This is a genomic window from Amycolatopsis alkalitolerans (assembly GCF_006152065.1).
Taxonomy (GTDB): domain Bacteria; phylum Actinomycetota; class Actinomycetes; order Mycobacteriales; family Pseudonocardiaceae; genus Amycolatopsis_E; species Amycolatopsis_E alkalitolerans.
Map to the genome: position 1 here is coordinate 57,672 of NZ_VDFW01000014.1, position 55,436 is coordinate 113,107.

56 protein-coding genes and 1 pseudogene (1 of these 57 only partly in view) are annotated in these 55,436 nt (G+C 69.8%); 23 read left to right on the forward strand and 34 right to left on the reverse strand.

Features of this window, described 5'->3' with window-relative positions; all coding sequences use genetic code 11:
- Both cobN and FG385_RS17300 read left to right on the forward strand, forming a co-directional pair.
- Positions 1 to 2,220 carry the 3' portion of a cobaltochelatase subunit CobN gene (cobN, locus tag FG385_RS17295; RefSeq protein ID WP_139097777.1) on the forward strand. The gene continues 1,320 nt to the left of window position 1, outside the view, so the window shows 2,220 of its 3,540 coding nt (coding positions 1,321-3,540); its start codon lies beyond the left edge, outside the window; the stop codon is at positions 2,218 to 2,220.
- Positions 2,221 to 2,238: 18 nt separating this feature from the next.
- Entirely contained in the window at positions 2,239 to 2,937 is a 699-nt protein-coding gene (locus FG385_RS17300) for a class I SAM-dependent methyltransferase (RefSeq protein ID WP_200834502.1), read from the forward strand.
- Here the strand turns inward: FG385_RS17300 and FG385_RS17305 are convergent.
- The 9 genes from FG385_RS17305 to FG385_RS35615 form a co-directional block, all read right to left on the reverse strand.
- Positions 2,934 to 3,308: a VOC family protein gene (locus FG385_RS17305; protein ID WP_200834503.1), complete on the reverse strand. Its 375-nt coding sequence runs from the start codon at positions 3,306 to 3,308 to the stop codon at positions 2,934 to 2,936. The two genes, FG385_RS17300 and FG385_RS17305, sit on opposite strands and share 4 nt — an antisense overlap.
- Positions 3,305 to 4,663 carry a HAMP domain-containing sensor histidine kinase gene (locus FG385_RS17310; RefSeq protein WP_139097779.1) on the reverse strand — a complete coding sequence of 453 codons (1,359 nt, stop codon included), beginning with the start codon at positions 4,661 to 4,663 and terminating at the stop codon, positions 3,305 to 3,307. Before FG385_RS17310 ends, FG385_RS17305 begins: the two co-directional genes overlap by 4 nt.
- On the reverse strand, positions 4,663 to 5,331 hold the full coding sequence (locus tag FG385_RS17315) for a response regulator (RefSeq protein WP_139097780.1): 669 nt from the start codon (positions 5,329 to 5,331) through the stop codon (positions 4,663 to 4,665). Before FG385_RS17315 ends, FG385_RS17310 begins: the two co-directional genes overlap by 1 nt.
- Before the next feature lie 13 nt (positions 5,332 to 5,344).
- The gene (locus tag FG385_RS33965) at positions 5,345 to 5,521 is read right to left on the reverse strand and encodes a hypothetical protein (RefSeq protein ID WP_160148836.1); all 177 of its coding nucleotides are present in this window, start codon (positions 5,519 to 5,521) and stop codon (positions 5,345 to 5,347) included.
- A complete protein-coding gene (locus FG385_RS17320; protein ID WP_139097781.1) occupies positions 5,518 to 5,916 on the reverse strand; it encodes a hypothetical protein in 399 nt (132 codons plus the stop codon). The genes FG385_RS33965 and FG385_RS17320 overlap by 4 nt, the downstream gene beginning before the upstream one ends.
- Before the next feature lie 79 nt (positions 5,917 to 5,995).
- Positions 5,996 to 7,225, reverse strand: a complete 1,230-nt coding sequence (locus tag FG385_RS17325; protein WP_139097782.1) for a cytochrome P450 — start codon at positions 7,223 to 7,225, stop codon at positions 5,996 to 5,998.
- On the reverse strand, positions 7,215 to 7,970 hold the full coding sequence (locus tag FG385_RS17330; protein WP_139097783.1) for an alpha/beta fold hydrolase: 756 nt from the start codon (positions 7,968 to 7,970) through the stop codon (positions 7,215 to 7,217). The genes FG385_RS17325 and FG385_RS17330 overlap by 11 nt, the downstream gene beginning before the upstream one ends.
- A gap of 61 nt (positions 7,971 to 8,031) precedes the next feature.
- Complete coding sequence (locus FG385_RS17335; RefSeq protein WP_235022615.1) at positions 8,032 to 8,271, reverse strand: hypothetical protein; 240 nt, start codon at positions 8,269 to 8,271, stop codon at positions 8,032 to 8,034.
- A 15-nt stretch (positions 8,272 to 8,286) separates the two neighbouring features.
- The gene (locus tag FG385_RS35615; protein ID WP_407645504.1) at positions 8,287 to 8,418 is read right to left on the reverse strand and encodes a hypothetical protein; all 132 of its coding nucleotides are present in this window, start codon (positions 8,416 to 8,418) and stop codon (positions 8,287 to 8,289) included.
- 130 nt (positions 8,419 to 8,548) lie between these two features.
- On the opposite strand from FG385_RS35615, the pseudogene FG385_RS35620 reads away from it, so the two are divergent.
- Positions 8,549 to 8,780, forward strand: a pseudogene (locus FG385_RS35620) (hypothetical protein); the annotation flags it as partial.
- A gap of 69 nt (positions 8,781 to 8,849) precedes the next feature.
- Here the strand turns inward: FG385_RS35620 and FG385_RS17345 are convergent.
- On the reverse strand, positions 8,850 to 9,089 hold the full coding sequence (locus FG385_RS17345) for a hypothetical protein (RefSeq protein ID WP_139097784.1): 240 nt from the start codon (positions 9,087 to 9,089) through the stop codon (positions 8,850 to 8,852).
- 145 nt (positions 9,090 to 9,234) lie between these two features.
- Here FG385_RS17345 and FG385_RS17350 point away from each other — a divergent pair, with 145 nt between their 5' ends.
- The 3 genes from FG385_RS17350 (at position 9,235) to FG385_RS17360 (ending at position 12,893) form a co-directional block, all read left to right on the forward strand.
- Positions 9,235 to 11,586, forward strand: a complete 2,352-nt coding sequence (locus FG385_RS17350) for a Tex family protein (RefSeq protein ID WP_235022616.1) — start codon at positions 9,235 to 9,237, stop codon at positions 11,584 to 11,586.
- Positions 11,587 to 11,691: 105 nt separating this feature from the next.
- A complete protein-coding gene (locus tag FG385_RS17355) occupies positions 11,692 to 12,135 on the forward strand; it encodes a DUF6401 family natural product biosynthesis protein (RefSeq protein ID WP_139097786.1) in 444 nt (147 codons plus the stop codon).
- A gap of 131 nt (positions 12,136 to 12,266) precedes the next feature.
- Complete coding sequence (locus tag FG385_RS17360; RefSeq protein ID WP_139097787.1) at positions 12,267 to 12,893, forward strand: SDR family oxidoreductase; 627 nt, start codon at positions 12,267 to 12,269, stop codon at positions 12,891 to 12,893.
- On the opposite strand, the gene FG385_RS17365 is transcribed toward FG385_RS17360, so the two are convergent.
- Both FG385_RS17365 and FG385_RS17370 read right to left on the reverse strand, forming a co-directional pair.
- Positions 12,890 to 13,807: an acetamidase/formamidase family protein gene (locus FG385_RS17365; protein WP_139097788.1), complete on the reverse strand. Its 918-nt coding sequence runs from the start codon at positions 13,805 to 13,807 to the stop codon at positions 12,890 to 12,892. The genes FG385_RS17360 and FG385_RS17365 overlap by 4 nt on opposite strands.
- Positions 13,808 to 13,839: 32 nt before the next feature.
- The gene (locus tag FG385_RS17370) at positions 13,840 to 14,301 is read right to left on the reverse strand and encodes an Lrp/AsnC family transcriptional regulator (RefSeq protein ID WP_139097789.1); all 462 of its coding nucleotides are present in this window, start codon (positions 14,299 to 14,301) and stop codon (positions 13,840 to 13,842) included.
- A 79-nt stretch (positions 14,302 to 14,380) separates the two neighbouring features.
- Between FG385_RS17370 and FG385_RS17375 the strand changes: the two genes are divergently transcribed.
- Positions 14,381 to 15,367: a Glu/Leu/Phe/Val dehydrogenase dimerization domain-containing protein gene (locus FG385_RS17375; RefSeq protein WP_139097790.1), complete on the forward strand. Its 987-nt coding sequence runs from the start codon at positions 14,381 to 14,383 to the stop codon at positions 15,365 to 15,367.
- Between the two features lie 8 nt (positions 15,368 to 15,375).
- Here the strand turns inward: FG385_RS17375 and FG385_RS17380 are convergent, their stop codons facing one another.
- From FG385_RS17380 to FG385_RS17405, 6 genes are all read right to left on the reverse strand, one after another.
- Positions 15,376 to 16,497 carry an SPFH domain-containing protein gene (locus tag FG385_RS17380; protein ID WP_139097791.1) on the reverse strand — a complete coding sequence of 374 codons (1,122 nt, stop codon included), beginning with the start codon at positions 16,495 to 16,497 and terminating at the stop codon, positions 15,376 to 15,378.
- An 18-nt stretch (positions 16,498 to 16,515) separates the two neighbouring features.
- Positions 16,516 to 16,743 (reverse strand): NfeD family protein, encoded by a 228-nt coding sequence (locus tag FG385_RS17385; protein ID WP_139097792.1) that lies wholly within the window; start codon positions 16,741 to 16,743, stop codon positions 16,516 to 16,518.
- 81 nt (positions 16,744 to 16,824) lie between these two features.
- Entirely contained in the window at positions 16,825 to 18,081 is a 1,257-nt protein-coding gene (locus FG385_RS17390; protein WP_139097793.1) for an aminotransferase family protein, read from the reverse strand.
- 4 nt (positions 18,082 to 18,085) lie between these two features.
- Complete coding sequence (locus FG385_RS17395; RefSeq protein ID WP_139097794.1) at positions 18,086 to 19,438, reverse strand: FAD-binding oxidoreductase; 1,353 nt, start codon at positions 19,436 to 19,438, stop codon at positions 18,086 to 18,088.
- Between the two features lie 141 nt (positions 19,439 to 19,579).
- On the reverse strand, positions 19,580 to 20,449 hold the full coding sequence (locus FG385_RS17400; protein ID WP_139097795.1) for a DivIVA domain-containing protein: 870 nt from the start codon (positions 20,447 to 20,449) through the stop codon (positions 19,580 to 19,582).
- A gap of 51 nt (positions 20,450 to 20,500) precedes the next feature.
- Positions 20,501 to 21,736: an FAD-dependent monooxygenase gene (locus tag FG385_RS17405; protein WP_139097796.1), complete on the reverse strand. Its 1,236-nt coding sequence runs from the start codon at positions 21,734 to 21,736 to the stop codon at positions 20,501 to 20,503.
- A gap of 106 nt (positions 21,737 to 21,842) precedes the next feature.
- Here FG385_RS17405 and FG385_RS17410 point away from each other — a divergent pair, with 106 nt between their 5' ends.
- Both FG385_RS17410 and FG385_RS17415 read left to right on the forward strand, forming a co-directional pair.
- Positions 21,843 to 22,739 (forward strand): GntR family transcriptional regulator, encoded by an 897-nt coding sequence (locus tag FG385_RS17410; RefSeq protein WP_139097797.1) that lies wholly within the window; start codon positions 21,843 to 21,845, stop codon positions 22,737 to 22,739.
- A 7-nt stretch (positions 22,740 to 22,746) separates the two neighbouring features.
- A complete protein-coding gene (locus FG385_RS17415) occupies positions 22,747 to 24,117 on the forward strand; it encodes a serine/threonine-protein kinase (RefSeq protein ID WP_139097871.1) in 1,371 nt (456 codons plus the stop codon).
- A gap of 201 nt (positions 24,118 to 24,318) precedes the next feature.
- Here FG385_RS17415 and FG385_RS17420 read toward each other — a convergent pair whose 3' ends face one another.
- From FG385_RS17420 to FG385_RS17435, 4 genes are all read right to left on the reverse strand, one after another.
- A complete protein-coding gene (locus tag FG385_RS17420) occupies positions 24,319 to 25,455 on the reverse strand; it encodes a THUMP-like domain-containing protein (RefSeq protein ID WP_139097798.1) in 1,137 nt (378 codons plus the stop codon).
- Positions 25,456 to 26,409 carry a class I SAM-dependent methyltransferase gene (locus tag FG385_RS17425; RefSeq protein WP_139097799.1) on the reverse strand — a complete coding sequence of 318 codons (954 nt, stop codon included), beginning with the start codon at positions 26,407 to 26,409 and terminating at the stop codon, positions 25,456 to 25,458.
- Positions 26,410 to 26,413: 4 nt separating this feature from the next.
- A complete protein-coding gene (locus FG385_RS17430) occupies positions 26,414 to 27,193 on the reverse strand; it encodes an enoyl-CoA hydratase/isomerase family protein (protein WP_139097800.1) in 780 nt (259 codons plus the stop codon).
- A gap of 137 nt (positions 27,194 to 27,330) precedes the next feature.
- Entirely contained in the window at positions 27,331 to 28,095 is a 765-nt protein-coding gene (locus FG385_RS17435; protein WP_139097872.1) for an ABC transporter ATP-binding protein, read from the reverse strand.
- 212 nt (positions 28,096 to 28,307) lie between these two features.
- Between FG385_RS17435 and FG385_RS17440 the strand changes: the two genes are divergently transcribed.
- Positions 28,308 to 28,697: a rhodanese-like domain-containing protein gene (locus tag FG385_RS17440; RefSeq protein ID WP_139097801.1), complete on the forward strand. Its 390-nt coding sequence runs from the start codon at positions 28,308 to 28,310 to the stop codon at positions 28,695 to 28,697.
- A gap of 191 nt (positions 28,698 to 28,888) precedes the next feature.
- Here FG385_RS17440 and glgP read toward each other — a convergent pair whose 3' ends face one another.
- A complete protein-coding gene (glgP, locus tag FG385_RS17445) occupies positions 28,889 to 31,435 on the reverse strand; it encodes an alpha-glucan family phosphorylase (RefSeq protein ID WP_139097802.1) in 2,547 nt (848 codons plus the stop codon).
- 57 nt (positions 31,436 to 31,492) lie between these two features.
- On the opposite strand from glgP, the gene FG385_RS17450 reads away from it, so the two are divergent.
- Positions 31,493 to 32,914, forward strand: a complete 1,422-nt coding sequence (locus tag FG385_RS17450) for a neutral zinc metallopeptidase (RefSeq protein WP_235022617.1) — start codon at positions 31,493 to 31,495, stop codon at positions 32,912 to 32,914.
- A gap of 86 nt (positions 32,915 to 33,000) precedes the next feature.
- On the opposite strand, the gene FG385_RS17455 is transcribed toward FG385_RS17450, so the two are convergent.
- Positions 33,001 to 33,918, reverse strand: coding sequence for a tetratricopeptide repeat protein (locus tag FG385_RS17455; protein ID WP_200834504.1), 918 nt, complete (start codon positions 33,916 to 33,918; stop codon positions 33,001 to 33,003).
- Positions 33,919 to 33,988: 70 nt separating this feature from the next.
- Positions 33,989 to 34,285, reverse strand: coding sequence for a thiamine-binding protein (locus tag FG385_RS17460; protein WP_139097804.1), 297 nt, complete (start codon positions 34,283 to 34,285; stop codon positions 33,989 to 33,991).
- A gap of 73 nt (positions 34,286 to 34,358) precedes the next feature.
- Between FG385_RS17460 and FG385_RS17465 the strand changes: the two genes are divergently transcribed.
- A complete protein-coding gene (locus tag FG385_RS17465; RefSeq protein ID WP_139097805.1) occupies positions 34,359 to 34,859 on the forward strand; it encodes a MarR family winged helix-turn-helix transcriptional regulator in 501 nt (166 codons plus the stop codon).
- Between the two features lie 4 nt (positions 34,860 to 34,863).
- On the opposite strand, the gene FG385_RS17470 is transcribed toward FG385_RS17465, so the two are convergent.
- The gene (locus FG385_RS17470) at positions 34,864 to 35,232 is read right to left on the reverse strand and encodes a DUF3817 domain-containing protein (RefSeq protein ID WP_139097806.1); all 369 of its coding nucleotides are present in this window, start codon (positions 35,230 to 35,232) and stop codon (positions 34,864 to 34,866) included.
- Positions 35,233 to 35,568: 336 nt separating this feature from the next.
- On the reverse strand, positions 35,569 to 38,721 hold the full coding sequence (locus tag FG385_RS17475; RefSeq protein WP_139097807.1) for a GH92 family glycosyl hydrolase: 3,153 nt from the start codon (positions 38,719 to 38,721) through the stop codon (positions 35,569 to 35,571).
- 301 nt (positions 38,722 to 39,022) lie between these two features.
- On the opposite strand from FG385_RS17475, the gene FG385_RS17480 reads away from it, so the two are divergent.
- The 5 genes from FG385_RS17480 to FG385_RS17500 are packed head-to-tail and all read left to right on the forward strand — an operon-like array spanning position 39,023 to position 43,821.
- On the forward strand, positions 39,023 to 40,006 hold the full coding sequence (locus tag FG385_RS17480) for a LacI family DNA-binding transcriptional regulator (RefSeq protein WP_139097874.1): 984 nt from the start codon (positions 39,023 to 39,025) through the stop codon (positions 40,004 to 40,006).
- A complete protein-coding gene (locus FG385_RS17485; RefSeq protein ID WP_139097808.1) occupies positions 40,003 to 41,013 on the forward strand; it encodes a class I mannose-6-phosphate isomerase in 1,011 nt (336 codons plus the stop codon). The genes FG385_RS17480 and FG385_RS17485 overlap by 4 nt, the downstream gene beginning before the upstream one ends.
- 1 nt (position 41,014) lies before the next feature.
- Positions 41,015 to 41,782, forward strand: a complete 768-nt coding sequence (locus FG385_RS17490; protein WP_139097809.1) for an ATP-binding cassette domain-containing protein — start codon at positions 41,015 to 41,017, stop codon at positions 41,780 to 41,782.
- Entirely contained in the window at positions 41,779 to 42,819 is a 1,041-nt protein-coding gene (locus FG385_RS17495; protein ID WP_139097810.1) for an ABC transporter permease, read from the forward strand. The genes FG385_RS17490 and FG385_RS17495 overlap by 4 nt, the downstream gene beginning before the upstream one ends.
- 24 nt (positions 42,820 to 42,843) lie before the next feature.
- Positions 42,844 to 43,821 (forward strand): ABC transporter substrate-binding protein, encoded by a 978-nt coding sequence (locus FG385_RS17500; RefSeq protein ID WP_139097811.1) that lies wholly within the window; start codon positions 42,844 to 42,846, stop codon positions 43,819 to 43,821.
- Between the two features lie 23 nt (positions 43,822 to 43,844).
- On the opposite strand, the gene FG385_RS17505 is transcribed toward FG385_RS17500, so the two are convergent.
- Positions 43,845 to 44,552: an isocitrate lyase/PEP mutase family protein gene (locus FG385_RS17505; protein ID WP_139097812.1), complete on the reverse strand. Its 708-nt coding sequence runs from the start codon at positions 44,550 to 44,552 to the stop codon at positions 43,845 to 43,847.
- A 94-nt stretch (positions 44,553 to 44,646) separates the two neighbouring features.
- On the reverse strand, positions 44,647 to 45,102 hold the full coding sequence (locus tag FG385_RS17510; protein ID WP_139097813.1) for a carboxymuconolactone decarboxylase family protein: 456 nt from the start codon (positions 45,100 to 45,102) through the stop codon (positions 44,647 to 44,649).
- A 46-nt stretch (positions 45,103 to 45,148) separates the two neighbouring features.
- Between FG385_RS17510 and pdxR the strand changes: the two genes are divergently transcribed.
- Entirely contained in the window at positions 45,149 to 46,519 is a 1,371-nt protein-coding gene (pdxR, locus tag FG385_RS17515; RefSeq protein WP_139097814.1) for a MocR-like pyridoxine biosynthesis transcription factor PdxR, read from the forward strand.
- A gap of 26 nt (positions 46,520 to 46,545) precedes the next feature.
- Here the strand turns inward: pdxR and FG385_RS17520 are convergent, their stop codons facing one another.
- The 3 genes from FG385_RS17520 to FG385_RS17530 are packed head-to-tail and all read right to left on the reverse strand — an operon-like array spanning position 46,546 to position 49,743.
- On the reverse strand, positions 46,546 to 47,604 hold the full coding sequence (locus FG385_RS17520) for an NAD(+)/NADH kinase (protein WP_139097815.1): 1,059 nt from the start codon (positions 47,602 to 47,604) through the stop codon (positions 46,546 to 46,548).
- A gap of 5 nt (positions 47,605 to 47,609) precedes the next feature.
- On the reverse strand, positions 47,610 to 48,539 hold the full coding sequence (gene meaB, locus FG385_RS17525; RefSeq protein ID WP_139097816.1) for a methylmalonyl Co-A mutase-associated GTPase MeaB: 930 nt from the start codon (positions 48,537 to 48,539) through the stop codon (positions 47,610 to 47,612).
- A 22-nt stretch (positions 48,540 to 48,561) separates the two neighbouring features.
- Positions 48,562 to 49,743, reverse strand: a complete 1,182-nt coding sequence (locus tag FG385_RS17530) for an acetyl-CoA C-acetyltransferase (RefSeq protein WP_139097817.1) — start codon at positions 49,741 to 49,743, stop codon at positions 48,562 to 48,564.
- A 117-nt stretch (positions 49,744 to 49,860) separates the two neighbouring features.
- On the opposite strand from FG385_RS17530, the gene mce reads away from it, so the two are divergent.
- A complete protein-coding gene (gene mce, locus FG385_RS17535) occupies positions 49,861 to 50,298 on the forward strand; it encodes a methylmalonyl-CoA epimerase (protein WP_139097818.1) in 438 nt (145 codons plus the stop codon).
- On the opposite strand, the gene FG385_RS17540 is transcribed toward mce, so the two are convergent.
- Both FG385_RS17540 and FG385_RS17545 read right to left on the reverse strand, forming a co-directional pair.
- Positions 50,291 to 50,863 carry a TetR/AcrR family transcriptional regulator gene (locus tag FG385_RS17540; RefSeq protein WP_139097875.1) on the reverse strand — a complete coding sequence of 191 codons (573 nt, stop codon included), beginning with the start codon at positions 50,861 to 50,863 and terminating at the stop codon, positions 50,291 to 50,293. The genes mce and FG385_RS17540 overlap by 8 nt on opposite strands.
- Positions 50,860 to 51,231 carry an SPW repeat domain-containing protein gene (locus tag FG385_RS17545; protein WP_139097819.1) on the reverse strand — a complete coding sequence of 124 codons (372 nt, stop codon included), beginning with the start codon at positions 51,229 to 51,231 and terminating at the stop codon, positions 50,860 to 50,862. The genes FG385_RS17540 and FG385_RS17545 overlap by 4 nt, the downstream gene beginning before the upstream one ends.
- 140 nt (positions 51,232 to 51,371) lie before the next feature.
- On the opposite strand from FG385_RS17545, the gene ccrA reads away from it, so the two are divergent.
- The 4 genes from ccrA to FG385_RS17565 all read left to right on the forward strand — a co-directional run bounded on the left by ccrA (position 51,372) and on the right by FG385_RS17565 (position 55,379).
- On the forward strand, positions 51,372 to 52,709 hold the full coding sequence (gene ccrA, locus FG385_RS17550) for a crotonyl-CoA carboxylase/reductase (protein WP_139097820.1): 1,338 nt from the start codon (positions 51,372 to 51,374) through the stop codon (positions 52,707 to 52,709).
- 99 nt (positions 52,710 to 52,808) lie between these two features.
- On the forward strand, positions 52,809 to 53,918 hold the full coding sequence (locus tag FG385_RS17555) for a coiled-coil domain-containing protein (protein ID WP_139097821.1): 1,110 nt from the start codon (positions 52,809 to 52,811) through the stop codon (positions 53,916 to 53,918).
- A gap of 44 nt (positions 53,919 to 53,962) precedes the next feature.
- On the forward strand, positions 53,963 to 54,412 hold the full coding sequence (locus FG385_RS17560) for a universal stress protein (RefSeq protein WP_139097822.1): 450 nt from the start codon (positions 53,963 to 53,965) through the stop codon (positions 54,410 to 54,412).
- A 13-nt stretch (positions 54,413 to 54,425) separates the two neighbouring features.
- A complete protein-coding gene (locus FG385_RS17565) occupies positions 54,426 to 55,379 on the forward strand; it encodes an adenylate/guanylate cyclase domain-containing protein (RefSeq protein WP_139097823.1) in 954 nt (317 codons plus the stop codon).
- The last annotated feature ends 57 nt before the right edge of the window (positions 55,380 to 55,436 follow it).

Below are 55,436 nucleotides of genomic sequence, written 5' to 3' on the forward strand. Positions count from 1 at the left end.
TCGCTGTATGTCGACGACGGGGACATCGTGCTCGCCTGCCTGCGGGCCGGGAACGTGGTGCTGATGATCCAACCGCCCCGCGGGTTCGGGGAGAACCCGATCGCGATCTACCACAACCCCGATCTGCCACCCAGCCACCACTACCTGGCCGCCTACCGGTGGCTGGAAGAGGAGTTCGGCGCGCACGCGATCGTGCACCTGGGCAAACACGGCTCCCTGGAATGGCTACCGGGCAAGACCGCGGGCCTGTCCGCCTCCTGCGCCCCCGACGCCGTACTCGGGAACCTCCCGCTGATCTACCCGTTCCTGATCAACGACCCCGGCGAGGGCGCGCAGGCCAAACGCCGCGCGCACGCCACCATCATCGACCACCTCATCCCGCCGATGGCCCGCGCCGAGTCCTACGGCGACCTCGCCCGCCTGGAACAACTGATGGACGAGCACGCGAACATCGCCGCGATGGACCCCGCCAAACTGCCCGCGATCCGCGCCCAGATCTGGACCCTCATCCAGGCCGCGAAACTCGACCACGACCTCGGTATCGCACAGCGCCCGCACGACGCGGAATTCGATGAGTTCCTGCTACACATCGACGGCTGGCTCTGCGAAATCAAAGACGCCCAAATCCGCGACGGCCTGCACATCCTCGGCCACGCCCCCACCGGGCAAGCCCGGGTGAACCTCGTGCTCGCGATGCTACGCGCCCAGCAAATGTGGGGCGGGCACACCGGCGCCATCCCCGGGCTCCGCTCCGCCCTCGGCCTCAAAGACGACGCACCCCTGTCCGAAGTGGACGCCATCGAGCAGACCGCGCGCGACCTGGTGCTGGGCATGGAGGCCGCCGACTGGTCACCCGAGGCGATCACCGCCGACGAGCCCGTCGCCACGGTGCTGCGGTTCGCCGCCACCGAGATCGTGCCCCGGCTCGCAGGCACCAGCGGGGAACTCGACGCCGTCCTGCACGCCCTCGACGGCGGCTACACCCCCGCCGGGCCCAGCGGATCACCCCTGCGCGGCCTGATCAACGTGCTCCCCACCGGCCGCAACTTCTACACCGTCGACCCCCGCGCCATCCCCAGCCGCCTCGCCTGGGAAACCGGCCACACCCTCGCCGACTCCCTGCTACGCCGCTACCGCGACGACACCGGGGACTGGCCCCGCTCGGTCGGCCTCTCCGTCTGGGGCACCTCCGCCATGCGCACCGGCGGCGACGACGCCGCCGAAATCCTCGCCCTGCTCGGCATACAACCCCTCTGGGACGACGCCTCCCGCCGCGTCACCGGCCTGCAACCCATCCCCCTGCCCGAACTGGGCCGCCCCCGCATCGACGTCACCGTGCGGATCTCCGGATTCTTCCGCGACGCCTTCCCCCACGTCATCGACCTGCTCGACGACGCCGTCCGCCTCGCCGCCACCCTCGACGAACCCGTCACGGACAACTACGTCCGCGCCCACTACCTGTCCGACCTGCACGACCACGGCGACCAACGCCGCGCCACCACCAGGATCTTCGGCTCCAAACCCGGTGCCTACGGGGCCGGCCTGCTGCCCCTGATGGACTCCGGCACCTGGCGCGACGACACCGACCTCGCCGAGGTCTACGCCACCTGGGGCGGCTACGCCTACGGCCGCGACCTCGACGGCACACCCGCCCGGGAGGACATGGAAACCACCTACCGCCGCATCACCATCGCCGCGAAAAACACCGACACCCGCGAACACGACATCGCCGACTCCGACGACTACTACCAATACCACGGCGGCATGATCGCCTTCACCCGCGCCCTCACCGGCCACACCCCCGCCTCCTACATCGGCGACTCCACCAACCCCAACACCATCCGAACACGATCACTCCACGAGGAAACCACCCGCGTCTTCCGCGCCCGCGTCATCAACCCCCGCTGGCTCGCCGCCATGCGCAAACACGGCTACAAAGGCGCCTTCGAACTCGCCGCCACCGTCGACTACCTCTTCGGCTTCGACGCCACCACCGGAGTCGTCGACGACTGGATGTACCAGAAACTGTCCGAAACCTACGTGCTCGACCAGGAAAACCAGGAATTCCTCACGAAATCCAACCCCTGGGCGCTACGCGGCATCATCGAACGCCTCACCGAAGCCGCCGACCGCGGCCTCTGGGCCCAACCCGACCCCGAACTACTCGACCAACTACGCCAGATCTACCTATGCACCGAAGGAAACCTCGAGGGCGACTAGGACCGCGGGATGGGTCACATGACTCCGAACGACTATGACAGTTTCGCCGAGGCTTACACGGCCGAGAACGAGACCAGCATCGTCAACGCCCACTACGAGCGGCCCGCGATGCTGGACCTCGCCGGGGACGTGGCCGGCAGGCGGATCCTCGACGCCGGCTGCGGCTCGGGCCCGTTGTTCGCGGCTCTGCGCGACCGAGGTGCAATCGTGACCGGCATCGACGTGAGCGCGCGGATGCTGGAGTTCGCCCGGCGGAGGCTTGGCGCCGGGGCGGACCTGCGGATCGCCGACCTGGCCGAACCGCTGCCCTTGCCCGACGGCGCGTTCGACGACGTCGTCGCGTCCCTGGTTCTGCACTACCTGAAGGACTGGGGGCCGCCGCTCACCGAGCTACGGCGCGTGCTGGCGCCCGGCGGCCGGCTCATCGTCTCCGTCGACCATCCGTTTGTCAGCTATGCCATCCAGCGCGAGACCAGCTATTTCGAGACCTACCAGTGGACCTTCGAATGGACCATGGGCGACCGGACGGTCCCGATGAGTTTCTGGAACCGGCCGCTGCACGCGATGATCGACGCCTTCACGGCCGCCGGCTTCCGCATCGCCGTCACCAGCGAACCGCAGCCCGTGCCGGCCGCGCGTGAGCTGTCGCCCGAGGAGTTCCGCAGGCTCTCGACCGGCCCGTGCTTCCTGTTCTTCGTCCTGCAGCGGGATGGTTAGGTCCTGACCCACAGGCAGAACGGGTGCCCCGCTGGGTCGAGGTAGACACGGGTGTCGTCCTGCGGCTGGAATTCCGCGAGAACCGCGCCCGCCGCCTCGACGATCGCCCCGGTGGCTTCGAGATCGTCCACTTCGAAGTCGAGGTGGAGTTGCATCTGTTGCTCGTCCGGGCGCGAGGGCCAGATCGGCGGACTGTAGCGCGGTTCGAGCTGGAACGACAGGCCGGCGCCGCCGCCCTCGGGCCGCAGCGTGACCCAGGTGGGGTCCTCGCTGGCGACCGGCCAGCCGAGGAACGCGCGATAGAACTCGGCGAGCCCGCGCGGGTCGGGAGTGTCCAGGACGGTGGAGGTCAGGTTGAACCGTGTGCTCACGGTTCGTAGCGTAAGCCGTGCCGCGGCAGCGTGATGGTGAAAGCCGCGCCGCCCTCCGGCGCGGGGCCCGCGGTGATCGTGCCGCCCATCCGGGTCACCAGGCCGTGCGCCAGCGCCAGCCCGATCCCCGAGCCGACCGGGCGCCGACCGCGGTACTTCGCGTTCAGGGCGCCGCGTTCGAAGGCCACCGCGTAGTCTTCCGGCGCCAGGCCGGGCCCGCCGTCTCGCACCTGGAGGACTCCCGCAGCGCTCAGCGACAAGGTGAGGGCTGGCGCGACGCGCAGGGCGTTTTCCGCCAGCCCGTCCAGTACCTGGCGCAACCGCCGCGCGTCGGCCACCGCGAAGACCGGGTGCGGCGGAAGCTCGAGCCGGAACGCCGCCCCGGCCCGCTCACACCGCGCCCGCCACACGTCGGCGCAGCGTCGCACCGTGTCGGTCAGGTCGATCTCCGCGAGGTCGAGGCGGAACTCGTCCGCACCGAGCCGCGCCAGGTCCAGCAGATCGCTCACCAGCCGCTCCAGCCGCTGCGACTCGCGCTGGATCGTCTGCCCCGCCTGCCGCGCCTCGTCCCCCGAAACGACGCCGTCGGCCAGCGACTCGGCGAATCCGTGCACGGCGGTCAGCGGAGTCCGCAGCTCGTGGGAAACCGACAGCAGGAACTCCCGCTGCCGCGACTCACTCTGTTGCAGCGCCGCGGAAAGCTCGTTGACCGCGGTCGCCACCTCGGCCACCTCCGCCGGCCCCTCGACGGGCGCCCGCAGGTCTCGCCGCCCCTGCCGCATCGTCGCCGCGACACTCGCGGTCCGGCGCAGCGGCCGCGCGAGCAGCCGCCCCAGCACGAGCCCGGCCGCGGCCGCGACCAGCAGCCCGGCCCCGAGCGCGAACAGGATGTTGCGCACCAGCGCGCGTTGCGTGGCCGCGCCCATTCGCACCGGTTCCACGAGCGCGAACCCCGATCCCTCGCCGGCTCCGCGCGCTTCGACGAGGTACTCCTGCCCAGCCACGCTCCGGGTCACCGAGATCGACTGGCCCGGCGCGATCCCGGTCAACCCCGCGTCGGTGGCGGCCCGGACCGCGAGCGGGTCACCCGTGGTCAGTCGCGGCCGCATCAGCACGACGGAAATCCCTTGCCCCCGAACCACATCGGCGGCCTTCGCGAGCCCGACGCGCGAACCGAGCCCGGTTTCGCCAATCTGGCTGGCGAGCACATTCGCCTGCGCCGCAAGGGAGTTCCGCAACACGTCCGTCCCGGTGCGCCGGACGAGCCCCGCCGCGACGAGACCGGCGACGAGCACCGCGATCCCGGCGACCGCGAGACACACCACGGTGATCCGGAACGCGAGCGAGCGCCGCATCACGCACCGTCCGCCGCGTAGCCGACTCCGCGCACCGTCCTGATCGGACTCATTTCGCCGAGTTTGGCACGCAGCTGCGCGATGTGCACGTCCACCGTCCGGGTCCCCGCCGAGGCCGCGTAACCCCAGACGGCACTGAGCAACTGCCCGCGCTCGAACACCCGTCCCGGCTGCCGCAGCAGCTGAGCCAGCAGGTCGAACTCGGTCGAGGTCAGCGCGACCTCCCGATCGCCCGCCCAGGCCCGCCGCTGCCCGATGTCCAGCCGCACCTGGCCGGCGGTCAGCACCTCCGCCGGCCCGCCCGCACCCCGGCGGAGCACCGTCCGGACCCGCAGCGCCAGCTCGCGCGGGCTGAACGGTTTCGTCACGTAGTCGTCGGCGCCGAGTTCGAGCCCGAGCAGCCGGTCGACCTCGTCGTCGCGGGCGGTCACGAACAGCACCGGTGTCCAGTCACCGCCCGCGCGCATGGTCCGGCAGACTTCCACACCGTCCTTACCGGACAGTCCAATGTCGAGCACGACGGCGACCGGCCGCAGCCTGCGCACGGCCGCGAGCGCCGCGTCCCCATCGGACTCGGTGTGCACGCCGAACCCGTCGCGCCGCAGGTAGAGCGCGATGAGCTCGGCGATCGCGGTCTCGTCCTCGACGACCAGCACGAGACCAGTCATGGCTCTCCCGGGCTCACGGCGAAGCGTCGCTCGCCATCTCCGAATCGATCGCGTCCAGCGTAGTCCGGATCTGGCTCAGTTCATCCTGTGGCCGCGGCGGAACCGGGGCAGCGTGGTCCTGGCAGCCGGCGCAGCCGAGGCCCACCGCGAGCAGCGCGAACCCGGTCGCGAATGCCTTGCGCCCGATCATTTCGCCACGCAGTGCGTGTTCTTGAAGTCGGTGAGCCGGTCCTGGATGGACTTCAGGTCCCCGACCCGTCCGGCGCGGCGGTCCGCACGCTGATCGAGCCGGTCGGCGATCCTCGGATGCCCCTCGGCCCGCTGCTTGCCGACCTGGGCGCGAAGCCACGCGACCGAACCCTTGGTGTTCGCGTCGCCGTTGATCCGCGCGGTGAGCTTCGTGGTCCGGTCGACGAGCCTCGGCAGCAGGTCGGCGCACAGCTGCTGGGATTCCTCGGGGCTCAGCGTCACCTGGCCGTAGCTGGGCGGCGGGGTGGTCGTCTCGGCGGACGCCGCGGACACACCGGCGGCGAGCGCGGCGAGCACGCCGCCCCCGGCGATCGCGGCCCGGATCGAATTGCGCATGTCTCCTCCTTCGGTCGGCGTCGACTCTGAAGGACGAGGATTCGAAGACGGTGCGCGCTTTGTTCGGGGTTCGTAAAGATCACCAGCGCAGCGGCAGGTGCGTGATCCCGTTGATGAAGTTCGAGGTCAGATGCCGCACCTCACCGTCGAGGCGGACCTCGGGCAACTGGAGGAACTCGCGGAAGAACACGCGCAGCTGCAACCGCCCGAAATGCGCGCCGAGGCACAGGTGCGGGCCCTGCCCGAACGCGAGATGGTCGTTCGGCTCACGGCTCAGATCGAACCGGTACGGATCGGGGAAGGCCCGCTCGTCGAAATGGGCCGACGCGAAGTAGACGACGACCTTGTCCCCCGCGCGGATGCGCTGCCCGCCCAGTTCGGCGTCCTGGGCCGCCGTGCGGCGGAACGTCAGCACCGGCGGATGCCAGCGCAGCATCTCTTCGATCGCGCTGGGCAGCAGCGCCGGATCGCCCCGTAACCGCCGGTACTCATCGGGGTGCTCGACGAGCGCGAGCACCCCGCCCGGCAACGCGCTGCGCACCGTGTCGTTACCGGCGACGACCACCAGGAAGAAGAACATCTGGAGCTCGGCGTCGTCGAGGGCGCGGCCGTCCACCGACGCCTCGACGAGCGCGGTCATCAGGTCTTCGCCCGGGTTCTTCCGTTTCTCCTCCGCGAGCCCGAGCGCGTAGGCGAACATGTCGGCGAGCATCGCGGGCGAGCGCGGGTTGACCGGCCGGCCGTTGGCGTCCCGCACGACCTCCGCGTGCTCGGGATCCTGGTAGCCGATCACACGGTTCGTCCACTTCAGCAGCAGCCCGCGGTCCTCCGGCGGCACGCCGAGCAGGTCCGCGAGGTTGAGCAGCGGGAAGTCGTCGGTCACCTCGACCGGAAGATCGGCGTAGCCGCGCGGCGCGACCTGCCCGATCAGCTGCCGGGCCCGCTCCGCGATCCGGTCGGCGGTGCGTTCCAGCCGCCGCCGGGTGAACACCGCCGAGACGATCCGCCGCAGCCGGTTGTGCTCCGGCGGATCCATGTTGAGGATCATGCGGCGGATGAAGGCGAGATCTTCCGGTTCGGGATCGCGGATCTGCGTGGCGCCGAGCCAGGACGAGTACACCTCGGGCGTCCGCAGTACGTGCCGGACGTCGGCGTAGCGGGTCACCGCCCAGTACCCCGGCCCGGACGGCCAGCCGAGCACCTCGCGTTCTTCCTGCCAGGCAACCGGTTCCGCGTCTCGCAGGTGGCGGAAGTCCTCGTGCGGGAGGCCGCGCGCGAACACCCGCGGGTCGAAGACGTCAGTGCTCATCAAGGAACACTTCTATCGCGTTGGCGAGCGTCACGGGCACCTCGTCGGCCGCGTAGTGACCCGCGTCCGGCAGCACCTCGAGTTCGAGCTTCGGGTACCACTGGGCGAAGGTCGCGAGCATGGTCTGCTCGCCCAGCGCCGGATCGTGCTCGCCGGCGAACACCTTGATCGGCACCTCGGCCCCGGCGATGCGGTCGTGGAAATCGGTGCGTGCCCAGGCGTCCAGGTACGCCGCGAAAGCGCTCTTGTCGGAGTTCTCCTCGGAATGCCGCACCATCTCGTCGAGCCAGCCGCCGTGATGGCGATGCCCGGTGGTGAAGTCGATGATCGCCCGGCGGTTGCCCGGGTTCTCGGCCGCGCCGGCGAACAGCTGCCAGGTCTCCTCGTCGAACGGCACCCCGCTCGCGGGCACGGGCGAAACGCCGACGAGCGAGCGGACGCGTTCCGGCGCGTCGGCGTAGACCCACTGCATGACGCTGCCGCCCATCGAGTGGCCGACCAGGGAGAACCGGCTCGCACCGAGCTCATCGGCGAGAGCGAGGACGTCGGACGCGACTTCGGCGATGGTGTGCTCGCCCGGTTCACCCTTGCGGGCGCCATACCCCCGGTTGTTGGCGAAGACGTAGGTGAACCGCCCGGTGTCCAGGTGAGGGATCAGGTTGTCCCAGGCGTTCGCGGAACCGAACCATCCGTGCAGCACGAGAACGACGTGCTCGCCGGTGCCGGTGCGTTCATAGGTGCTCACTGTGCCTCCTCGTCGAGTGCGCCTCCGAGCTTCGCACAGTGAGACCGGGTTCGCGTACCTATCAACCAGTGACCGTCCGGTAGTGCCGGAACGGCCACTGGTGCACGGGCCGGGCCAGCAGGTCCTCCGGCGGCTCCGGCAGCCTTTCGGCGCCTCGCACGATGACCACGATCCGCTCCTCGCCACCGAGGTAGATATCGGCGTCACGGTCGACTGCCGACTCCACCCAGCGGAGCAGTTCGTCACGGCGGCCGGGGGTCGCGCGGACCTCCCACATCAGGGTGTCTCGTCCATCGGTCACGCCATCAGGTGTACCTCAAGCCATCGCGGGTGCCCACAGCGCATCGATCTCCCGCTCCGCCGCCGCGCGGCTCTCCCCGGCCAGCGGCAGCTCCGCGGTGGTGATGAACCGCGGCTCGAGCCCGGCCAGCGAAAGGCCGTGCGGCAACCACGGTCCGGCGTGGTCCCAGCCCTCACGTGGCGCCCTCTCACAGCCCCAGCAGGACCGTGTCCGCCTGCTCGATCTCCTCGATCAACGGCTCCGCGGCGAGGTCGCGGTGCTTCACCGTGCCCTCCGGGTGCGCGGCCCGCCAGACCGTGGCCGCCCGCGGTGCGGCGCGCTGCTCGACCGGGTCTCGAGGGCGATCCGGCTGCGCTCGGAATCCGTGCTCGCCCCGCTGGGCCTTCGGCCTGCTCAACGACCTCGAAGCCGACCACCTCGTCGAACGCCGTCGCTCGCCGGGGGACCGGCGGCGGCACGTCGTGGATCTCTCCGAGGTGGGCCGCAAGAAGCTCGCAAAGGCCGAGTTCACAGCTGTACTCGCCGCTCCAGCAGGCCACGGGCAGCCCGGTCAGCTGTGCCGAGGCCGTGCGGGACTGCTAAGGACCCGGCAGTTCGTGCTGCTGCCACAACAGCGCGCGATGCATCGCCGCCAGCAGCCGCTCGTCGTCCTCCTCCGAGGGGTCCTCACCGAAGGGCACCCAGCGCTGCCACACCTGTTCCCCGTCCTCGATCCCGGTCAGCAGGATTCCGGGATACGAAAGGGAAACCTCCCGGTCCCCAGCGTTCACCGTGACCTGCCTCAACTGCACCGTGACGTGCACCGCCCGATCGGACATGCGCACCTGCCGAGGGTTCCGCGACCGTCGATACCACACAGTCGCGCGACACGGCTCTTTGGTTACTGGACGGCCCCGTCGCGCTCGGCGACCCTGTCCGGGCACAATGCAAGCCGGACTTTCGACCAGGGAGTGGATCAGGAACGTGACAGGCAGCTTGGCCAGCACCGTGCAGTCGATCGAGCAGCGGATCGCCGGGGAACTCGGCGTGCGCGAGGGGCAGGTCAAGGCGGCCGTCGAGCTCCTCGACGGCGGTTCGACAGTGCCGTTCATCGCGCGCTACCGCAAGGAAGTCACCGGCATGCTCGACGACGCGCAACTGCGCACCCTCGAGGAACGGCTGCGGTACCTGCGTGAACTCGACGAGCGGCGCGAGGCCATCGTCGACTCGATCCGCACCCAGGGCAAGCTCACGCCCGAACTGGAGGAGCAGATCCGGCTCGCCGAGACGAAGGCTCGCCTCGAGGACATCTACCTGCCGTACAAGCCGAAGCGGCGCACCAAGGCGCAGATAGCGCGAGAGGCGGGGCTCGAACCGCTGGCTGACGGCCTGCTGAACGACCCGTCGACCGAACCGCTGGCGGCGGCCGCGGTGTTCGTCGACGCCGAGAAGGGTGTGGCCGACGCGCAGGCCGCGCTCGACGGTGCGCGCGCGATCCTCGTCGAGCGGTTCGGCGAGGACGCCGACCTGCTGGGCGAGCTGCGCGAGAAGATGTGGTCGCAAGGGCGGCTCGCGTCGAAGGTGCGCGCGGGCAAGGAGACCGAGGGCGCGAAGTTCTTCGACTACTTCGACTTTTCCGAGCCGTTCACGAAGATGCCCTCGCACCGCGTGCTGGCGATGTTCCGCGGGGAGAAGGAAGACGTCCTCGATCTGACGCTGGAGCCGGAAGAGCCTTCGGACGAGCCGCGCGTCGGCCCGACCGAGTACGAGCAGCGGATCGCCCAGCGTTTCGGCGTCGCCGGCCAGGGCCGCCCGGCCGACAAATGGCTGCTCGACACCGTTCGCTGGGCCTGGCGTACGAAGATCCTGCTGCACCTGGGCATCGATCTGCGGCTGCGGCTGCGCCAGGCGGCCGAGGACGACGCCGTGCACGTGTTCGCGGCCAACCTGCGTGACCTGCTGCTGGCCGCACCGGCCGGCACCCGCGCGACGCTGGGCCTCGACCCGGGCTTCCGCACCGGGGTCAAGGTGGCGGTCGTCGACGCGACCGGCAAGGTCGTGGCCACCTCGACGATCTACCCGCACCAGCCGGCCAACCGGTGGGACGAGTCGATCGCGCAACTGGCGAAACTCGCCGCCGAGCACAAGGTCGAGCTGATCGCGATCGGCAACGGCACGGCGTCGCGCGAGACCGACAAGCTGGCGCTCGAACTGATCAAGAAGCATCCGGAACTGAAGCTCACCAAGGCGGTCGTGTCCGAGGCCGGCGCGTCGGTGTACTCGGCTTCGGCGTTCGCCTCGCAGGAGCTGCCCGGGATGGACGTTTCCTTGCGTGGCGCGGTTTCCATCGCCCGGCGGCTGCAGGATCCGCTGGCCGAGCTGGTCAAGATCGACCCGAAGTCCATCGGGGTCGGGCAGTACCAGCACGACGTGTCCGAGGTTTCGCTGTCCCGGTCGCTCGACGCGGTGGTCGAGGACTGCGTGAACGCCGTCGGGGTCGACGTGAACACGGCCTCGGCGCCGCTGCTGACCCGCGTTTCGGGAATCACCGCCTCACTGGCGGAGAACATCGTGAGCCACCGCGACTCGAACGGCCCGTTCAGTTCGCGCGAGGTACTCAAGCAGGTGCCCCGGCTGGGGCCGAAGGCGTTCGAGCAGTGCGCGGGCTTCCTGCGCATCCGCGGCGGCGACGATCCGCTGGACTTCTCGGCCGTGCACCCGGAGTCCTATCCGGTCGTGCGGCGGATCCTGTCCATGACGGGCAAGGAACTGCGTGAGCTGATCGGCAACGAGCGGGTGCTGAAGTCCGTGCGGCCCGAGCAGTTCGTGGACGACTCTGTGGGTCTGCCGACGGTCACGGACATCCTCTCCGAACTGGAGAAGCCGGGCCGTGACCCGCGTCCCGCGTTCAAGACCGCGACGTTCGCCGAGGGCGTGGAGAAGATCGCGGACCTCAAGCCGGGGATGCGGCTGGAGGGCGTCGTGACGAACGTGGCGGCGTTCGGCGCGTTCATCGACATCGGCGTGCACCAGGACGGGCTCGCCCACGTGTCGGCGCTGTCGAAGAATTTCGTCAAGGACCCGCGGGACGTGGTGAAGCCGGGCGACATCGTCAAGGTGAAGGTGCTCGACGTGGACATCCCGAGGAAGCGGATTTCGCTGACGCTGCGGCTCGACGACGAGGTCGGCGGTGGCGCCAAGCAGCCAAGGGAGAAGAAGGGCGAGCGGCAGGGCCAGCGCAAGGGCGGCGGGCAGTCAGGTGGGCGGCGGAACACCGGTAACGCCGCGGGCGGCGCCATGGCGGACGCGCTGCGCAAGGCCGGCTACGGGCGTTGACCGCGATCACGCTCCGTCAACGGCCGGTGGGACAGCACCCGCCTATCGGGCGGAACAATCGGCGGCTGGGTGGCGCAACGGCAGGCATCGGCCCATCATCTGTCCATGGGCTGGGCCGATAATCTGGCGGACCGATCCGCCCGGCGCTGGTTCGACGGGCTCGCCGGGCGGCTCGAGCCGGGCTGGTCGGCCTTGGCGACGGATCCCGTGCTGTGGCCCGTGTACGAACGTCATCTCGTGGCCGTGTCCGACGCGGTGCGGTGTGAGGACGAACTGGTGGGCCGGCAGGAGCCGGTGAGCGATCTGGTACTGATCGCGTCCCACGCCCACGACGTCTGGACCGAGGCCGATGAGTCGGGCTGGTCTCCGCCCGGGGACGCTTCCCGCTGGACCACCGAGGAGCGGGCGGGCCTGCGCCTGCTGGCCTGCTTCCGCCTGGCGGCGGCGGAACCGCACGGCCCGAAACTCCCGCGCACCGCCCCCTCCCGCGCCCCCGCCAGCCCACCCCGGACCCACCCCCGCCCCCGAGACCTACGTTCAGGACGCTGAGTCCGACACTCACGCCCCTCGCCATCGCCGCCGCGGCGGACGTTCCACGCAAGCCGTGCCAGCCTGCGCCCATTGACCCGTAACTTGATCAAGGCCATCCTGTCCCCACAACGCAAGTCGGGGAGGCACCGATGAGCAGCTTCGTGGTGGTCGGCGGCACCGGGCGGACGGGGCGCCGGATCGTCGACCGGCTCACCGATGGTGGGCACAGGGCCGTGGTCGCGAGCCGTGAGGGTTCGGCGCATCTGGACCTCGCCGAGCCGGATCCGGCGGTGTTCGCGGGCGCCGAGGGGGTCGTGATCTGCGTCGAACCGCCGAAGGACACGGCCGGGATGGAGGCGGTGATGCACGAGGGTGTCGCGGGGATCGCGGCCATCGCCGCGCGGGAGGACATCCCGGTGGTGCTGGTGTCGCAGATCTACGTGACACGCGCGGCGGAACATCCCGAGATGACCGCGCGGATCGAGGCGCGGGCGCGCGGCGAGCAGGCCTTGCGCGACAGCGGCGCCCAGTACACGATCATCCGCCCGAGCTGGCTGCACGACCTGGCGGCGGACGGCGTCCGGATCGAACAGGGGGACACCGGCGAAGGCCGGATCAGCCGCGACGCGGTCGCCGCGGCGGCGGTGGCTGCCCTCTTCGACCCGTCCGCTTCGGGCAAGACCTTCGAGCTGTACGACGACCCGGAGTCCTCGGTTCCGGACTGGGCAACGGTTTTCGCCGCGCTCAGCCCGGATCCCGAAGCCGCGAACGCCTAGCTGATCGCCCCGTCCGGCAGGACGGCGTGCACGCCCCAGGTCCCGTTGGCGACCTGGGTGACCCGCAGATCCACCACCGGGCTGGCGAGCGCGAGCGCCGTCGCCTTGTCGAGGTCATACAGCGACTGAAGCCAGATCACCATCGCGTCGAGCGCGTCGCCCATCGCCTCGTTGAGGTTTTCGTTGAAACCAAAGGTGATCCGGCCGCCGGGAGTCTCCGCGTGAATACCGGGAACGACCGCCTCGGTCACCACGTCGAGCACCACCTCGGTCGTCATCGGGCATTCGATCGCCGTCCCGCTGACCTCGCCGTCCCCCTGCGCCGCATGCCCGTCGCCGAGTAGCAGATGCGCGCCGGGCACGGTGACCGGCAGGTACAGCGTGGACCCGGCGACCAGTTCCCGGCAGTCGATGTTGCCGCCGCCTGCCGTGCGCGGCGGAACGGTGGAATGCTCACCGGACTCGGCCGGCGGCAGGCCCATCACCCCGAGGAACGGCGCGAGACGCACCACCTGCCCACGGTCGTTGGTACCGGTGTCGCCGTCGAGTTCCCACAGCAGCCACGACGGCGGGCCGTCCGCGACGCCCAGCCGCCGGGTCAGCCAGTTGTCCTTCGCGGCGGCCACCGTCCACCCCCACTCTCCCGGGGTGAGCGACTTCAGGTGCACGGCGAGCACCGTGCCCGGCTCGGCGCCGCGCACGTCGATCGGGCCGGTGAGGCAGTGCCCGCGGCGGACCTCGAACATCTTCGGCCGGTCATCGCCCGGTTTCCGGTGCCGCTCGAGGAATCCGTGGGCGTCAAGCGATCCCACGACCACCGTGTCGCCCGGTTCGGCCACAAGGACGGCCGGGGTCTCGCGGCTGAAGACGTCGACGGTGGTGGCGGGGGTGGGATCGATCCGGTGCCTGGTCACCTGATCATATTGCCAGACGGCCGGTGTTCCAGTCAGTGATCCGGCAACGGTTCCAGCACCGGTTTGCGCAGGTGCTGGTAGATGATCGAGGTGCGGAACCCGACGATCTCGCGGCGGCTGGTGAACCGGTCGAGCAGGAACGCGTGCAGGTGATCGATGTCCTGCGCCGTCACGTGCACGAGGAAGTCGTCACTGCCCGCCATCGTGTACATCGACAGGACCTCGGGCAGCGCGGCCACCGAATGTTCGAATGATTCGACGACGCGTCGGCTCAGCGGCCGGACCTGCACCGCGACCATCGCCTGCACGCCCCGGTTCAGCGAGGGCAGATCGACTTCCGCGTGATACCCCCGGATCACGCCGCGCTCCCGCAGCAGGCGGGTGCGCTCGAGGCAGGTCGACGGCGCGATGCCGAGCTTGCGGGCGACGTCACGGTTGGACTGCCGCGCATCCTCTTGCAGATTCCGGACGATCGCCGAATCAAGTTCGTCCATGGCCGAGCTCACCCCTCAATTGCCGAATGATGTTCGGCGTCAAGCCTGTTTTCTTGGTCACCAGGCTAGCGTTTCACGCATGGAGCATGAGGAAGTGACGATCCGCCGGGGGCGGCGGTCGGGCCTGACGATGATCATCGCGATACATTCACGAGCGCTCGGACCGGCGGTCGGAGGCGTGCGGCTGCGCCGGTATCCCGGCTGGCGCGACGGTCTGGAAGACGCGCTACGCCTGTCCGAGGCGATGACCTGCAAATGCGCGGCCGCCGGATTGCCCTTTGGTGGCGCGAAAAGCGTGCTCGCGCTCGACGGGGAGACACCACTGACCCCAGCCCTGCGGCAGGCGGCGCTCGAGGACCTCGGTGAATTCATCCAATCATTCGATGGTTCGTACCTGGCAGGGCCGGACGTCGGCACCGGTCCGGCGGACATGGTGGTACTGCGGCAGCGGACTCCACATGCGTTCTGCCTGCCGGAGGAGTACGGCGGCACCGGCACGTCGAGCATCCCCACCGCGGTCGGGGTACTCGCCGCGCTACGAGCCGGGGTCCGGCACCTCTTCGGCACCGGCACGGACGGTCTCACCGTGGTCATCAGCGGGATGGGCTCAGTGGGTTCCCTTATCGCACAAGGATTGCCCGGAGCGCGGATCCTCGTGTCTGATGTAGACGAGTCCAAACGGGATGACCGGTTCGAATGGGTCCCGCCAGAGAAAGCGTTCACCACCAAGGCGGACGTCCTCGTCCCGGCGGCCGTCGGCGGAGTACTGGGCCCGGACACGGAGATCAACGCCCGGCTCGTGGTCGGCCCCGCCAACAACCAGCTCACCACTGACGCGGTCGCGGATGAGCTGGCCGCGAAGGGAATCGTGTGGATCCCGGATTTCGTGGCGAGCGCGGGCGGGGTCGTCTACACGCTCGGCCGCGAGATCGAAGCGCTCAGCCACGACGAGGCGATGGCCCGCGTCGAGGCGATCGGCGACACCGTCGCGGCCCTCCTCGCCGCGGACACCACCCCGCTCGCCGCCGCCAAGGAGCTGGCGGCGGCGCGGCTCAAGCCCCGCTGAACACGTGGTCAGGCGCCGATGGCTCGTTCATCCTCCTCGGCCCGGGCAGGCTTGTCGGACAGGCCTTTCTTCACCGAATCGAGGATCGCCAGCCCCTGACCGACCAGCCCGGACGCCAGCTCGCCCAGCCCGTCGGCGCCGTTGAGGATGTTGACGTTCGCGCCGGACAGGCCGTGCGCCGCCTCCTTGACGATCTGCGGCAGCTGGTCGATGAGCATCCGGTCGAGCGCGACGCGGTTGTTCGACGCCGCCGCCTCGGCCTGGATGCGCATCTTCTCCGCCTCGGCCTGCGCGAGGATCCGCACGCGCTCCGCCTCCGCGTCGGCCGGCTTGACCACCTCCGCGACGAGCTGCTGCTGCCGCAACTCCGCCTCGCGCTGCGCCAGTTCCGTCTGCATCGCGATCACCTCGCGCTGCGACTGCGCCTGCGCGAGCGGCCCGGCCTGCGAAGCCTCCGCCTGCGCCCGGTCGACCTCCGCCTTGTACTGCGCCTGCACGATCGCGGTCTGCCGCGCGTACTCGGCCTGGCGCCGCTGCGACTCCTGCTCCGCCTCGGCCGCCGCCTGGTTCGCCTGCGCCTGCGCGATCTGCGCCTGCCGCTGGATCGCCGCGTTGTGCGGGGCCGCCATCGCCGCGATGTAGCCGAGCTTCATGTCATCTATCGACTGGATCTGGAGCGAGTCGACGGTAAGCCCGATCTTCGCCATTTCGGACTTGGACCCGTCGAGCACCTCGGTGGCCAGCTTCTGCCGTTCGGTGACGATCTCCTCGACCGTCATCGAGCCGACGATCGAACGCAGGTGCCCGGCGAAGATTCGGCCGGTCAGTACCGACATCTGGTCCTGATCGGACAGGAAGCGCTGCCCGGCGTTGACGATGCTCTCCTCGTCGTTGCCGACCTTGAACGCGATCACGGCACGCACGTTGAGCGCGATGCCCTGCTTCGTCACGCACGCCTCGGCCACCTCGGCCTCACACATCGCGAGCGTGAGGAAGCGGACTTTCCGGAAGAACGGCATGACGAAACTGCCGTGCCCCGTCACCACCCGGAACGGGGTATCGCTCCGGCCGCCTTTGCCACCCGAGATCAGCATCGCCTCGTCGGGCGCGGGCACGTGATAGCCGAACATGTTTTCGCAGTCTCCTCGTCAATGAGCGCCGGGAAGATCCGACCAGGGCACGACATCGACGGTCCGCGCACCACGCGATCCGACGACGAGCACCGCAGTGCCCGGTGGGAGCGGTTCCTCGGACCAGGCCAGATAGATCTCCGTGCCACCGCGAATCCGCACCCGCACCTCGCCGGGACCGTCTGGGCCCCGGGTCGCATGGACCAGCTCGCCTACCCGGCCCACGACGGAGGAATCGCCGTTCACAGCGCAGAATCTACGCTGAGGCGATCCGATTCCGCAGGAGAATCCGTGATCCGGGCAAACCGGTCGTCCAAATAGGACCTCTCACAGCTTGCGGGCAAGCTCGTCCAGCCCGGCCGCGAACGCGTCGCCGATCTCCTCGAGCTGCTCGGCCTGGATCGTCAGCGGCGGCGAGACAGCGAGCGCCTTGCCGAGCGGCCGCAGCAGCACCCCGCGCTGGCGCACCAGCACCTGCAGGTCGGCCACCGCCGAAGGCAGCCGCCGCAGCAGGTCCGGGGACAGCTCGACCGCGCCGAGCAGACCGATCCCGGCCCGGACCTCGGCGACGAGCTCATGCGATTCGAGCGGGCGCAAGGCCGATTCGAGCACGCCCTCCATCGTGCGGCCGCGCTCGACGAGCCCGTCGCGTTCGAGCAGGTCGATATTGACCAGACCGGCGGCGCAGCAGGCCGGATGACCGGAGTACGTGCTGCCGTGCCGCAGCGGGTTGCCGGCCCGCGACCAGAACGGCTCGGCTACCCGGCCGTGCGCCACGACGCCACCGAGCGGCAGGTACCCGCTCGTCACGCCCTTCGCGAAGGTGATCAGATCGGGCACCGCGTCCCAGCGCTCGACGCCGAACCACGTGCCGAGCCGGCCGAACCCGCAGATCACCGCGTCCGCGATGACGAGCACCCCGTACTCGTGGCAGACCTCGATCACGTCCCGCACGTACCCCTCGGGCGGCAGCAGCACCCCGCCGGCGCCGATCACCGGCTCGAACAGGAAGGCCGCGACCTTCTCCGGCCCCACCCGCAGGATCTCGGCACGCAGCGCGTCGACCGAATCGAACGGCACGCGCGAGGACGACGGCAGGATCTCGCCGAAGCCGCTGCGGTTGGCCTCGATGCCCGCCACACCGGTGCCGATCCCGTTGGTGCCGTGGTAGGAGTTCACCCGGCTGATCACGTGGACGCGAGAGGACTCGCCCTGCGCGTCGTGGTAACGGCGGGCGATCTTGACCGCCGAATCGATGGCCTCGCCGCCGCCGGTGGTGAAGAAGACCTTGGCGTCCGGCATCGGCGCGAGCCCCGCGATCCGGGCGGCGAGCGCGCGGGCGGGTTCGTTCGTGAAATCGCCGAAGATCGAGTAGCCGGCGAGCTTGCGCATCTGATCGGCCGCGGCTTCGGCGATCTCCGCCCGCCCGTGGCCGACGTTCACGTACCACAGGCTGGCCGTGGCGTCGAGGTACCGGTTGCCGTCGGTGTCGTGAACCCAGACGTCTTCACCGCGCTCGACGACGAACTCGCCCTCGCGTACGGCCGCCATGTCCGAAAACGGGTGCCACAGTGCTGTCTCCATGCGTTCAGGATGGCGTCCGGCGGATCACTTTGCCAGGATTGAGGATGCCGCGCGGGTCGAAGGCCTGCTTGACCGCCTGGTGCACCGACAGCCCGACCTCGCCCAACTCGGTCTCGAGCCACGGCTGCTTGAGCGTGCCGACGCCATGCTCGCCGGTGATCGTGCCGCCGAGCCGCAGGCCCAGCGCCATGATCGCGTCGAAAGCCGCCTGCCCGCGCCGCACCGAATCCGGGTCGGCGGCGTCGAAGATGACCACGGGGTGCATGTTGCCGTCACCGGCGTGCCCGCAGCAGGGCACCTGCACGCCGTGCTCGCGCCCGATCGCGGCGACCCCTTCGACCAGTTCCGCGAGCCGCGACCTGGGCACGCACACGTCATCGGTCAGCCGGTCGCCGAGCTTCTCCAGCGCGATCCCGACCAGCCGCCGCGCCTCGATCAACAGTTCGGCCTCGGCGTGGTCGGTCGCGACGAACACGTCCATCGCCCCGTGGTCGCGAGCGATCTTCGCGAACGCGTCGAGATCGTCGGCCGCGGCCGGGCCCCGGTCGGACTGCGCGATGAGAACCGCGCCGACGTCTTCGGGGAAGCCGAGGTCGCGGTAGGCGGACACGGCGTCGACACACGCCTTGTCCATCAACTCCAGCACCGAGGGCCGCCATCCGCTGCTCAGGTACTCGCTGACGACCTCGCACGCCACGGCCGGGGCGGCGAAGAACGCGACCGCGGTCAACGGCTTCTCGGCCGCGGGCCGGAGCGCGACCGTCACCTCGGTGACCACGCCGAGCGTGCCCTCGGATCCGGTGAACAGGTGCACAAGGTCGTAGCCCGCGACGCCCTTCGCGGTGCGGCGGCCGGTGCGCAGGATCCGCCCGTCCGCGAGCACGACCTCCAGCTCACGGACGAAATCGCTGGTCACGCCGTATTTGACGCAGCAGAGCCCGCCCGCGTTGGTGGCCACGTTTCCGCCGATCGTGGAGATCTCCCACGAGCCGGGATCCGGCGGGTAGTACAGGCCCTTCTCGGCGGCCGCGGCGGACAACACGGAGTTGATCACGCCAGGCTGCGCGGTCGCGGTGTGGTTGACCTCGTCGACGGCGAGGATCCGGTCCATCCGTTCGAGCGACAGCAGGATCGCGCCCTCGACCGCCGTGGCCCCGCCGGACATCCCGCTGCGCGCGCCTTGCGGGACGACGGGAATCCGGCGTTCGTGCGCGTACCGGAGGATGCGCACGACCTCGGCGGTCTCCTTCGGCCTCGCGAGGGCGACCGGCCGGCCGGCGGTCACGAAACTGGCCCTGTCGTGGCGGTATGCCTCCAGCAGGTCGGGGTCGGTCGTGACGTAGTCGGCCTCGATCATGCGTGCTCCCCTCGTCGGGCTCCCCCGACGATAACCACTACCCAGCGCGAGTCGGAACTCACGACCGGTGAATCCGGCTCTCACGGACACGGCGCGCGCCGGAAGCCCAACTCACCCGCACCCAAAGCCCAACTCGCGGGGTCAGCTGGGGGCTTTGGCCGGTTCCTTCCGGGGTGCGGGCACGATGCCGTCCGGGGACGGGGGTTCGACCTCGAGCATCGGGGCCGCTTCGGCGAGCAGCTTCTGGATCGCGTGCAGCTCACCGATCGTGCGGCCGCGCTGCGCATCGACCGAATCGGCCGCACGTTGTGCCTCTTCGAGCAGTTCGCGCGCGTTCTTCTGGGCCTCGGCGGTCAGCCGCTCCCGCTCGGCCGCCGCCTGTTTGTCCTGCTCGGCGATCGCCGCCGTCGCGTCCTCGCGGCGGACCCGCATCGCCTCGGCGAAGTCCTTCTCGGCCCGATCGCGGCGCCGCGCGGCCTGCTCGTCCAGCCGCTGCCGCTGCTGGGCCGCCTCGCCGGTCAGCTCCTCGATCTCCGCCCGCGTGCGCCGGACCTGCTCCTCATGCTCGGCGGCCGCCTCTGTCCGCCGCGCCTCCACCTCCGCGACCAGGCGTTCGTGCCGCTCACGCATACGTTGCCCGGCCTGCTCGGCCGCCGCCCAGCTGCGCTCGGCCGCCGCCCGCGCCCGTTCGGTGATCTCGGTGGCCTCCTCCTCGGCCAGGTCGACCATCCGGAACAGCCGGTCGGACAGCCCGTCCGCCTCGATCGGGACCCGGCTGATCCGGTCGATCTTGGCGCGCAGCCGGTCGTTCTCGCTGCGCAGTTCTTCCAGCTGCCGCGCGAGGTTCTCGGCGCTCGCGGCGGCCGCGTCGCGATCCGCGACCAGCAGCCGCAGGTCGGCCTCGACCCGCTCCACGTACTCCCGCACCTGGCGCGCGTCGTACCCGCGCCAGGACCGGTCGAAATCCGTGCGGAGTGGACCAAGGTCCTCGCGAGAGTCAACGCCAGCCATCAGCACCTCCCGAAGCGACAGTCCTTAGTGGACGCGCGAGCCGGAAACCTCTTACTGTCGAGCATCCTCTTTCCGGCGCCGTCCGTCCACCAGCTTGGCTGGATCGGCGTAATCTCCCAGTGTGACACGGGCGGCCTTCCCCTGCAGATCGCCGGTCAGCACGGATCGCCACGGCCCGGCGAGCATCAGTTTCGTCATCTGGTTGCCTGCCCAGATCATCGCCCGTCCCTTCGGCAGGAACAAGTTTTTCCCGCCTGGCATGGGTTTCTTGTTCGCCTCGACGTAACCCGACAGCACCTGCCGGTAACGCGCGAACGCCCGCACGTGATCACCGCCGGCCGCCGCGAGTTCGCCCGCGAGCACATACGCGCCGACCACCGCCATGCTCGTGCCCATCCCGACCGAACCGCCGAACGCCGCGTCGCCCAGCAACGCCACCCGGCCTCTCGACCAGTGGTCGATGGTGACCAGTGACTCCCGGTCGAAGTAGAAATCCGTTGTCTCCCACATGGATTCGAGCATCCGCGGCACCTGCCAGCCCTGGCCGGCCATCGCCCCGGCGACGAGGTGTTTCTGGGACGTAACATCGCGGCGGTCGTAGTCGATCTCTGGACCGGCGAAGAAGAACATACCGCGCGTCCGCCCGCCCCGCACCGGGTAGAGGCTCGCCCGCCGCCGCCCGGGCATCACGTACATCAACTGCCAGCCGGCGAGCGGTATGTCCGCTTCCGTCGCGAAGATGGCTTTGTAAAACCCCTGGTCCCGCACGAAATCCGGCTCAGGTCCGAAGGCCAGGCGCCGCACGTTCGAGTGCAACCCGTCCGCGCCGACGACGAGATCGAAGGTGCGCGACATCCCGCCGGCGAACGTCACGTCCACCCCGTCGGGGTGCTCGCGCAGCGCGGTGATCGAGTCGTCGAAGAGGTACTCGACGCCTTCACGCGAGGCGTCGAACAGGATCCGCCCGAGGTCGGCGCGCAGGATTTCGAGGTCCGCGATGATGCCGCCGGAATGGCCGCTCAGCTCACTTCCCCAGTTCCACAGCCGCCGGTTCTCCCGGTCGACCGCGCTCATCCCGACGACGCCGGTGTGGTGGGCACGGACCTCGTCCAGCAGGCCCATGCGCTCGATCACCTCGCGGGCCGAGCCGCGCAGGTCGACCGCCTGCCCGCCCTCTCGCAGCCTCGGTGCCCGCTCGACGACGGTCACGGTGAAGCCGTGGCGGCGCAGCCAGTAGGCCAGCGCCGGTCCGGCAACGCTTGCTCCGGAGATCAGTACGCTCATCATGCGTACATCGTACAAACACTACGAGTACGGCGTAAAGCTTCCTAGTGCACCACTTATTAAGTGTGGTAAGTTGATAGAGCGCACTAGTACACCGAGAGGCCGGGAAATGACGCACCCGTACGCCAGGATCGTCGCGGAACTGCAGCGGAGGATCGCGTCCGGCGAGCTGCGGCCGGGCGACCGCGTGCCCTCGACGCGCCAGCTGACCCAGGAGTGGGGCGTCGCGATGGCGACCGCGACGAAGGCGTTGTCGACCCTGCGGCAGCAAGGTCTGGTGCGCGCGGTGCAGGGCGTCGGCACGGTCGTCGCGGACGGGCGGCGGGTGCAGCGTGCCGAGCCGGGCCACGACCTGACCCGCGAGCGCATCGTCCGCGCCGCCATCGAAATCGCCGACGCCGAGGGGCTCTCGACGGTGTCGATGCGGCGTATCGCGACCGGGCTGGGCGTCGCGACGATGTCGCTGTACCGGCACATCCCCGGCAAGGAAGAGCTCGTCGTGCTGATGGTCGACGCCGCGACCGCCGAGGAGAGCCTGCCCGAGACAGCGCCGCCGGGCTGGCGCGAACGGCTGGAGCTCTCCAGCCGGCTGCAGTGGCGGCTCTACCGCAAGCACACCTGGCTCGCGCCCGCGATCTCGATCACCAGGCCGCAGGTCCTGCCGAACGCGGTCAAGCACACCGAATGGTCGCTGCGGGCGCTGGCCGGCCTGCCGCCGACGGCCAAGCTCTACGCGTACCTGACGGTGTTCGGCTTCGTGCGCGGTATGGCGATGAGCCTGGAGGCCGAGGCGCGGGCCGAGCAGGACACCGGCCTCGGCCCGGACGAATGGATGGACACCCAGCACGACGTGCTACCTCGGATTCTCGGTGAATCGGAGCTGCCCGCGTTCCGCGAACTCGTCGCGCACGACATCGACTTCGACCTCGACGCGCTCTTCGAATTCGGACTCGCGCGAGTCCTCGACGGCCTGGAGAACCTGGTCACACGCGAGGCCGTAACCTGACTGGGTGATGGGGACGGACCACGAAAGACGTCTGATCGCCGGCCGCTACCGGCTGGAGCGCCGCATCGGCGGCGGAGCGATGGGGGTGGTGTGGCTCGCCGACGACGAACTGCTCGACCGGACCGTCGCGGTCAAACAGCTCGTGCTCGCCGCGGGGTTGAGCGAGAAGGAGGCCGAACAGGCGCGCAAACGCTCGGCGCGTGAGGCCCGGCTCGCCGCGCGGTTGCAGCACCGGTACGCCATCACGGTCTTCGACGTCGCCGACGACGACGGGATGCCCGTCCTGGTGATGGAGTACCTGCCGTCGCAGAGTCTCGCCGAGGTGCGTGCCGCGCGTGGCGCGCTGCCGCCGGCGGAGGTCGCACGGATCGGCGCGCACGCCGCGTCCGCGCTCGCCGCCGCCCACGCCGCCGGGATCGTGCACCGCGACGTGAAGCCCGGCAACATCCTGCTCGGTGAGGACGGCACCGCGAAGATCACCGACTTCGGCATCTCACACGCCGCTGATGACGGGACCTTGACCGGCAGCGGCAGCTTCGCGGGCACGCCCGCGTTCCTCTCGCCCGAGGCCGCGCGCGGCGAGAAGCCCACCGCGGCTTCGGACGTCTTCTCCCTCGGCGCGACGCTGTACGCGATCGTCGAGGGCCGCTTTCCCTACGGCGACACCGAAAACCAGATGGCCTTGCTGTACGCCGCCGCGGCCGGGCGCTTCACCCCGCCGCAGCAGGCCGGGCCGCTGACCGGCCTGCTGGACCGGATGATGCGGCTGACGCCGAGCGAACGGCCGGCCATGGCCGAAGTCGCCGCGGAACTCGAGAAGCTCGCGGTGCCCGCCACCGAGCGGCGCCGGAACCGCGCAGTCCTGTGGTCCTCGGCCGCCGCCGTCGTGCTCGCCGCCGCGGTGGTCGGCGCGGTGCTGCTGCTCAACAACCGATCCGACGCGCAGACCGCGTCGCCGCCGGCACCGCAGCCGAGCTCGGCGGCACGACAGCCCACAGCCAGCCCGACCCACGCCCCGGCCTCGTCATCCTCGGCCACACCGCCGCCGACGTCGTCGGCGCCCTCCGCCGGCACGGTCGACTACGTCCAGTTCGTCAGGGACTACTACGCGATGATGCCCGGTGGGACCACGGTCGGCTGGACCAAGCTGAGCCCGGCGATGCAGCAGAACGTCGGGCACGCCTACTACCTGCGGTACTGGGGCGGGATGTCGAAGTTCGAGGTCGCGGTGGCACCGCACCAGACCGGCCCGACCACCGTCGAGTCCGTACTCGACTTCGTGCAGGACGGCATCCACTATCGCGAACTGCACCGGCTGACGCTGAGCACGGTCAACGGCCAGATCCTGATCGACTCCGACAGCTCCTCGAACGCGTAGTGTCTCGTGATCTTGTTGTCTTTACGCGCGGGTGTGTTTGCTTGCCAGTACATCGAGATGGCCCCTGGCGCCGCCGAGTTGGCGCGGGGCGTCACCGAGTTGGCCCATCCCTGCAGCCGAGGGCAAACTCGGGCACCGGACCAGCCAACTCACCACCACAACGGGCAAACTCGCCGACCGCACAGGCAAACATCTCGGCGGCTAGGGGTGGGTGGGGGTGCATAGGAAGGCGTGCGGGGAGCGGCCGATGCGGGTGAGCACGACCGTGGCCTCGCGCGGGCCGCGCGGTTTGAGCCGCCTGCGCAGGGCGTCCGGGTCGAGGTCCAGACCGCGGACGAGGATCTCCAGCCGCCCGATCTCATAGCGCTTCAGCAAGGAACGTAAGGACTTTTCCTGATACGGACCATGTTCGAGAATCCGGAACGCGCGCAACCCGGGCGGCGGCTCGTCGCCGGTGAGGTACGCGATGCGCTCGTCGAGCTGCCACAGCCCGTGCCGCGCGCCGTAGTGCTTGACCAGCCCGGCCCGCACCACCGCACCGTCGGGGTCAATGATCCACTGGCCCGGCTCACCGGCCCCGATATCGTCGGGTTCGGCCGAAGTGATCGTCCACGACGGTCCCCCGGAACGCAGGACCGTCGCGCGGCGGGCGTCCGTCGCCAGCCCACCGGTCCACAGGCAGGCCTCCCGCACCTGCCCGTCGAACGACACCAGTTCGACCTCGTCCGCCCAGGTCAGCGAAGCGAAATCCAGCCCCGGGGACACCTTGACCGCCAGCTCGCGCCCGGCGTAGACCTCGGCGAGCCGGCCCAACGGCGGGGCGAAATCCTCCGGTCGCCACCGCCGCCCGCGCGCGTCGCGGCGGGCCGGATCGGCGACGACCACCGCATCCCGGGTCACCGGACGCAAAGCGTCCGCCCGCACCAACGGCACGTCCGGGCAGTTGTGCCGGGCCATGGCGAGCCGCACACTGTCCACATCGGACCCCACCGCCCGGCGCGCGACCTTCGCCAGTTCCGCGAGGTCGGCGCCGATGGAGCAGGTGACGTCGTGCACGTCGCGCCCGGCCAAGCGCGAGGCGCGGTGCCGGGCCACCGCCGACGCGCTCGCCTGCTGGAGCGCGTCGCCGGTGAACAGCCAGCCCCCGGGGTCCAGCTTCCCCCGGGCCTTCCGGCGCAACGCCACGGTCTCCAGCACCGCCGCGGCCCGCTCACCGGCGATCCGCCGCGCGGCCTCGACATCCGCGATCCGCGTGGGGTCGAGCGCGGCGCACTCGGCCAGGACGTCCTCGGCCGAGCGCAGGAACGCGACGTCTTCGGGTGAGAACGCGTACGCCACCTACGGCCGCTTGGTGCCCGTGATCATCACGTTGTAGAACAGCTCGCGCGGCAGCACCTTCGCCAGCAGCTTCTTGTCCAGCGCGGAAAGCCGCAGCCACAGGTGGTACGCGAACAGCCGCCAGCGCACCGTCAGCTTCTCGGCCGGTACCGCGGCCTCGAACGTGCGGATCGGCCAGCCGGCCAGCGCGGCGGCGAACTCCTCGGTGACCGCGCGAACCTCCCGCGCCCCGGCCCCGCGCGCCATCCGCTCCAGGTCGCCGGGGTCGAACGTGTGGATGTCGACCACGGCTTCCAGCGCTGCCGCGCGCGAGGACTCGTCGAGCTCTTCCTGCGGGCGGCGCCAGGCCGAAAGCGGGCCGAGTTTGGTCACGTTCGTGGTCAGCCACCAGGTGAACTGGCCCAGCTTGCGGGCGTAGAAGTCGCCGATCTTCGTCGGCTCACCGGCGAACACGAACCGCCCGCCCGGTTTGAGCACCCGCAGCACCTCGGCGAACGCGGCGGGCACGTCCGGGATGTGGTGCAGCACCGCGTGCCCGACGACGAGGTCGAACGTGTCGTCCGGGTACGGGATCCGCTCCGCGTCGGCGACCCGGCCGTCGACGTCGAGGCCCAGCTTCTCGGCGTTGCGCAGCGCCACCCGCACCATGCCCGGCGACAGGTCGGTGACCGAACCCTTCTTGATCACCCCGCCCTGCATGAGGTTCAGCAGGAAGAACCCGGTGCCGCTGCCCAGCTCCATCGCCGTCGGGTACGGCTGCCCCTCTTCGCCCGCGGCGGCGTTGAACACGTCGGTGGCGTAGGAGATGCAGCGCTCGTCGTACGAGATCGACCATTTCTCGTCGTACGTGCCCGCTTCCCAGTCGTGGTACAGGACGTTGGCCAGCTTCGGGTCGTCGTAGGCCGCCCTGACCTGCTCGGCCGTGGCGTGCGGGTTCGGCGCGGGGTCCGTCACGTCGTCATTTCCCCTCGAAGGTGGCCTTGCCGGGACCGTTGTCGATGAACGACCGCATCCCGTTCTTCTGGTCCTCGGTCGCCCACAGCGAGGTGAACAGGTACGTCTCCAGTTTGAGCCCGCTGGCGACGTCGCCGTCGAGACCGCCGTCGATCGCGGCCTTCGCGTTCGCCAGCGCGACCGCCGGCCCGTTCACGAACTGCGCCGCCCACTTGCGCGCGGTCGCGTACACGTCGTCCGCGCCGACCAGTTCGTCCACGATGCCCAGGCCCAGCGCCTCTTCCGCACCCGCGAACCGGCCGGTGAACACGAGATCCTTGGCCTTGCTCGGACCGGCCAGCCGGGCGAGCCGCTGCGTACCGCCGGCGCCCGGGATGATGCCGAGCAGGATCTCGGGCTGACCGACCTTGACGTTGTCGCCGGCGATCCGCCGGTCCGCGGCCAGCGCCAGCTCCAGCCCGCCGCCGAGCGCGTACCCGGTGATCGCGGCGACGACCGGCTTCGGGATCGTGGCCACCGAGGCGACGGTGTTCTGCAGAGCGGTCCCGAAGGAGCGCATCTCCGCGTACGACCGGGCGGCCATCTCCTTCACGTCGGCGCCACCGCAGAAGGTCTTCTCGCCGCCGTAGAGGATCACCGCGCGGACGTCGGCCCGGCCGGTCGCCTCCTTCGCCACCTCGCCCAGCTCCACCTGTACCTGGTTGTTGATGGCGTTGACCGGCGGCCGCTCGAGCCGGATCGTGCCGATACCGCCGTCCACCTCGAGCCGTACGAACTCGCCCACGCTGGCATCCTCCTCGAACTTGCGCTGTGTTGATCGGTACCAATCCGACCGGCAGCCACGCCGATCTGCCTTGCGTAGGTCGACCTCCCGTTGATCAGGTCGGCCTACTTCAGGTCGGATTGCTACTGGCCGGTACCCTACCGCCGTCGCGCGAAGAACCGGTCGCCCGAGCGTTCGAGCAGCAGGTCCTGATCGAAGGTCTTCGACAGGTTCTCCGCCGTCAGCACATCCTCGATCAGCCCGGCCACCACCGCGCGGCCGTCGCGGAGCAGGAGCGCGTGCGTGAACCCGGGCGGGATCTCCTCGACGTGATGCGTCACCAGCACGGTGGCCGGGGCGTCGGGATCCAGTGCCAGCGCGGACAACCGCGCCACCAGGTCCTCGCGGCCGCCCAGGTCCAGACCTGCGGCCGGCTCGTCGAGCAGGAGCATCTCCGGGTCTGTCATCAGCGCGCGGGCGATCAGCACCCGCTTGCGCTCGCCCTCGGACAGGGTGCCGAACGTGCGGTCCGCGAGATACGTCACACCCATCGCCGCGAGCAGTTCCAGCGCACGGTCGGTGTCGATCGTGTCGTACTCCTCGCGCCAGCGGCCGACGACCGCGTACCCCGCGCTGACCACCACATCACGCACGAGTTCCTCGCCGGGGACACGGTTCGCGAACGCGCCGGAGGTGAAGCCGATGCGCGGCCGCAGTTCGAAGACGCTGACCTTGCCGATGCGCTCGCCCAGCAGGTCCACGGTGCCCACCGTGGGATGCAACTCGGCGGCCGCCAGGCGCAGCAACGTCGTCTTGCCCGCCCCGTTCGGGCCGAGCACCACCCAGCGTTCGTCCAGCTCGACGGCCCAATCCAGGCCCGCGAGCAGATCGTTGCGGTTACGGCGGACCCCCACGCCCGACATCCGCACCACGAGGTCGTCAAGGTTGTCCGTCTCGCTCACGAGCCCATTGTGGTGGTCGTAGGCTGCCTTCGTGGCAGCGGGCCCGTACCAGATCGTGAGACGTCACCAGGCGTAGCGGCGCGCCCTGGAACGATGCGCTGTGTGAGCACGCCAGCCGCCGTCGCGTCTACTGTGGACTCCACCTGTTCGCCGCCGGCGGCCATACTCGAACGATGACGATCGACGAGATCCTCGCGGAGGCCCGCGCCCGGCTGGACCGGGTCGGCCCGGCGGGGGCGCGGGCGCTGCAGGAAACGGGCGCGCTGATCGTGGACATCAGGCCGTCGGCCGACCGCGCGGCCGAGGGCGAGATCCCCGGCTCGGTCCCAGTCGAACGTATCCGTCTGGAATGGCGCCTCGACCCGGCCGGTACGCACCGCCTGCCCGGGGTGCACGCCGACCGGCCGGTCGTCGTGGTGTGCAACGAGGGTTACGCCTCGAGCCTCGCCGCCGCCGACCTGTTGCGCCTCGGCCTGCGGGCGACGGACCTCGACGGCGGTTTCCGGGCGTGGGTGGCGGCGGGCCTGCCGACCCGCCCCGGCCCGACGCCTGCCGTGCCCTGACTTCGCGTCCCCGCGCTCGACACCCGGCGTGTTTGCCCGCCAGGTCGCTGAGTTGGCCCGCCACGTCGGCGTGTTTGCCGTTCGGGGTGCCCGCGCACCCGGCGACGGCCAAATCACCGTCATGTCCGGCAAACTCAGCGACGCGGGCGGCAAACACGCTGGGAGCGTTTTCGGGCCGCGCGGAGTGACGCTCAGGAGGCCAGCACCACCTTGCCCAGCTCGGCCGAGGTCGCCAGCAGCGGATGCTTCGGCACCACCCGGACCGTGTAGCCGAGCGAACCCGCGTGCGGCAGGCGGAGCGTCGCGGTGAACAGCCCGACACCGGCCTGGGTCATCGGCACGGCGACCGGTTCGGACAGGTCGTCGGTGTCACCGACCCGGCCCACCACAGCCTGGACGTCCACTTCGGACTCGTCGAGACCGGCCAGGTCGATCCGGGCCTCCACCCGCACCTCGCTGCCCACGACGAGCTTCTCCGCGGTGAGCTCGCTGTCGAAGATCTTCACCTGCGACCACACGCTGTCGATCCGCTTGCGGTACTCCGAGAGTGACTTGGCTCCCTCGAAGGAGTTCCGGGTCGCGGCGGCGACCGTCGTCGCGGCCGGGTGATAGCAGCTCTCGACGTACTCGCGCACCATCCGGGACGCCTGCACGCGCGGGCCGAGGGTGTCGAGCGTGTGCCACACCATCGACATCCAGCCCTTCGGCACGCCCCCGGCGTCGCGGTCGTAGAACAGCGGCGCGACCTGCTGGCCGAGCAGGTCATACAGCGCGGCCGACTCCAGCTCGTCACGCCGCAGCGGATCCCGGATGCCGTCGGCGGTCGGGATCGCCCAGCCGTTGCTGCCGTCGTAGCACTCGTCCCACCAGCCGTCCCGGATGGACAGGTTGAGCCCGCCGTTGAGCGCCGACTTCATCCCCGAGGTGCCGCACGCCTCCAACGGCCGCGTCGGATTGTTGAGCCACACGTCGCAACCACGGTAGAGATAGCGCGCCATCGACATGTCGTAGTCCGGCAGGAACACCATCCGGCGCCGGACCGCGGGGTCGTCGACGAACCGGACGATCTGCTGGATCAGCTGCTTCCCGCCCTCGTCGGCCGGATGCGATTTGCCCGCCACGACGATCTGGATCGGCCGGTCCTCGTCGAGCAGGAGCGCGCGCAACCGCTCCGGGTCACGCAGCATCAGGGTCAGCCGCTTGTAGGTGGGGACCCGGCGGGCGAACCCGACGGTCAGCACGTCCGGGTCGAACACCGTGGTGATCCACCCCAGTTCGAGCGCCGACGCGCCTCGCTGCAGCCACGACTCGCGCACGCGCCGCCGTACTTCGGCGACCAGCTTCTGCCGCAGGTCCCGCCGCAGCGCCCACAGCTCCTCGTCGCTGACCCCCTGCCGGCTCGGCAACTGGCTGGCATCGTCGCTGCGGCCCCATACCGCGTTTCCTCTGTGCTTCCCGCCGAGCAGCGCCGTCAGCTCGCGGGCCACCCACGTCGGGCCGTGCACGCCGTTGGTGACCGAGGTGATCGGCACCTCGTCCTCGTCGAACCCGGACCACAGCCGCGCGAACATGCGCCGGGACACGCGGCCGTGCAGCCGCGAAACCCCGTTCGCGCGCTGGGCCAGCCGGAGGCCCATGTGGGCCATGTTGAACATGCCCGGGTTGTCCTCCGCGCCGAGCGCCAGCACGCGCTGCGTCTCGATACCGGGAAGCAGCCGGCCGTCGCCGAAGTAGTGCTGCACGAGGTCCACCGGGAACCGGTCGATACCGGCGGGCACCGGGGTGTGCGTGGTGAACACCGTGCCCGCGCGGACGGCCGAGAGCACCTCGTCGAACCCGAAGCCGTGCTCGTCGATGAGCTCACGAGCCCGCTCCAGGCCGAGGAACCCGGCGTGCCCTTCGTTGGTGTGGAACACCTCCGGCTGCGGGTGCCCGGCCAGCTCGCAGTACCGCCGCACCGCGCGCATCCCGCCGATACCGGCGAGGATCTCCTGCCGGATCCGGTGGTCGGCGTCGCCGCCGTAAAGGCGGTCGGTGACGCGGCGGAGGTCCTCGTCGTTGGCGTCCACGTCGGTGTCGAGCAGCAGCAGCGGGACGCGCCCGACGCGCGCCTGCCACACCTGCGCGTACAGATCGCGGCCGCCGGGCATCGCGACGTCGACCAGAACGGGCTCGTCGGCATCGTCGGTCAGCAGCTCCAGCGGCAACCCGTTCGGGTCAATCACCGGATAGTGCTCGAGCTGCCAGCCGTCCAGCGACAGGCCCTGGCGGAAGTAGCCCGCGCGGTAGAGCGGGCCGACGCCGATCACCGGAACGCCCAGGTCGGAAGCGGCCTTCAGATGGTCGCCGGCGAGCACGCCGAGACCGCCGGAGTAGTTCGGGAGCGCCTCGTGCACGCCGAACTCCATGCAGAAGTAGGCGATCGCGCGCGGCCCGTCGGCCTGCTGCTGCTGATACCAGCGGTCCTCGGTGAGGTACCGCTCGAGATCCTCCGTCGCCACCCGCGCCCTGGCGAGGAAGTCCTCGTCGGCGGCCAGTTGCTCGAGCCGCGCCGGAGGGACCGCCAGGAGCATCCGCAGCGGGTCCTTGACGCGGCGGAACAGGTCGGCGTCCATCGAGGCGAACAGGTCGCGCGTCGGCGGATGCCAGGTCCAGCGCAGGTTGGTCGCCAGGGACCGCAGGCCCGCCAACGGTTCCGGCAGGCTCGCGCGAACGGTGAACCGACGGATCGCTCTCATGAGAAGCGACAATATCGGTTACTGTCCGAGCACCGAAGCCGATCAGGGAGCTGGTGGATGCGCGCAGGGGGACTCGTAGCCGCGATGGCCGGGGTGCTGGTGGTCAGCCTCACGGCCTGCGGCGGCAACGACGGTGGCACGGCCGCGGCCTCGGTCGACGGCCTGCCGATCACGCATTTCGAGAGCGGGTTGCGCCCGGACGCACCGCCCCCGGACGTCCAGGTGCGGAACGTCAGCGACGACCAGGCCGACCAGCTCGCGATGGCGACCATCGCCGACGTGGAGACGTACTGGTCGAAGCAGCTGCCCGGCGACTTCGGCGTCGCGTTCAAGCCGGTGAGCGCACTGCTGTCCTACGACTCGGACGGCCCGGACCAGCAGAACGGCTGCGGCGACCTGAAAGGCATCGAGAACGCGTTCTACTGCGGCGCGGACGATTCGATCGCGTGGGACCGCGGCGTGCTCCTGCCGACGATGATCAAGCAGTTCGGCCCGCTGTCGGTGGTCACGGTGCTCGCGCACGAGTTCGGGCACGCCGTGCAGTACCGCCTCGGGAAGCAGGCCGGCATCACCCGCACCACGCCCACGATCGTCAAAGAGCAGCAGGCGGACTGCTTCGCCGGCGGGTACTACCACTGGGTGGTCGCAGGCGACAGCAGGTATTTCGCAGTGTCGACGGCCGAGGGACTGGACGCGGCGCTTCTGTCGCTGTTCGGGGTGCGCGACGAGGCTGGCACGTCAGCCACCGCCCGCGGCGCGCACGGGACCGGGTTCGACCGGATCTTCGCGTTCCAGCTCGGTTTCGAGCAGGGGCCGAAGGCGTGCGCGGGGATCAACGAGGACAACCTGAAAGCCCGCGTGGCGGAACGCCCGTTCGACCCGGGCGACAAGAACGAGGGCAACATCGACATCGACGATCACGCCATCGAGTTGCTCAAGCAGAGCCTGGACGCCGCCTTCGCCGGCGCGAAGGCGAGCCCGCCCAAGATCGTCGACGGCAGCGGCCGATGCCAGGGTGGTCCCTCGACGCCTCCCGCGTCGTACTGCCCGGGGGACAACACGGTGGATATCGACCTGCCCGCGCTCGCGGCACTCGGCCAGCCGGTGGACCTGGAGGCCGAGCAGAGCGGGCAGCCGAGCGAGGGGCGCGGCGACTTCGCGGCGCTGTCGGAGGTCGCTTCGCGGTACGCGCTGGGCATCGAGAAGGGCGTCGGCGCGTCGATCGACAACGCCAACGCCGGCCTGCGGACCGCTTGTCTCGTGGGCGCCTGGGCCGGCGCGGTGAACAAGCTGACGAACACCGAGCTGCGCCTGTCCGCGGGCGACCTCGACGAGGCGATCTCCGACCTGCTGCGCCCGGACAGCCTCATCGCTTCGGACGTCAACGGGCAGCGGGTGGCCGCCGGCTTCACCCGGGTCGAGGCGATGCGGACCGGCTACCTGCAGGGCTCCGCTCCCTGCAGCAAGAACTACGCCTGACCCCAGCATCCGGCACCTTGCCGTGAGGGACCCCCTCACGGCAAATAAGGGCATGAGGGGGCCCCTCACGGCACGGCAAGGGCGGGTCAGAACAGGGCCGAGGCCAGGTCCCGCCGGGCTTTGGCGACGCGCTCGTCCGCGGCGTCGAACAGTTCGAACAGGCTCACCAGGTGCTCCCGCACACGGTTGCGGTCTTCGCCGAACGTGCGGCGGATCGTGCCGATCAGCCTGCCGAAGGCGTCCTCGACCTTGTTCTGGGCCACCTCGAAGTCCGCCGCCGCGAGCTGGGCGGCCAGGTCCGACGGGTCCGCGTCGGCGCGGGCGACGGCCGACGGATCGGCCACCTCCGCCCTCGCGGCGAAGCGAACCTGGGTCAGCGCGGCCTTCGCCTGCTCGTTCGCCGGTTCGACGTCGAGGATGCGCTTGTAAGCGGCCTCCGCCTCGGCGTAGTCACCCTTCTCGAACGCCTCCTCGGCCTCTGTGAAGCGCGGGTCCTCCGGCTCCTCGACCTCGACGGGCTGCGCGTCCCGGATCCCGGGCAGCTTGTCCTTGAGCGCGTCCAGCAAGGCGTTGAGCCACTTCTTGATCTCCGGCTCCGGCAACGCCCCGGCGAACGCGTCGACCGGCTGGCCACCGGCGATCGCGACCACCGTCGGGATGGACTGCGCGCCGAACAGCTGCGCGATCCTCGGGTTCGCGTCGACGTCGACCTTGGCGAGCACCCAGGCACCACCGGCCTGCCCCGCCAGCCGTTCGAGCACCGGGCTGAGCTGCTTGCACGGGCCGCACCAGTCCGCCCACAGGTCCACGACCACGAGCTGCTGCAGGGACCGTTCGACGACGTCGGCCTGGAACGACGACTCGGTGACCTCGATGACGTTGGCACCGCCCGGCGCGCCTTGCGGCGGAGCCCCCGGCGGCGGGGTGGCCGGCTGCTGGCGCACGGCGTCCGCGCGCGCTTTCAGCGCGGACAGATCGACCGCACCCGACAGCGCGGCTGACATGGCTGCTGAGTTCGCTGCTGATCCGCGTGGATTCGTCACGGTTCCATCCTGGCACGCGCGGCCGCGGGAATCACCGCAGGTGCTGTTCGACCCGCTCCACCTTCGCCTCGAGCTGACCGGTGTAGCCCGGCCGGATATCGGCCTTGAGCACGAGCGACACCCGTGCGGCGCCCTCACCTGCGGCTTCGACGGCGCGTTTGACCACGTCCATCACCTCGTCCCAGTCGCCCTCGACGTTGGTGAACATCGCGTTCGTGGAATTGGGCAGTCCCGAGTCCCGGACCACCTTCACCGCCCGCGCGACGGCCTCGCTGACTCCTCCGTCCGGGTCCCCGCCGGACGGGCTGACGCTGAATGCGACGAGCATCGGTGTTCCCTTCTCCTGGTTCCGGCACCACCCTGCCCCATCGGGCGATTACGCGCTGGTAGCTTCCCAGCTCATGAACCGCCCACTGCCGTTCGACCCGATCGCCCGCGCCGCCCAGCTGTGGGAGGACCGCGTCGGACCCTCCGGCACGATGGCCGCGGTGACCGGGTTGATGCGCGTCCAGCAGATCATCCAGTCGGCCGTGGACGGCGCGCTGAAACCCCACGGGCTCACCTTCGCGCGCTACGAGGCGCTCGTGCTGCTGAGCTTCGCCCGCCGCTCGAGCCTGCCGATGCGGGTCATGGGTGAGCGCCTGCAACTGCATCCGACGAGCGTGACGAACATCGTCGACCGGCTCGAGCGGGACGGACTCGTGAAGCGCGTCCCGCATCCGACCGATCGTCGTACGACGCTCGTCGAGATCACCGACGGCGGCCGTGCCCGGCACGCCGAGGCGACCAAGGCGGTCACGGCCATCGACTTCGGCCTGGTCGGCCTGACCCCGGCTCAAACCACTCAGCTCACGGATCTGCTCACCAAGATCCGCAAAGCCACCGGCGACTTCATCGACTAACGGGTCAGGCGGCGGCGGTTTCGGTCTCGCGGACGAACAGGCCGGTGCCGCCGTGGGTGAGCCGCTCCGGGCCGTCGAGCTTGCCGGTGCGCAGCGCCCACTTCTCGAACCACCACGTGAACAGCGGCGGGATGCTGGCCAGCAATGCGATCACGAGCGTCTTCGGCTTCCACGCGAGAGGCTTGAACACGGCGAGCGTCACCACCACATAGCTGATGAAGATCACTCCGTGCACCATGCCCAGCACCGGAACGCCACCCTCGTCGGACGCGGAGAAGCCGTACTTCAGGATCATCCCGATCACCAGACCCGCCCAGGACAGGGCCTCGGCGACTGCGGCCACGCGGAACACGAGAGCGGCCTTGCTGGACACTACTTTCCTCCTCATTGGATACACACAAAAAACCGTCCGGCAACGGGACTCGTAAGGGGCGATTCCCTTACGTCAACCGCGCTGTCGGACGTTTCGGTGTCCAGTGTGCGCCGTGACGCTGCTCACGGGAACACCGGGGGTCGTGATCATTCTCACGACCCCCGGTGCTCACCCGTCAGCTCGCGCGGGGTGGTCGCCCACGTGGCCTGCGTCCCGTCGGAGGTCAGCCGGAAGTCCAAGATGGACCAGCGCCTCCGCGGCTCCAGCCGGGTGCCCGGTATGCCCGGTCTTCCAGGCAGCCCGGCGCGGGAACCGGCGCCATCAGGAACGCCTTTTTCATTGCTGCGCGGCGAATCCGATAGCGAAGACGTGCAACTGTCCACCCGAGACGCTCGACGGCAACGTGACACTTTGGACCGTCTTGCCCGCGCTGAGCGTGATCGGCGTGCTCGCGAACACGTAGGTGTTGATCTGCTGCGGGTCGCCGCCGACGCTGTTGCGGTACGACGTGGTGAACGCCTTCTGGTTGCCGAACGCCGGCTGCGCGCCACCACCGCCGAGTGTCCAGTCCGAGAACCCGAGGCTCGCGGCGGTGGTACTGCCGTCGGTGTAAGTGATCGTCACCGTGCCGGAGGCGTTCCCGTTCGAGCCGGCGCCGAGGAAGGCCAGCTGACCGCTGCCGGACACGTTCACCGTCTGCCCCTGTGCGATCACGTTGTCCGGCGAACCGGCCGGGTAGGCCGGCCAGGTGTAGGAGAATCCGTTGACCGTCACCGTACTGCCCGCCTTGGCACCGGCCGCGGCGAGCGCGTCGGCGGAGTAGCTGTAGCCGACCCCGTCGAAGTTCGCCGCGGCGGGCTTGGCATCTGGTGAGATCCCCGCGTTGTTCACGGTCGCGAGCCAGCTACCCGGTTGCGCGACCAGCACACCCAGCGTTGTGGACAGTTGCTGCCCGCCGCCGGTCAGCGTGATCGGCACCTGGTACGAACCTTCGGCCGTCCCGCCGGCGACGGCGACCGCGACGTTCGCCTGAGCCTTGCCACCGGCCGGAACCGTGAGATCACCGGAGGACGGGGTGACCGTGATCCCCGCCGGCGGCGCGGCGGCCCAGTGCCAGGTCCGGGCGGTGCCGGACAGGTCCTGCGCGCCGATCGCCGCGGTGCCGCCGGCCCCATCCGGCACCACCATCCGCGCCGGATCCACAAAGGACACCGCAGGCGTCTCACCTTCGCGGAACGAAGGCGGTGCGTCGGCGGCAGCAGAACCCCAGGAGGTGTCGGGCGTGCTGGACAGGGTGTAGTCGAGCGTGCCTCCGTTGGCCACGAACGACTCCGGCAGCCAGGGCTTGGCCGAGGTGATGCCGTCCACCTTCAGCCCGGTCACGTACTGGCCGGAACCCGAGGCGTTGATCGTGATCTTCTTGCCCAGCCCCGTGGTCAGCACGATCTTCGAGAACAGGGGCGAGCCGAGCACGAGTTCCGCACGCCCCGGGATCTCCGGGTACATGCCCAGGGCGGACCACACGTACCACGACGACATCTGGCCGAGATCGTCGTTGCCGACCAGGCCCTCCGGGTTCGGGTTGTACAGCTCGGTCATTGCCCGCCGCACGATCAACTGCGTCTTGTAGGGCGCGCCGGCGAAGTCGTACAGCCACGGCGAGTTCGCGTTCGGCTCGTTGCCCAGGAACGCATGCGGGTCCCGGGTTCCGGCGTTGAGCTCGGTGAAGAACTCGTCCAAACGCGACTGGACGGCCTGGTTCCCGCCGAACGCCGTGATCAGCCCGGCCACGTCGTAGGGCACCATCCAGCTGTACTGCGCGCCGTTGCCCTCGACCCAGCCCGAGGAACTGCCCGGGTTGTACGGGGTCGTGAACGTGCCGTCCGCCTGGCGCGGCTGCAGGTAGCCGGTCGCGGGGTTGTACAGGTTCTGCCAGTACTGGGCCCGTTTCATGAAGTTCTGGTAAGTCGAGGAGTCGCCGAGCCGCCGCGCCAGTTGCGCGATGGAGAAGTCGGCGCTGGTGTACTCCAGCGTGTCCGCGCCGGCGCCCGGCACGTACCCGAGGGTCTGGTAGTCCTGCAGACCCGGCCGCTCGGTGTAGCCCTGCGTGGTCGGCTGAGTCGCGCCGCGGATCATCGACAGCAGGGCGTTGTTCGCGTCGAAGTCCTTGGCGCCGAAGGCATACGCGCTGGACACGATGATGTGGTACGGGTCGCCGTTCATCACGCCGGTGTAGTCGTTCGCCACGGTCCAGCGGTCCCACGCCCCGCCCTGTGCGGCATAGGCGATCATCGACCGCGCGATATCGGAGGTTTCCCTCGGCGCCAGCAAGGCCAGCAGCTGGATCTCCGAGCGGTAGATGTCCCAGCCCGAGAAGTTCGTGTACATCGCGTGCCCGCGGTCGGCGGTGTGCACGCGGCCGTCGAACCCGGTGTAGCGACCGTCCACATCGGAGAACACGTTCGGCTGGATCAGCGAGTGATACAGCGCGGTGTAGAACGTGGTCTTGTCGGCGTCCGAGCCGCCGGTGACCTGGATCTGACCGAGCCGGTCGTTCCACGCCTCGCGCGCCGCGGCCGCGACGTCGTCGAACGAGCGGTGGTTGTTCTCCACCCTGAGGTTCGCCTGCGCGCCATCGCTGGACACAAAGGACAGTCCGACCTGGACGTTCACCTTCGAGCCCGGCGCGAACGTGACGTAGCCGCCGCTGCCGGGGCCACTGACGGTCGTGTCGGCCGGCCTCGCCGACTGCGAGCGCGCCACCGTCGTCTGCGGGGCGACCTTCGCCAGGGCACCACCGTTCTCGGCGGCCTTGTTCGGGGTGACGGTCCCGTTACGCCAGGTGCCGATCGAGGCGAACGGGATGTCGAACTTCGCGTAGAAGTAGACGCGGTAATGCGAGTTCGTGCCGCAGAACCGGCCGCTGGAGGCCCAGCCGCTGACGCTGTCGCGGCCGATGGTGATCTGCGCGTCGTCGGTGCCCATGATCGAGCCCGAGGTGTTGATCAGCAGCGTCGCGGGACTGTTCTGCGGGTAGCTGAACCGGCCCGACCCGGTGCGCTGGGTCGCGGTCAGGTCGACCTGCACGCCGCTGTCCAGTTTGACGCTGTACTTGCCCGCGCTCGCCTGCTCGTTGGCATGCGAGAACGGCATCGTGTACCGGCCGGGGTCGGTCGCGGACGAGGTGGTGACCTCCCCGGCGTAAGGGATGAACGGGATGTCCTCGTAGGTGTCACAACCGGCGCCCGAGAGGTGCGTCAGGCTGAATCCCTTGAGCGCGGTGCTGTCGTAGTAGTAGCCGCCGTGCTGTTCGGTGACGGTGTCCGGACTCCACTGGACCATCCCGAACGGCACCACCGCGCCCGGGAACGTGTTCCCGGCGCCGCCACCGGTGCCCTGGTCCGCGCCGCCCGGGCGGGTGCCGACGAAGGGGTTCACCCACTTCGCCAGATCCTGGGCAGGCACCGCGTCCGCCTGAACGACGGGCATGACGCTAGAGGTAACCACGAGACCGGCGACGAGCGCCAGCCCTCTTCTGACCCACAAAAGTCTCATCGGCCCTCCTGACAACCTTGTCGTGGCGAATCACTTTCGTTAGCGGCTGACAAGCCGGTCAAGGAACCTGGCGAATCCTGTCTCATTACAGACAGGGGATACTCCATACGTCGCAGGGGATACGGCGGACATATCATCCGGACCATTGACAACCGGGTGCGCACGGTGTGGAATCCGCAGTACTATGACAACGTTGTCGGACGGTACCCATCGCCCGGCGAGCAGGCGGGCGACGATGAGCGACGTCGCCCGGCTGGCGGGGGTCAGTATCAAGACCGTGTCGCGCGTAGTGAACGACGAGCCCGCGGTGCATCCGGAGACCGCCCGGCGCGTGCTGGCCGCGATCGAGCAGCTGGGCTTCCGGCGCAATCTCGGCGCCCGCAACCTCCGCCGCGGCTCCACCACGGGCACCATCGGCCTGGTCGTGGAGGATGTCGGCAACCCCTTCTATTCGGAGCTCAACCGGGGTGTGGAGAAGATCGCGGTCGCCTACGGCCGGCATGTGCTGACCGGTTCCTCGGACGAGGACTCGGAGCGCGAACGCGAACTGGCGCTGGAGTTCTGCTCGCGCCGGGTCGACGGGTTGCTGCTGGTGCCTGCGGGCGAGCAGCATCACTACCTGGTGCCGGAGATGCGCGCGGGCACCCCGGTGGTGTTCGTCGACCGTCCCGCCGGCGATCTTTCGGCCGACACCGTGCTGGTCGACAACCTCGGGGGCACCATCGAGGCGGTCGCGCATCTGGCCCGGCACGGCCACCGTCGCATCGCGTTCCTCGGCGACCGGCCGGATATCTTCACCGCGGCCGAGCGGCTCCAGGGTTTCCGTGAAGGCTGCGTTCGCGCCGGTCTGCGCTACGACGAGCGGCTCGCCCAACTGGGCACGCCGACCCGGGAGCACGTGGTCGGCGCGGTGGACCGCCTGCTGACCGGCCCCGATCGCGCGACCGCCGTCATCGCGGGGAACAACCGGGTCGCCGTGCATGTGCTGCGCGCGCTGGCCCACGTCACCCCGCGCCCCGCGCTCGTGAGCTTCGACGACTTCGAGCTCGCGGACCTGCTCGACCCGCCCGTCACGGTGATCGCCCACGACGTGGAACGGCTCGGCAAGGCGGCGGCCGAGTTGCTGTTCGCCCGGATCCACGGCGAGGAATCCCCGCCGAGAAAGGTAGTTCTGCCCGTGCACCTCGTACCCCGCGGCTCCGGCGAGGTCTCGCCGTGACCGCGCCCGTCAAGCTCCCGGCGAACCAGCCACCGCAGTTCTACCGCGGGGGCGCGGCGATCGCGGCGCTTCGCGGCGCGGACTCCGGCAATGAGTTCGGTCCCGAAGACTGGGTCGCCTCGACCACCACCCTGTTCGGCCAGGCGGAAACGGGCTTGTCGAGACTGCCCGACGGCCGCCTGCTGCGGGACGCGGTACGGGCCGACCCCGAGTCGTGGCTGGGGGCCAAGCACGTGTCGGCGTTCGCCGACTCCACCGGGCTGCTGGTCAAGCTGCTCGACGCGGGGCAGCGGCTGCCGGTGCACTTCCACCCGTCGAATGCCTTCGCGCAAGCGCATTTCGACTCGCATTTCGGCAAGACCGAAGCGTGGATCGTGGTGGGCACGAGCGGCGACGACCCGCGCGTCTACCCTGGCTTCCGCGAACACGTGCCGCCGGCGACGGTCGGCGAATGGGTGCGCGAACAGGACACCGAAGCGATGCTCGGGGCGCTCAACAGCGTGCCGGTCAAGCCCGGGGACAATGTGTATATCCCGGCCGGCCTGCCACACGCGATCGGCGAGGGCGTGTTCGTGGTCGAGTTACAGCAGCCGACCGACTTCTCGCTCACCATCGAATGGCGGGATTTCCTAGCCAGCCCGGAAAAAGGGCATCTCGGCATCGGCTTCGACACCGCGCTGCAGGCGCTGGACACCTCGGCCCGCGACCCGGAATCGATCATCACGCGCACCGCGGATCTCGACGAGTCCGTTGTGGAGCTTCTGGTACCCGGTGCGGCGGAGTTCTTCCGCGCCGACCGGCTGCGTCCGGACCCGTCGCTCGCGCTCGACCCGTCGTTCACCGTGTTCGTGGTGCTCGCCGGCCAGGGCACACTGAAGACCGAGCACGGCGGCGGTCTGGAACTGTCCAAAGGCGACACTATCGTGCTGCCGTACGCCGCGGGGCAGGCCGAGGTCTCCGGCGAGCTGACCATCATCCGTTGCCGACCCCCAGTGCCGGGAGCCTGAGATGAACGACTCCGTCCTGCTCGACGCCCAGGAAATCGTGAAGCACTACGGTTCGGTCGAGGCGCTGCGCGGCGCGTCGTTCCAGGCCAGGGCGGGCGAGGTGACCGCGCTGATCGGCGACAACGGTGCCGGGAAGTCGACGCTGATCAAATGCCTTTCCGGTGCCGAACAGCCGACCTCGGGCAGGATCCTCCTGGACGGCAAGGAGGTTCATTTCGATTCGCCCACCACCGCACGGCGGCTGGGCATCGAGACCGTCTACCAGGACCTCGCGGTCGCACCGGAGCTCGACCCGGCCGCGAACCTGTTCCTGGGCCGGGAGATCCACCGCCGCGGCATCCTCGGCAAGCTCGGCATGATCGACAAGGCGGAGATGCGCCGGCGGGCGGTCGAGGAGTTCAAACGGCTCGGCGTGACCCTGCAGAGCACCGACGTGCCGATCGGCTCGCTGTCCGGCGGGCAACGGCAGAGCGTCGCGGTGGCGCGGTCGGTCGTCTGGGCCAGCAAGGTCGTGTTCATGGACGAACCGACGGCCGCACTCGGTGTGGTGCAACGGGAACGCGTGCTCGACGTGATCCGGCGGGTGCGCGACGAGGGTATCGCCGTGGTGCTGATCAGCCACAACATGCCCGAGGTGCTGTCGGTCTCGGACCGGATCGAGGTGCTGCGGCTCGGCGCCAGGGTGGCCCGGTTCGCCGCGGCCGACACGAAACTGGAGGACCTCGTCGCGGCTATGACGGGCGCGCTCACCCAGGAGGAAGCCGCATGACCGCCACCAAGGAGATCCAGTCCACTGTAGATGGCGGCTTCGGGAAGCGCTCGCTCGGCCAGCGGCTCATCGGCGCGAACACGTTCTGGATCGCGCTCGTGCTGATCGCCCTGATCGCCGTGTTCATCGTGCTCAAACCGGGCGAGTTCGGCACCCTGTTCACCTTCCAGACGCTGCTGATCGAGACTTCGGTGCTGCTGGTGCTCTCCGTCGGGATGACGTTCGTGATCATCACGTCCGGCATCGACCTGTCCGTCGGCTCGGTGCTGATCTTCGCCGGGATGGTGTGCGGCAAGACGATGGAAGCGCTTTCCGGCGGCAACGCCAGCGCCGCCGGCTGGGGTGTGATCGGCATCGGGCTGGTGGCGGCGGTCCTGTCCGGCACGATCTGGGGCCTGATCAACGGGTTTCTCATCGCGGTGGCGAAGATCCCGCCGCTGATCGTCACGCTCGGCACGATGGGCGCGGCGCTCGGCGCGGCGTACCTGCTCAACAACGGCTCCGACGTGCGCAGCGTGCCGACCGTGCTGAACAAGACGCTCGGCTACGGCACCTCGTTCGGCGGGATCCCGAACCTGGTGCTGGTCGCGGTGGTCATCACGCTGATCGGCGCGTGGCTGCTGCACACCACGAAGTTCGGCCGCTACACCTACGCGGTCGGGTCGAACGCCGAGGCCGCGCGCCGGGCCGGGATCGGCGTCACCGCCCACCTGCTGAAGGTGTACCTGCTGACCGGTTTCCTCGCCGGGATCGCCGGGTTCATGTCGCTCGCGTACTACGCCTCGACCACGATCACCGCGCACACCACGGACAACCTCAACGCGATCGCGGCGACGGTGATGGGCGGCACGAGCCTGTTCGGCGGGGTCGGTTCGGTGCTCGGCACGGTGATCGGCGTGTTCATCCCGGCCGTGCTGAAGAAGGGTTTCAACATCACGCAGGTGCAGGACTTCTGGCAGATGATCGCGGTCGGCGGGGTGCTCATCGCCGCCGTCTGGTTCGACCAGCGCCGCCGACGGCAGCGCAATTCCCGGTAACTACGATGAAGTAGGAGACAACGGATGAAGAAGGTGCTCAACGTCGGCACTGCCGTGGCCGCGGCGCTCGTGCTCGCGGCGTGTGGCTCCGGCCAGGTCGGCGGATCCGGTGGCAACAACGTCCAGAACAACAAGCAGCTCGCGCTGATCCCCGGGGTGCAGGCCGAGCCGTTCTACATCTCGATGCAGTGCGGTGCGCAAGCGGAGGCGCAGAAGCTCGGCTACACGCTCACCACTTCGGCGCCGCAGAAGTTCGACGCGGCCCTGCAAACGGAGAAGGTCAACGCGCTGGGCTCGAACCCGCCGGCCGCCCTGCTGATCGCGCCGACCGACGACACGGCGATGCTCGCGCCGATCCAGCAGGTCGCCAACCGGGGCACCAAGATCGTCCAGGTGGACACGGCGCTGAAGGACTCCAGCCTCGCGGTTTCGTCGATCTCGTCGGACAACGTCGCGGGCGGCAAACTCGCCGCGCAGACGCTCGCGCAGCTGGTGGGCGGCAAGTCCGGTTCGGTGCTGGTGCTCGACACCATCGCCGGTACCTCGACCACGGCCGCACGGGCGCAGGGTTTCACCGACGAGCTGAAGAACCACCCGAACCTCAAGTCGATCGGCATCCAGTTCACCCAGAACGAGCCGGAGCAGGCGGCTGCGAAGGTCACCGCGGCGCTCGCGTCCACTCCGGACCTGATCGGCATCTTCGCCACGAACCTCAACACCGGTGAGGGCGCGGCGACCGGCCTGCGCAACGCGGGCAAGATCGGTCAGGTCAACCTGGTCGGCTTCGACGCCAGCCCGTCCGAAGTGGACGGTCTGCGCAGCGGCGAGTACCAGGCGCTCATCGCGCAGGACCCGGCGATGATCGGCCGGCAGGGCGTCGACCAGGCCGTCGCGGCCCTGGAAAACAAGCCGGTGACCAAGACCCTGACCGCTCCCCTGCACTCCCTCACCAAGGCGAACATGGACGCCAACTCCGCGTACTTCTACAAGCAGCAGTGCTGACCCCCTCGCGCTGAGATCTACGTTCAGAGGGTCTTGAGATGCCCGGCGAGCCAGGTGCGGGTGTCTCGCCACAGACGCGCGCCCATCGAAACCCTGGCCACGCCGAGGGAAGCGAGGTCGGTACCCGGTATGCGGTTCCCGTTGACCGCGGCCGGGTGCACGGCCTTGACGAACTCCCCGAGAACGTCCGGCGAGCGGATGAGGATCGGGTAAACGCAATCCGCCCCCGCGGCGAGATAAGCCTTCGCCCGCTCGATCCCCTCCGGCAGCGCCTCGCGCTGATCCCCTCGCAGGAAGACGTCGACACGCGCGTTGATCACCAACGCGTCGCCCGCCGCCTCGCGTATCGCCGCGAGCCGCTCGGCCTGCTCGGCGACCGGGCGGATCCCACCACGAGCGTGGTCGGTGTCCTCCAGGTTGCAGCCCACCGCACCGGTCGCGAGCAACCGGTCGGCGAAATCGCGCGGCGGGAACCCGTAGCCCGACTCCGCGTCAACAGTCACCGGCACGCTGACGGCCCGCGCGATCCGCGCGGCGGCGGCGAACATCTCGTCCGCGGGTGCCCGTTCCCCGTCCGGGTAACCGAGCGAGGCCGCGACGGCGCCCGAACTCGTTGCCACAACGGGAAAACCGGCCTCCTCGACGAGCCGGGCACTGTCGGCGTCCCAGACGTTCGGCAACAGCACCGGCTTCCCGGGCACGTGTAGCACGCGAAGCGCGGCCGCGGTCATCGCGGCTCCCCCGGCAGCGGCTTGTGGCTGGTGACTCCCGGGCGGTTCACGTCGTTGATCAGCGTCGCCGCCCCGGCCGTCAGCTGGATCCTGGTCATTTCGCCGCCGGCACGGGGGTGCGGCTGGTGACGTTGAGCCGGTTGAAAGCGTTGATCACGGTCACCGCCCAGCCGAGCACCGTGTACTGGTCCCTGGTGAACACCGCGGTCGCCTGCTGGTACACGTCGTCTGGCACGTCCTGCGTCTCGGACAGCCTGGTCATCGCGTCGGTCAGCGCGAGCGCCGCGCGCTCCTGCTCGTTGTACACGTTGGCCTCGCGCCACACGCCGAGCAGGTACACCCGCTGCTCGGTCTCGCCGAGGTCGCGGACGTCCTTGATGTGCATGTCGAGGCAGAACGCGCAGCCGTTGAGCTGCGAGGCCCGGATCTTGCACAGTTCGAGGATCAGCGGGTCGAGGCCCGCGTCGGCGGCGGCCTTCTTGATCGAGTCGTTCAGCGCGATGAGCTGCTTCAACTGTTCCGGACGCTTGAGCGGAATTCGTGGGCTCATGTCCTTGACGTTAGCCCGAACTGGCACACGAGTATGGTCCAGTTTCATGACGGATTCATGGTCCAGTTGGGATGTGCACCTCGACTGGCGGCCCGAGACGGGACGGGAAGGCCTCGCGGACGCCCTGCGCCGGGCAATCCGCGACGGGCGGCTCGCTCCCGGCATGGTGGTGCCGTCGACCCGGGCGCTGGCGAACGATCTCGGCATCGCTCGCGGCACGGTCACCCGGGTGTATGCCGACCTGACCGCCGAGGGCTACCTGCGTACGAACCAGGGCGCACCGACGCGGGTCGCCGCGGTGAGCCCGTCGCCCCCGGTTGCGGAACGGCCCCGCTCGCGGGCCGCGCCCTGGGTGCCGGACGCACGGTGGGATCTCTACCCGGGGCGTCCGGACCTGTCGTCCTTTCCGCGTGACGCCTGGCTTTCCGTCACCAGGCGAGTGCTGCACGAGGCGCCGGCGAACGTGTTCGACTACGGCGGCGAGCAGGGCTCTCTCGTCCTCCGGGAAGCGCTTTCACGGTACCTCTCGCGCAGCCGTGGTGTGCTCGCCGAACCCGACCGGATCGTGGTCTGCGCGGGGTTCACCCACGGGCTGACCGTGCTCGCCCGCGTCCTCCACGCTCGCGGCGACACCGAATTGGCGTTCGAAAACCCTTCGCTGCCAGACTTTCGCGCGCGTGCGCGGGGGCCACGCATCGTGGGCGTCCCGGTCGACGAGAACGGCCTACGGGTGTCCGATCTGGACAGTCCAGCGGTGGTGGTGACCCCGGCGCACCAGTATCCGCTCGGCGTGACGCTCGCCCCGGAGCGGCGAACGGCGCTCGCCCGGTGGGCGACCACCACCGGCGGCCTGGTGATCGAGGACGACTACGACGGCGAGTTCCGCTTCGACCGCCAGCCCGTGGGCGCGCTGCAAGCCCTTGCGCCGGAACGGATCGTGTACGCGGGGACGGTCAGCAAGACGCTTGCGCCCGCGATCAGGATCGGTTGGCTCGTGCTGCCGCGCTTTCTCGTCGAACCGGTACGCGCCGAACTCGCCGCGACGGGCTGGCGCCCGCCGGTCGTGGACCACCTGGTGCTCGCGGAGATGCTGAGCTCAGGGGCGTACGACCGGCATGTCCGGCAGCGGCGGGCCGCCTACCGCAGGCGCCGCGACCGGCTGTTGTCCCTGCTACCGCGCGAGATCACGCCGGTCGGCATCTCGGCGGGCCTGCACGTGCTGCTGCCGTTGCCGACCGGGCTGTCGGAGGAGGAGGTGATCCGAGCGGCCTTACGCGAGTCCGTCGCGGTCGACGGCCTCGGGCGGCACTGGATCGGCGAGCCGCAGGCCCAGGGGATCGTGCTCGGCTACGCGACCCCGGCCGACTCGGCGTTCGGACCGGCGATCGAAGCGCTGTTGAAGGTCATCACGCCGTGAGCCGGTCGGGCTCCGGAACGTCGAACTCAGCGTCCTGGAGGTAGATCTCGCGGGCCCGGGTGGGCCAGGTCCGGGGGCATCGGCTTGTTCGGCGCGTACGCGGGCGGGTGCCCGTCGGCGAGCGCGGCCGCCGAGTCGACCAGCCCGAAGCGGTCGCGCACCCTCCCCAGGAAATCCGGTTCCGACAGCCGCACCAGCTTCGAGCGCTTCGGCGCGCCATAGACGCTGATCCAGTCGCCCGGATCCAGCACGCCCCGCAACTGCCCGTCGACGCTGACCGCGACCTGGCCCGAGTGTTCGAGCACCAGGATGCCGACCTGCTGCGAACTGTCGAGCACGACCGTGCGGTTGAACACCATGTGCGGGGCCACCGGCGTGAACACGAGCGCGTCCAGCTTCGGCGACACGATCGGACCACCGGCGGCGAAGCTGTAGGCCGTCGAGCCGGTGGACGAAGCGACGATCAGCGCGTCCGCCGAGTACGACGCGAACAGCTTCCCGCCGACGTACACCGCCAGGCTCGCCTGCCGGTCGCGGGCGAGCTTCTCCACCACGATGTCGTTGAGCGCCAGCACATCCAGCGGTACGCCCCAGCCGGCCTCGCTCTTCATCCCCGGCCGCACGCGCGGGGGCGGCAGCATCGGCCCGCGCCCGTACCGCAGCATCGCCTCGATGCCTTCCGGGATCTCCAGCGGCCGCGACGACCGCATGGTCAGCGTCATCCGCGCGTCGACGGTCATCTCACCGCGATGGACCGCGTCGAGCGCGGCGCGCAGGTCTTCCGTGCCGACCTCGGTGAGGAACCCGACGCGCCCGACGTTCACCCCCAGCACGAGCGCGCTGACCGGCCCGGCCACCCGAACCCCGCGCAGGAACGTGCCGTCCCCGCCGACCGTGACGATGAGGTCCGGGTTCCCGGCGCGCGCCGCTTCTTCGCGCGCGTTGAGCCGGCTGTCGTCCCATACGTCGATATCGGCGCACGGGATCCCGTGTGATGCGGCCCATCGCCGCACTTCCCCCGCCGCCGCGAGGGCCGCCTCCTTACCGGCGTGGACGACGAGACCGACGCGCTCGACAGGCACCATGCAACCTATTGTCCAGACCGGAGCGCGGCCAGCAGCGCGTCGGCCGCCGCATACGGGTCCAGCCTGCGGTCGACGACCTGCCCGGCCAGTTCGTCCAGCCGGCCGGTGTGAAAGTCCGTGGCCCGCAGCCGCCGCAACGCGATCGCCTCGACCTCGCTCGCCGCGCGCCGCCTACGCCGCCGCGAGAGCTCACCGCACGCTTCGAGCCGGTCGCGGTGCTCGCCGAGCGCGCGCACCAGGTCCTCCGCGCCCTGGCCCCGGGTGGCCACCGTGCGCACGATCGGCTTCTCCTCGTGCGCCATCGCCATCATCTGCTTCAGGTTCCGCACGACCGTCTCGGCCCCCTCGCGGTCGGCCTTGTTCACCACGAACACGTCCGCGATCTCGAGTATCCCCGCCTTCGCCGCCTGAACCCCGTCGCCCATGCCCGGCGCGAGCAGGACCACGGTGGTGTCCGCGAGCCGCACGACGTCCACTTCGGACTGTCCGACACCGACGGTCTCGATGAGCACGACGTCGAACCCCGCCGCGTCGAGCACCCGGACGGCCTGCGGCGTCGCCCAGGCGAGACCGCCAAGGTGCCCCCTGGTGGCCATCGAGCGGATGAACACGCCGGGGTCGGTCGCGTGCTCGGTCATCCGGATGCGGTCACCGAGCAGCGCGCCGCCGGAAAACGGCGAGGACGGGTCGATCGCCAGCACGCCGACCCGCTTGCCTTCCTTGCGCAGCGCGGAAAGCAGCATCGAAGTGGACGAGGACTTGCCGACCCCGGGCGGACCGGTCAGCCCGATGACACGCGCGCGCCCGGTGTGCGGGGTGAGCGCGGCGGCGACCTCCCGAAGGCTGGGATGCGCGTCCTCGACCAGCGAGATCAGCTTGGCGACCGCGCGCGGCTGCCCCTCCCGCGCTTGGCCGACCAGGTCAGAAATGTTCATCCAGACGGTGAGCTTGGCCGGACTAGGACACCCGCAGCAGCAGCGCGTCGCCCTGCCCGCCGCCGCCACACAGCGCCGCAGCGCCGAGACCACCACCCCGGCGTTGCAACTCGTGGATCAGGTGCACGGCCAGCCGCGCGCCCGAAGCGCCGATGGGGTGCCCGAGCGCGATCGCGCCGCCGTTGACGTTCACCTTGTCCGGGCCGAGGCCCAGCTTCTCGCTGGAGACGACCCCGACCGCCGCGAAGGCTTCGTTGATCTCGACCAGATCCAGCGCGCTCACGTCGAGATCCGCCTTGGCCAGTGCCTTCCGGATCGCGTTCGACGGCTGCTCGTGCAGGCTCGCGTCCGGGCCGGCGACGACGCCGTGCGCGCCGATCTCGGCGAGCGGGGTGATGCCCAGCTCCTCGGCCTTCTCGCGGCTGGCCACGACGACCGCCGCCGCGCCGTCGGAGATCTGCGAGGCCGAGCCCGCCGTGATGGTGCCGTCCGACGCGAACGCGGGACGCAGCTTCGCCAGGCTCTCGGCCGTGGTTTCGCCGCGGACCCCTTCGTCGGTGTCGAAAGCGATCGGTTCGCCCTTGCGTTGCGGAATCGTGACGGGGGCGATCTCCGCCTTGAACGCCCCGGACGCGATCGCCGCCGCGGCGCGCTGGTGCGAACGCGCGGAGAATTCGTCCTGCTGCTCGCGGGTGATCCCGTAGCGGGAGTTGTACTTCTCGGTGGAGGCGCCCATGGCGACCTGATCGAAGGCGCAGTAGAGGCCGTCGTGCGCCATGTGGTCGAGCATCGTCACGTCGCCGTACTTGAATCCGGAGCGCGATTTCGGCAGGAGGTGCGGCGCCTGGGTCATCGACTCCTGCCCGCCCGCGACGACCAGGTCGAACTCGCCGGCGCGGATCAGCTGGTCGGCCAGCGCGATGGCGTCGAGGCCGGACAGGCACACCTTGTTGACGGTCAGCGCCGGGACGTCCATCGGAATCCCCGCGGCGACCGCGGCCTGCCGGGCCGGGATCTGGCCGGCACCCGCGGTGAGCACCTGGCCCATGATCGTGTACTGCACCGCCTCGGGCGCGACCCCGGCGCGTTCGAGCGCCGCCTTGATGGCCACCCCGCCCAGCTGAGCTCCGGAAAAGTCCTTCAGCGAACCCAGCAGTCGACCGATCGGGGTGCGGGCGGCACCCAGGATCACCGAACCGGACACGGCAGCCTCCAAAACGCGAACAACGGCGGTCTCCTTGACGATACCCGGCGGCCCCCGCTGGTACAGGTGTGAGCCGTGGCACGAGTTCGGGGTGGACGCCGCCTCTATGCTCCGGATATGAACGACGCGCTCAACACGCTCGTGACCACCATCGATCACGTGGGCGTCGCCGTGCCCGACCTCGATGCCGCGATCGCGTTCTACGCCGAGAACTTCGGCCTGCGCGCCACGCATGAAGAGGTCAACGAGGAGCAGGGCGTCCGTGAGGCGATGCTCCACGCGCCGGGCGACGAGACCGGCCCCGCGGTCCAACTGCTCGCGCCGCTGCGCCCGGACTCCACGATCGCGAAGTTCCTCGACAGCAGGGGCCCGGGCCTGCAGCAGGTCGCCTACCGGGTGGAAGACGTCGAAGCGGCCGCGGAATCCTTGCGCGCCAAGGGTTTGCGGCTGCTCTATGACGAGGCGAAACGAGGCACGGCGAACAGCAGGGTCAACTTCGTGCACCCGAAGGACGCCGGCGGCGTGCTCGTGGAACTTGTCGAACCGGCTAAGTGACCGGGTGCGCCATCAGCGCCCCGGCGATGAAGTTCAGCTCCGCCTCCATCAGGCTCGGCGGCTCTTCCTCATGCCGGGCCACGGAGTGGCGGTAGCTCACGGCGAGCGCGAGCAGACCGGCCGCGCTGTCCACATCGGCGACCGCGACGCCGCCCTCGCCCGCCGCGAGTATCACCGCCCGCACCTGCCGCACCAGCTGCTGGAACCGGTCGTTCAGCGCGGTACGCACCGCGCGGTGCGTATCCGCCTCACGCCACAGCAGATGCGACAGCATCCGTGAGCGGGCGAGCCGGGCGTCCAGTTCGGAAACCAGGCGCCGCAAGCTCTCTGCGATGTCCCCCGGCACCACGACCAGCGCGGGGTCGATCTGCTCGTCGGGCAACCGCTTGATCAGCGCGCCCAGCAGATCGGCCTTGCGCCGGAAGTAGTAGTGCACCAACCCTTTCGGCACCTTGGCGCGCTCCGCGATGCGGGAGGTGGGTGTCGCGTCGAAACCTGATTCGGCGAACAACTCCTCAGCCGCGAGAAGGATGCGCTCCTTTGCCGGGGGCTCTTCCTGTTTCAGTGTTGACCTGCCATCCGTCCGTGAACGGCGTTCGCGACCGGCAGCGCCGCAGCGCCCGCCAGCAGGGTCAGCCCGCCGATGATCCAGGCGGACAGCGAAGCACCGGTCAGATCCGTGTAGCTCATCACCCAAGGCGAGATGACCAGAAGCGCGCCGAGCACGATCTGGAGACCCTCACCGTAGACGAGTCCCGGCATCGCCAGGGACACCAAACCATCCAGCGCGATGAGCGCGCCCAGCACGATCATCGTCCACAACGCGGCGTTGCTGGTGTCCACCCACAGGAACGACAGCACCGCCACCACCCCGAGAACCACCTCGGCCCAGTCATATGGACGCGTCCAAGCACGTGTCGAGGTTTCGGCCATTGTGATCACCTCCTGCAAAGAACCTTTGCCTGCTCTTTAATTATCAGCCTTGATTGGCCGGCCGGTCAAGAACTAGCGGTGGCGTTCTTGGTTACCGGCCAGTAATCTCACCCTCTACCTACGCACGGAAAGGCCCGCCGATGACGCTGAAGGCCATCAGGGAAGCGATCCTGTCCGGCGATCTCGCCGCGGTCGGTTCGCTCGACCTGCCGGAGTCCTACCGCGGCGTGACCGTGCACGCCGACGAGGCGGGGATGTTCGAGGGGCTGGCGAGCCGCGACAAGGACCCGCGCAAGTCACTGCACGTGGACGAGGTGCCGCTGCCCGAACTGGGACCCGGCGAGGCGCTCGTCGCGGTGATGGCCAGCGCCATCAACTACAACACGGTGTGGACTTCGATCTTCGAACCGTTGCCGACCTTCAAGTTCCTGCAGCGATACGGCAAGCTCTCCCCGCTATCCAAGCGGCATGACCTGCCCTACCACGTGGTCGGCTCGGACGCGGCCGGCGTCGTCCTGCGCACCGGGCCAGGTGTCCACCGGTGGAAGGCGGGCGACGAGGTCGTCGCGCACTGCCTCAACGTCGAGCTCGAAGGTCCAGACGGGCACAACGACACGATGCTCGACTCCGAGCAGCGCATCTGGGGCTTCGAGACCAACTTCGGCGGGCTCGCGGAGATCGCGCTGGTGAAGGCCAACCAGCTGATGCCGAAGCCCGCGCACCTGACCTGGGAGGAGGCGGCCTGCCCCGGTCTGGTCAACTCGACGGCCTACCGGCAACTCGTCTCCCGCAACGGCGCCGACATGAAACAGGGCGACGTCGTGCTGATCTGGGGCGCGTCCGGTGGGCTCGGCTCCTACGCGACGCAGTACGCCATCAACGGGGGCGCGATCCCGGTGTGCGTCGTGTCGAGCCCGGAGAAAGCGGACATCTGCCGCAGACTCGGCGCCGAGCTGGTGATCGACCGCAGCGCGGAGGGTTACCGGTTCTGGAAGGACGAGGAGACCCAGGATCCCAAGGAGTGGCAACGCTTCGGTGCCCGCATCCGCGAGCTGACCGGCGGTGAGGATCCGGACATCGTGTTCGAGCACCCCGGCCGCGAGACGTTCGGCGCATCGGTCTACGCCGCCCGCCGCGGCGGCACCATCGTCACCTGCGCGTCCACCTCCGGGTACCTGCACCAGTACGACAACCGGTACCTGTGGATGAACCTCAAGCGGATCATCGGCTCCCATTTCGCGAACTACCGGGAATCGTGGGAGGCGAACCGGTTGATCGCCAAAGGCCTGATTCACCCGACCCTGTCGAAGACCTACCCGCTGGAGGAAACCGGGCAAGCCGCCCTCGACGTGCACCGCAACGCCCATCAGGGCAAAGTCGGCGTGCTCTGCCTGGCTCCCGAAGAAGGTCTCGGTGTTCGTGACGGTAGCCTTCGCGAGCGGCATCTGGCTCGTATCAACTCGTTCCGGGGAGCCTGACGGGCCTGAACCGTCACACAACGCGTCGCGACTACCGCCGGCCCCTCGCCCACCGCCACCCTCAGCGGAGACGCTCCGCGTCACGGCTACCCTCATGACATGAGCCTTGGCGACGAACGGGAGCTTGTACCGCTGGGCGCCGGCTTCGATCTGGCGAAGCGCGGCTACGACCGGCATCAGGTGGACGAGCACCTGGAACGGCTCGACGGTGACCTCAAGATGCTCGCCGCCGACCGGGATGCCGCGATCACCCAGGCCGGCGACCTCGCGCGGCAACTGGAAGCGGCGCGCGGCGAGATCGACAACCTGCGCGGCCAGGTGGAGCGGCTCGGCCAGCCGCCGACCACCGTCGAGGGGCTGTCCGAGCGTCTGCAGCGGATGCTCCGGCTGGCGCAGGACGAAGCGGCGGACACCCGGGCGCGCGCGGAAGCCGAAGCCGGGCACATCCGGGCGAAGGCGGAATCCGACGCGAGCGCCATGCGGGCGCGCTACGAGCAGTTGCTGTCCGAACTCGACACGCGGCGCAAGGAGATGGAGGCCGAGCACCGGAACGTGCTCGAGACCGCCCGCGGCGAGGCCGAGTCGATCAAGCAGCGGGCCAAACAGGAGCGCGACCGTCTCGACGCCGAGGCCGAGCAGCGCCGGACCAAGGTCGAAGAGGACTTCGAGATCGCCATGGCGGCGCGGCGCACGGAGGCCATGCGTGCGCTCGCCGAGCAGGAGGCCGCCAGCAAGGCCGAGGCCGAGCGCCGGGTCCGGGAAGCCACCGAGGAGGCCACCGAGATCCGCACGAAGGTCGCCGAGGAGGAGAGGACGACCAACGAGGAGCTCGAACGCCGCCGCCGCGAGTCGCTCGAGGACGCCAACCGCCGCAAGCAGGCGTCGATCACCGAAGCCAACGCCCGGCTCGCCGAAGCGACCGACGAGGCCCGGCGCCGGGTCCGCGAGGCGACCGAGGAGTCGAACAAGCGGATCAACGCCGCCGCCGAGCGGGTCGAAGCCCTGCGGTCGTTGCGTGCGGGCATCGCCGAGCAGGTCAAGGCGGCGAGGACCGTGCTCACGGAGGCGACCTCGGTGCTCACCGACGCGGCTCCCGCGGTCGAGCCGCTGCCGGAGGAGCAGCCCACCAAGCCGGCCACCCCGCGCCCGGCACCGCATCCGAAAAATGCTAACCCGAACGGGGCTGCGAGCAAACCGACTGGCGAGTAACCTTCAGCCACGCGGTTCGGCGTGCATGGCCCGGAGGGACTCGGATGACGGCTTATCACACTGTTGTCGTAGGGACGGACGGTTCGGATTCGTCCTTTCGCGCGGTCGACCGGGCCGCGTCGGTGACGGCCGATGCGGAAGCGCGGCTGGTGATCGTCTGCGCCTACTACCCGGCGAGCCAGAGCGAGGTCGAAAAGGCGCAGGACGTCCTGCGTGACGAGGCCTACCAGGTGGTCGGCTCCGCGCCGGCCGAGGACACGCTGCAGTCCGCCCGGGACCGCGCGGTGAAGCAGGGCGCGACGAACGTCGAGACGGCGGCGGTCGTCGGCGATCCGGTGGAGGCGCTGCGGAAGGTCGTGTCACAGCGGTCGGCGGACCTGCTCGTCGTCGGCAACCGGGGGCTCAACACGCTGGCCGGGCGGATCCTCGGCTCGGTCCCGTCGGAGGTCGCGCGCAAGTCCGGGGTCGATGTGCTGATCGTGCACACGACCTGAGCCTGGATCTCGCGTGGACCCCGAGCGGTTGGAGCGCATCCTCCTCGGCGGCGAGCGCCGGTACACGCGGCTACAGGTCGCGGAGAAGGCGGGCGTGGGCATCGAGCGGGCGGCGCGACTGTGGCGGGCGCTCGGCTTCGCGACGGTCTCGGACGAGGAAGTCGTGTTCACCGACGCCGACGTCGAAGCGGTGCGGACAGCGGATCAGCTGATCTCCTCCGGCCTGCTGGACGCACCGCTGGAGACGGCCGTGACCAGGGCACTCGGTCAGCATCTGTCGCGGTTGGCCGAGTGGCAGGTGCACATGCTGTGGACGCTGATCACGGAGAACGAGGAGCTCCTGCGCGATGACCGGAAGGTGGAGCTCCTGGTCGCGCGGCTGGTGCCCGAACTGGAGCGGGTGCAGGACTTCGTCTGGCGACGGCATCTGGCGGCGTTCGCCGGCCGGGCCATGGTGTCCACGGACGACGATCCCGGCGCGCGCACCGAAGTGGCGGGATTCGTCGACATGGTCGGGTACACGCGGCTGACCAGGCGTATCGGCGAGACGGAGTTGAGCGAGATCCTCGAACGCTTCGAGGCGCTGGCGACGGAGGTCGTGGCCGAGCACCACGGCCGGATCGTGAAAATGATCGGTGACGAGGTCCTCTTCGTCGCCGACAGCCCGGTGGACGCCGCCGAGATCGCCCTGACGCTGACGGAACGGACCTCGGCGGATCCGGGCTCGCCGGATGTGCGGGCGGGCATGGCGGCCGGCCGGATCCTGAGCCGCCTCGGCGATGTGTACGGGTCGGTGGTGAACCTGGCCGCCCGCCTGACCTCGATCGCCCGCCCGGGCACGATCCTCGTCGACCGGGAGCTGGCGAGGGACCTGGCTTCGGCACGCGGGTACTCGGTCCGGCCACGCCGCCCAGCCGCTGTGCGCGGTTACGCGCGACTACGGCCGTACGCGCTCCGGCGCGGCTGAGGACTTTAGGCCGGCAGCACCGCGTACTGGCGCACGTAGAGGTCCTTGTACGTGACC

Excerpts from the sequence above, each read along its gene's own strand:
- FG385_RS17300 (WP_200834502.1), top strand. The coding sequence starts at position 2,239 with ATGACTCCGAACGACTATGACAGTTTCGCCGAGGCTTACACGGCCGAG.
- FG385_RS17310 (WP_139097779.1), bottom strand. The coding sequence starts at position 4,663 with ATGCGGCGCTCGCTCGCGTTCCGGATCACCGTGGTGTGTCTCGCGGTC.
- FG385_RS17315 (WP_139097780.1), bottom strand. The coding sequence starts at position 5,331 with ATGACTGGTCTCGTGCTGGTCGTCGAGGACGAGACCGCGATCGCCGAG.
- FG385_RS33965 (WP_160148836.1), bottom strand. The coding sequence starts at position 5,521 with ATGATCGGGCGCAAGGCATTCGCGACCGGGTTCGCGCTGCTCGCGGTG.
- FG385_RS17320 (WP_139097781.1), bottom strand. The coding sequence starts at position 5,916 with ATGCGCAATTCGATCCGGGCCGCGATCGCCGGGGGCGGCGTGCTCGCC.
- FG385_RS17325 (WP_139097782.1), bottom strand. The coding sequence starts at position 7,225 with ATGAGCACTGACGTCTTCGACCCGCGGGTGTTCGCGCGCGGCCTCCCG.
- FG385_RS17345 (WP_139097784.1), bottom strand. The coding sequence starts at position 9,089 with ATGTCCGATCGGGCGGTGCACGTCACGGTGCAGTTGAGGCAGGTCACG.
- FG385_RS17355 (WP_139097786.1), top strand. The coding sequence starts at position 11,692 with ATGGGCTGGGCCGATAATCTGGCGGACCGATCCGCCCGGCGCTGGTTC.
- FG385_RS17360 (WP_139097787.1), top strand. The coding sequence starts at position 12,267 with ATGAGCAGCTTCGTGGTGGTCGGCGGCACCGGGCGGACGGGGCGCCGG.
- FG385_RS17370 (WP_139097789.1), bottom strand. The coding sequence starts at position 14,301 with ATGGACGAACTTGATTCGGCGATCGTCCGGAATCTGCAAGAGGATGCG.
- FG385_RS17375 (WP_139097790.1), top strand. The coding sequence starts at position 14,381 with ATGGAGCATGAGGAAGTGACGATCCGCCGGGGGCGGCGGTCGGGCCTG.
- FG385_RS17380 (WP_139097791.1), bottom strand. The coding sequence starts at position 16,497 with ATGTTCGGCTATCACGTGCCCGCGCCCGACGAGGCGATGCTGATCTCG.
- FG385_RS17390 (WP_139097793.1), bottom strand. The coding sequence starts at position 18,081 with ATGGAGACAGCACTGTGGCACCCGTTTTCGGACATGGCGGCCGTACGC.
- FG385_RS17395 (WP_139097794.1), bottom strand. The coding sequence starts at position 19,438 with ATGATCGAGGCCGACTACGTCACGACCGACCCCGACCTGCTGGAGGCA.
- FG385_RS17400 (WP_139097795.1), bottom strand. The coding sequence starts at position 20,449 with ATGGCTGGCGTTGACTCTCGCGAGGACCTTGGTCCACTCCGCACGGAT.
- FG385_RS17405 (WP_139097796.1), bottom strand. The coding sequence starts at position 21,736 with ATGATGAGCGTACTGATCTCCGGAGCAAGCGTTGCCGGACCGGCGCTG.
- FG385_RS17410 (WP_139097797.1), top strand. The coding sequence starts at position 21,843 with ATGACGCACCCGTACGCCAGGATCGTCGCGGAACTGCAGCGGAGGATC.
- FG385_RS17415 (WP_139097871.1), top strand. The coding sequence starts at position 22,747 with ATGGGGACGGACCACGAAAGACGTCTGATCGCCGGCCGCTACCGGCTG.
- FG385_RS17435 (WP_139097872.1), bottom strand. The coding sequence starts at position 28,095 with ATGTCGGGCGTGGGGGTCCGCCGTAACCGCAACGATCTGCTCGCGGGC.
- FG385_RS17440 (WP_139097801.1), top strand. The coding sequence starts at position 28,308 with ATGACGATCGACGAGATCCTCGCGGAGGCCCGCGCCCGGCTGGACCGG.
- glgP (WP_139097802.1), bottom strand. The coding sequence starts at position 31,435 with ATGAGAGCGATCCGTCGGTTCACCGTTCGCGCGAGCCTGCCGGAACCG.
- FG385_RS17450 (WP_235022617.1), top strand. The coding sequence starts at position 31,493 with ATGCGCGCAGGGGGACTCGTAGCCGCGATGGCCGGGGTGCTGGTGGTC.
- FG385_RS17455 (WP_200834504.1), bottom strand. The coding sequence starts at position 33,918 with ATGTCAGCCGCGCTGTCGGGTGCGGTCGATCTGTCCGCGCTGAAAGCG.
- FG385_RS17460 (WP_139097804.1), bottom strand. The coding sequence starts at position 34,285 with ATGCTCGTCGCATTCAGCGTCAGCCCGTCCGGCGGGGACCCGGACGGA.
- FG385_RS17465 (WP_139097805.1), top strand. The coding sequence starts at position 34,359 with ATGAACCGCCCACTGCCGTTCGACCCGATCGCCCGCGCCGCCCAGCTG.
- FG385_RS17475 (WP_139097807.1), bottom strand. The coding sequence starts at position 38,721 with ATGCCCGTCGTTCAGGCGGACGCGGTGCCTGCCCAGGATCTGGCGAAG.
- FG385_RS17480 (WP_139097874.1), top strand. The coding sequence starts at position 39,023 with ATGAGCGACGTCGCCCGGCTGGCGGGGGTCAGTATCAAGACCGTGTCG.
- FG385_RS17490 (WP_139097809.1), top strand. The coding sequence starts at position 41,015 with ATGAACGACTCCGTCCTGCTCGACGCCCAGGAAATCGTGAAGCACTAC.
- FG385_RS17495 (WP_139097810.1), top strand. The coding sequence starts at position 41,779 with ATGACCGCCACCAAGGAGATCCAGTCCACTGTAGATGGCGGCTTCGGG.
- FG385_RS17500 (WP_139097811.1), top strand. The coding sequence starts at position 42,844 with ATGAAGAAGGTGCTCAACGTCGGCACTGCCGTGGCCGCGGCGCTCGTG.
- FG385_RS17505 (WP_139097812.1), bottom strand. The coding sequence starts at position 44,552 with ATGACCGCGGCCGCGCTTCGCGTGCTACACGTGCCCGGGAAGCCGGTG.
- FG385_RS17510 (WP_139097813.1), bottom strand. The coding sequence starts at position 45,102 with ATGAGCCCACGAATTCCGCTCAAGCGTCCGGAACAGTTGAAGCAGCTC.
- pdxR (WP_139097814.1), top strand. The coding sequence starts at position 45,149 with ATGACGGATTCATGGTCCAGTTGGGATGTGCACCTCGACTGGCGGCCC.
- FG385_RS17520 (WP_139097815.1), bottom strand. The coding sequence starts at position 47,604 with ATGGTGCCTGTCGAGCGCGTCGGTCTCGTCGTCCACGCCGGTAAGGAG.
- meaB (WP_139097816.1), bottom strand. The coding sequence starts at position 48,539 with ATGAACATTTCTGACCTGGTCGGCCAAGCGCGGGAGGGGCAGCCGCGC.
- mce (WP_139097818.1), top strand. The coding sequence starts at position 49,861 with ATGAACGACGCGCTCAACACGCTCGTGACCACCATCGATCACGTGGGC.
- FG385_RS17545 (WP_139097819.1), bottom strand. The coding sequence starts at position 51,231 with ATGGCCGAAACCTCGACACGTGCTTGGACGCGTCCATATGACTGGGCC.
- ccrA (WP_139097820.1), top strand. The coding sequence starts at position 51,372 with ATGACGCTGAAGGCCATCAGGGAAGCGATCCTGTCCGGCGATCTCGCC.
- FG385_RS17555 (WP_139097821.1), top strand. The coding sequence starts at position 52,809 with ATGAGCCTTGGCGACGAACGGGAGCTTGTACCGCTGGGCGCCGGCTTC.
- FG385_RS17560 (WP_139097822.1), top strand. The coding sequence starts at position 53,963 with ATGACGGCTTATCACACTGTTGTCGTAGGGACGGACGGTTCGGATTCG.